Genomic DNA, 56538 nt, shown 5'->3' with positions numbered 1-56538 from the left:
TCGGGGATCACGACACCGGCGGATTTCGCCGGGCGCCGGATCGGCGTGCCGGAATACCAGATGACGGCGGCGCTGTGGATGCGCGGCGTTCTGGCGGGCGACTACGGCGTTGCCGCGCGCGACATCCACTGGCGCACCGGCGCGCTGGACGCGGGCGTGCGGCGCGAACGGCTGACGCTGGACCTGCCCGAGGGTATGAAGGTCGAGCCGATCGACGACGGTCAGACCCTGCAGGACCTGCTGATCGCCGGCGAGATCGACGGGCTGCTGGCGCCCAAGCCGCCGCAGGCCTTCCTGGACGGCGATACGCGGTTCGTCCGGCTGTTCCCGGACTTCGAGAAGGCCGAACAGGACTACCATGCGCGCACCGGCTTTTTCCCGATCATGCACCTGATCGGTGTGCGCCGGTCTTTGGCCGAGGCGCATCCCTGGCTGCCGCGCGCGCTGTATGACGGTTTTGTCGCGGCGCGCGACATGGCGCTGGCGCGGTTGCGCGCGGTCTGGCTGGGCAATGCCAACCGGCTGTCGCTGCCCTGGCTCAATGCCTCGATGGAGCGGACTTTGGCCGCGCTGGGCCCGGACTACTGGAGCTACGGCTATGCCGCCAACCGGGCCGAGCTGGACGCCGTCTGCCGCTACTCGGTCGACCAGCACCTCAGCGGCACGCGGGTGCGCCCCGAGGACCTGTTTCCCCCCGAGTTGCAGGAGACCTGAGGGATGGCGGAGGCGCTTCATGCAGGTCTGGGCTGGCCGGTCGCGCTGACGATCCTCGCGGTGAGTTTCGCCAGTTCGTTCATCACGGCGGCCTTTGGCATCGGCGGCGGCGCGGTGATGCTGGCGGTGCTGGCCACCCTGCTGCCGGCGCCGGCGATCATCCCGGTGCATGGCATTGTGCAGTTCGGCTCCAACATCGGGCGCGCGGCCTTGCTGCTGAAATACCTGCATCTTGCCGTGGTCGGGCCCTTCCTGGGCGGCGCGCTGATCGGCGTGGGCCTGGGCGGCATGTTCGTCGTGCAGCTGGACCCGGCCGTCATCCAGGTCAGCGTCGGCCTGTTCATCCTGTGGTCCATCCTGACCACGCCGCCCGCCTTCATGCGCCGCTCGGGCGCGGTCGCGGGCGGCATCTCAAGCTTTCTGACGATGTTCTTTGGCGGCACAGGCCCCTTTGTCGCCGCCTACGTCAAGACGCTGAAGCTGGACCGGCTGGCGCATGTCTCGACCCATTCGACGCTGATGACGATCCAGCACCTGCTCAAGACGCTGGCCTTTGGCCTGCTGGGCTTTGCGTTTTCCGCCTGGGCCGGGCTGATCACGCTGCTGATCGTCTTCGGCTTTCTCGGCACGGTCGCGGGGCGGCACGTGCTGACCCGGATCGACGAGAAACGCTTTCGGTTTGCCCTGAACCTGATCCTCACGGTGCTGGCCGCGCGGCTGATCTATGCCGGCGGCATGGCGCTGTGGGCCACTCCGCAGATGGCAGGAGGCTGAACCAGACCCTTCAACCCGCAGGACCACGGCGCAGCCTCGCGGGACCAAATCACACAACGCGCAGACACCAACCCCGTGGAGGAGACCACCATGACCAAGACGCTGATGAACCGCCGCCGGTTCCTGAAGACCACCGCCGCCGCCTCCGGCGCGGCGCTGGCGATGCCCAGCATCGCGCGGGCAGCCGACTATCCCGAACGCAACATCAACGTGATCATCCCGACCGCAGAGGGCGGCGGCGCGGACCGCAATTTCCGCGCCTTCACCAGCGTCTGGAAGGAGATCCTCAAGACCGAGTTCGAACCCAGCTTCTATCCCGGCGCATCGGGCCGCGTGGGCTATGAGCTCTACATGGGCAAGTCGGACCCCGACTGCTACAATCTGCTGTTCGGCAACATCGGTCCCGAGGTGCTGAACTGGGCCATGCAGGCGCCGACCTTCGACATCAACGACTACGTCTATTTCGGCCAGGTGGACAAGGACCCCTGCTGCCTCTTCGTCGGCGCCGAAAGCCCGCTGAAGACGATGGACGACATCATTTCCGAGGGGAAAAAGCGCAAGCTGAACGTCGGCACCAGCCGCATGGCGCACCCGGCCTCGATCGGCCTGCTGGCGCTGGGCGAACACACCGGCGCGCAGTTCAACCTGATCCCGTTGCAGGGCGGCAAGGGCACCGTCGCCGGCGCCGTGACCGGCGAGGTCGACTTTTCCGTGCTGACCTCGGGGTCGGTGATCGCGGCGGGCGACTCGGTCAAGACGCTGCTGGTGTTCGGCAACAACATCGTCGGCGAAGCGCTGGACAACGCGCCCAGCATCAACGACGCCTTCGGCATGAACCTGCCCGAGATGCTGTCCACCCGTGCGTTCGGCATCCACCAGAAGGCCATCGACGATCATCCGGACCGCTTCGAGGTGCTGACCCGGACCTTCAAGCAGACCCACGAGGACCCGCGCCTGATGGAGGCCTATATCGCCTCCAGCGGCCAGCCCGAATACCTGGTCTATGCCGGGCTCGAGGAATGCGAGGCCGAAAAGGCCGCGATCCTGGAACTGGGCGCACGGTACAAGGCCCTGCTGTCCGGCGCCTGATGTCGCCGCTGGACCGGCGGGGTGCCCGCCGGTCCGCACCTGATGCTTGACCCTGACCGCGAGGCGCGAAATGGCCGACGACAACTCGAGGCCGCCCAGGCAATTGGGTGGCGAGCTGGTGATACCGATCCTCGGGATCGGGTTCACCCTCTACTTCTTCAGCACCATCTGGAATTCACCCTGGACCGCGCAGGTCAGCGCCTTCCTGCTGGGCGGGCTGCTGATCTTCTTCTGCCTGCTGTTCGTGCTGCGCTGTGTCCTGTGGATGCGCGCCGGCGAGGGGACGCTGGGGGTGGGCAACCTGTTCACCTACGAAGACCTCCGGTCCGGGCGGATCGGGCTGCTGATCGTTACGGTGCTCTTTTGCGTGCTGGTTGATTGGCTGGGATTCACCCTGACCACCTTCCTGTTCATGGTTTCCAGCATGGCGATCCTGTCGCGCTTCCGGAACCTCGGTTTCATCACCGGGCTGTCGGCGGTGATCGCGCTGACCGGCTGGGCGCTGTTCATCTGGGCATTTGACACGCGGTTCCCGCGCGGCTGGTTCGAAACCACCATGAAGGCGGTGCTGGCCAATGGGTGACACGTCGGCGATCCTGCTCGAGGTTTTCATCGAAACCATCCAGCATTGGTGGGTCATCGTCCCCACGATCTTCCTCGGCCTCGTGGTCGGGGGCATCCCCGGTTTTTCGGCGGCCAACACGATCATCATCCTGATGCCGCTGACGCTGGCCATGGACCTGCAAACCGGGCTGATCTTCATGATCACGCTCTATTGCGCGGCGCGCATGGGGGCCGGCATCCCGGCGATCCTGGTCAACATCCCCGGCACGGCGGGCGCGGCGGCGACGCCGCTGGACGGCTACCCGATGGCCAAGCAGGGCAAGGGCCAGCAGGCGCTGGCGATCTCCTTTGTCGCCTCGGCGCTGGGCGGCCTGCTGACCACCATCATCGCGCTGATCACCATGCCGTGGCTGGCGCGCGTCGGGTTCTACATGCACTCGGTCGAGATGATCGTCGTCATGCTGTTCGGCATCTCGCTGATCGCCTCCATCGCGGCGCAGGACATGCTCAAGGGGCTGATCGCCGGTTTCCTCGGCCTGATGATCGGCGCCATCGGCACGGACGTGGTCTATGCCACGCCGCGCGGCACATTCGGCTTTCTCGAACTGTATGACGGTGTGCCGCTGATCCCGGCGCTGGTCGGTCTGTTCGCGGTCTCCGAAGCCTTCATCATCATCGAGAAGAAGGTGATCATCTCGGACGACGCCGAGCCCAAGAAACCCAACTGGCACGACACCTTCGAAGGCGTCCGCATCGCGCTCAGCCGCTGGTGGCACATCGTCTGGACCAGCCTGATCGGCCTGGTGATCGGCGTCATCCCCGGCGCGGGCGCCTCGATCGCCAGCTTTGTCGCCTACCAGCAGTCGCGCGCCTTTTCCAAGACGCCCGAGAAATACGGCACCGGCCATCCCGAAGGGCTGATCGCCCCGGAGTCCGCCAACAATGGCGTCACCTCCGGCACGCTGGTGCCGCTGCTGGTGCTGGGCATCCCGGGCGGCGCCACGGCGGCGATCATGCTGGTGGTGATGCAGTACCACGGCGTCAGCTTTGGCCCGTCGCTGTTCGAAAGCCAGCCCAAGGTCGGCTATGGCATGTTCATGGCCATGGCGGTCGCCTACATGCTGATGATGCTGACCATCCTGCCGCTCAGCCGCTACATGAGCCACGTCACGACGATCCCCACGATCTACCTGGCGCCGCTGATCATCTCGTTCACGCTGGTCGGCGCCTTTGTCCCGCGTGAATACATGTTCGACATGTACCTGGCGCTGGCCTTCGGCGTGCTGGGCTACATCGCGCGGCGCACCGGCTACCACGTCGCGGCGATCCTGATCGGCGTGATCCTGGGCCCGCTCCTGGAAACCTATTTCCTGCGCGCGCTCAAGAAATCGGACGGGGACATCATGACCCTGTTCTCGTCGAACATCGGCAACGTGCTGTGGGTGGCGCTTGTCGCGTCGCTGGTCCTGCCGATCTGGTTCGAGCGGCGGCGCAAACGGAAATCCAGCGAGGTTCCAGCAGAATGAAACGGGAAATCGACTTTGACATGGCGCGCAACATCCGCCCGGTCGCGCGGATGGAGATCCCCGGCGGCGGGCAGGTGGTGGTGCAGGGCAACTACGCCTATGTCGGCCACATGAAGCCGCCGCACGGCACGTCGATCATCGACGTGTCGGACCCGGCCAACCCCAAGGTGGTGGCGCACATCGACCCGCCGGAGTGGTCGCACACCCACAAGGTGCGGGTGGTCGGTGACATCATGATCACCAACGTCGAGCAGGACCAACGCCATTTCCTGCGCAAGGGCGACAAGATCGCCGGCCTGCGCGCACAGGGGCTGGACGATGCCGCCATCGCCGCCGCGCTGAAGGTCCAGGCGTCGGACATCCTGGTGCTGGAGGAGGCGGTGGCGCGTGGCTACGATGGCGGCGGCTTTCGCGTCTGGGACATCTCGGACAAGACCGCGCCGAAACTGCTGAGCTACGCCAAGACGCACGGTTTTGGCGTGCACCGCTTCGACATGGACGAACGGTACGCCTACATCTCGACCGAGATGGCGGGCTATGTCGGCAACATCCTGGTGACCTACGACATCGCCGATCCGGCCAACCCGGTCGAGGTGTCGCGCTGGCACATGCCGGGGCAGCACCTGGCCGGGGGCGAGACGCCCACCTGGACCGGCTACGGCAACCGCCTGCACCACGCCATGCGCTGCGGCGACGAGCTGTGGGCCGCCGTCTGGCACGCAGGCATCCGGGTGCTGGACGCCACCGACCTGAGCAATCCCACGGTCAAGGGCAGCTACATCTGGCCCCAGGCGATCCCCGAGCCGACCCACACCATCATGCCGCTGGAACAGCGCATCAACGGGCGGCGCTACGCCGTGGCCATCGACGAGGAGCATGACCACAAGCCCGGCCGCCTGCACGGCTTTGTCTGGGTGATGGACGTGACCGACCTCGACAACATCGAGGCCGTCGCCGCCTGGGACCTCAGTGAACGCGCCTGTCCCTGGGTCGGTGACCCCGGCGTGCGTTTCGGCGCGCACCAGTACCGTGAAAAGCTGGACGGCACGCTGGTCTATTGCACCTGGTTCGCCGGCGGGCTGCGGGTGCTGGACCTGGCCGACCCGCTGCTGCCGGTGGAGGTGGCGCACTACATGCCGCAACCCCTGGATGGCAGCGCACCGCAATCCAACGACGTTGACCTGGACGACCGGGGACTGATCTACCTGCTCGACCGCAACCATGGCCTCGATATTCTGGAGATGACCCTATGACCGATTATGCCGACGACCTGCTGCCGCCGTCTGTCGACCCCACCAAGAAGGCGCTGGGCATCCGCCGCGTCATCGCCCGCAACGAGGCGGGGACACGTTCGGTCATGATGGTGCGTGACCACGTGGTGATCACCGACGAGAAGGAAAGCAACACCGGCCCGACACCGCTGGAAATGTGCCTCAGTTCGCTGCTGGGCTGCGAGGGCGTCATCATCAACCGTTGCGCCGAGGCGATGCAGTTCAAGTATTCCGCCGTCGACATCGAGGGCGACGGCGAGGTCGACCAGCGCGGCAGCCGGGGCGTGCAGGGCGTGCGCCCCTACTTCAACTGGGTCAAGCTGAAGATCCGCATCCACACCGACGAACCGCAGGACCGTTTCGAACGGCTGACCCGCAACGTCGAATACCGCTGCCCCGTCATGAACCTGTTCAAGTCGGCGGACGTGGACGTGCAGATCGACTGGGTGCGCGTGCCCTCGTGACCCTGAGCCTGCGGATCAACGGCCAGACGCACCAGGTGGCGGCGGATCCGACGACGCCGCTGGCCTACGTGTTGCGCAATGCGCTGGGTCTGAAGGGGACAAAGCTGGGATGCGGACTGGAACAGTGCGGCGCCTGCGCCGTGTTGGTCGACGGCATGCCGGTGCTGAGCTGCGTGGCAGAGGCGGGCAGCTTTGCCGGGCGCGAGATCGTGACGGTCGAGGGGCTGGAGGCGCTTGAGGTCGGGCGGCGGGTACGGGAGGCATTCGTCACCGCCTCCGCCGCGCAGTGCGGCTACTGCACCGCCGGCCTGGTGGTCGCGGTCACGGGCCTGCTGGCCCGCGACCCGGCGCCCGACCGCGACACCGTCAAGCAGGCGTTGCAACCGCACTTGTGCCGCTGCGGCGCCCACCCGCGCGTGCTGCGCGCCGTCGAGATGGCCATGGAGCGGCCATGAGCCTCAGCGACTACCCCCTCGTGTCGGACTGGCTGCGCGTCGCGGACGGGCGGCTGGTTGTCCGGACCGGCAAGGTCGATATCGGCCAGCGCATCAGCAGCGCTCTGGTGCAGATCGCGCATGAGGAACTGACCGTGCCCTTTGACCGGATCGCCGTTGCTCCGGTTACAACGGCGGACAGCCCGGACGAAGGCATCACCTCGGGCAGCAATTCCATCGAACAGTCGGGCCATGCGGTGTGTAAGGCTGCGGCCACGCTGCGCGGCAGGGTCATCGCCCTGGCCGTGGAACGCATGGGCGGCGCGCCCGGGGACTGGAGCCTGTCCGAGGGTCTCTTGACCGGGCCGGGCACGAACCGGCCCTTGCCCATGCTCGACCTCGCACGCGAGATCGACCTTGCCGTGCCGGTGGACCTGGCCGCCGAGGTCATGGCAACTGCTGCCTCACCCGCGCCGATGCTGGGGATGGGCGAGTTGGTGCGGGGGCAGTACCGCTTTGTCCACGACATGGACCTCCCGGACATGCTGCACGCGCGGATCGTCCGCCCGCCGCACGCCCGCGCGCGGCTGCGGGAGGTGCCCGAAACGGCCGTGCAAAGGCTGCACGACGACGGGCTGCACCTGCTCCGCGACGGATCGTTCCTGGCGGTGGCCGGAACAGAGGAATGGGCGGTGATCCAGAGCGCGCGGCGGCTGTTCGATGCCTGCACCTGGGACACCGGCGCAGGCCTGCCCGAAGGCGATGTCTTTGCACAACTGACCCCGGACAACGCGACCCGCCTGCTGATCCGCGACGCGACCCCGCACGCGGTGGAGATCCCGCCGCCCCTCGCCAACCCCACCCATGCCGCGCGGTATGAGCGTCCCTTCACCATGCACGGCGCATTGGCGCCCTCCGCCGCTTGCGCCTGCTGGGACGGGGCGCGGCTGGAGGTCTTTACCCACAGCCAGGGCATCTACCCGCTGCGGCAGGCCATCGCCGACAGCCTGGACATGGATCCGGAGCAGGTCGTGCTGACCCATGTGCCCGGCTCGGGCTGCTATGGTCACAACGGCGCGGACGACGCGGCCTTTGAGGCGGCGCTGGTCGCCCTGGCCTTCCCGAACCGGCCAGTCCTGCTGAAATGGACGCGTGAGGACGAACACGCCTGGGAGCCCTACGGCCCCGCCAGCGCCGTGGACCTGGCCGCCGTCACCGATGCGGACGGGCAGATCCAGAGTTTCAGCGCCGAGGCCATCGGCGGCACCTTCCGCGGCCGTCCGCGCCCCGGCGCCAACCGAGCCGGACCGGCCAAGCTGATCGCCAACTGGTATCGCGACCCGCCGCTGTCCCCCGCGCCGGTCAAGCCGAACATGAACCAGCACGGCGGTCTGCACCGCAACCTGACCCCGATCTACGCCATCCCGGAAACCCGGCTGGTCAAGAACCTGGTCGCCGACATGCCGCACCGGACCTCGGCCCTGCGCTGCCTGGGGGCCGCGGCCAATGTCTTTGCCATTGAGAGCTTTGTCGACGACCTCGCGCGCGAGCACGGGCGCGACCCGATCGACTACCGCCTGGCTCACCTGACGGACGCCGGCGCGATTGCCGTGCTGGAACGGCTGCGGGAGGCGCTGGCGCAGCGCCCGGCGGCACAGGACGAAGGGCGCGGCCTGGCCTATGCGCAGTACAAGAACACGATGACGCGGGTCGGCATGGCCGTGGACGTGGAGGTCGACGATCTGGCCCGCGTCGTGCTGAAACGCGTGCTGATGGTGGCCGATGCCGGGCGGGTGGTCGACCTCGACGGGTTGACGGCGCAGCTGGAAGGCGGCTTCCTGCAAGGCGCCAGCTGGGCGCTGCACGAGGCGGTGACCTGGGACCGCGACGGCATCACCTCGCGCGATTGGGACAGCTATCCGGTGCTGCGGTTCGACAACGTGCCGCGGATCGAGGTCATCGTGCTGGACCGGCAGGGCGCGCCCTCCGTGGGCGCAGGCGAGGCAGCCTCCGGCCCGGCGCTTGCGGCCATCGCCAACGCGGTGCGCGCCGCTACCGGCCTGCGCCTGCGGCGCCTGCCGTTCACCCCCGACAGCATCCGCGCGGCGGCGCTGAACGGCTGAGCCTCACCTCGCATGAAAGGTCTCGCGCCAGCGCTCCAGGAACAGCGCGCGCTTTTGCTGATCGAGGCCCACCAGCAGAACCGGCGACAGCGGGATCTGGCGAAAGGCCGACTGGTTGTCCGACGGCGCAAGAAAGGCCGAAGGATCCGGGTCCGGGTCGGCGATGTCCACGATCAGCCGTTCGGCGGCCATCGCCCTCTGCCCCGGCTCGGACAGCAGGTAGTCGAGGAACCGCCCCGCCGCCTCCGGCTGCCCTGCGCCGCGCGGGATCACCGCCGCGCGCGCCAGCACCAGCGTGTAGTCGTCCGGCGCGACGACGACGAGGTCCGGCGCCTCGGCCGCGCGGGCCAGCGCGTAGGAGCCCAGCACGTTGTAGGCCAGCAGGTAGCGCCCGCTGACGACGCCGTCGATGATCTCGGACGAACAGCAGGTTGCCACCGCCTCGGCCCGGTCAAAGGCTTCGAGCAGGCTGCCAAAGGTGGTCGCTTGCCGCGAATCCATGAAGGCAAAGAGATAGCCAAGCCCCGATGCCTCGATGTCATAGGTGGCGACCTTGCCGAAATAGCGGCTGTCGGCGGGGCGCAGCAGGTCGATCAGGTCAAAGCGCGAGCGCGGCGCCTCGGTCGCGGGGACCAGCGCGCGGTTGTAGACAAAGACGGCGGGTTCGCGGGTGATGCCCCAGACCTCATCCCGCCAGTTCAGCGCGGCGGGCAGGCGGGCGGTGCGGTCGGACAGGTAGCTGCGGGCGCAGCCGTCGTTGACCAGCTTGACCTGGAGATCGACCGCCGAGCTGATCAGCATGTCGGCGTCTGTCCCGCCGTCGCGGCAGGCGCGGGCAGCCTCGGCGTAGAGGTCGTTTGAGCCCCACTGCTCATAGGTGATCCGCAGGCCCGGCTCGCTGGCGGCATAGCCGGTCAGCAGGCGGTCAAAGAGCGCGATGTCGGTTGTGCCGCGCAGCAGCAGGTGGGTAGCCGCGCTGTCACGGCCGTAGGTGCGGATCGCCTCCGGTCCCGCCGCAATGGCGGGCGCGGCGCAGAGCAGCAGGAGGGCCAGCCTGAGGATCATTCCGCCGGTCTCCGGATGCGGGGCAGGACAAGCGCGGCCTCGAACCCGCGTGCGCTGCGGGCGAACGACAGGCGTCCCTGGTGCGCGGTGGCGACGGACTGCACGATGGACAGGCCCAGCCCCGCGCTTTCCGGCGAGACGCCGGAGTCGCGCGAATAGCGTGAACCGGCATCGGGCCAGTGCGCCTCGGGCAGGCCGGGGCCGCTGTCGCGCACCGCCAGCCGCACATCGACAGGCCCGGCCACAACGGCCAGCGTCACCGGCGCCTTGCCGTGGCGCAGCGCGTTGTTCAGCAGGTTCTTGCAGGCTTCGGTCAGCGACAGCGCGTCGCCCCGGCACCAGGCCGCATCCTCGGGCAGGTCCAACATCGGGCGCAGGCCGGTCCCGGCAAGCGCGTGGTCGGTTTCCTCCATCGCGCGGATCGCCACGGTGCGCAGGTCCAGCGGCGCAAGCGGCACGGCATCGGCACGGTGGATCACCAGCGCGTGGTTCAGCAACTGGTCGGTCAGGCGGCTGAGCCCCTGCGAGCGTTTGTGGATCCGCTCCATCAGGCCGCGCAGCCTGTCGGGGTCGCGTTCCTCGCGCGCCAGTTCCGCCTGCGCGCGCAGGGCGGCGATGGGGGTGCGCAGCTGGTGCGAGGAATCGGCGATCAGGTTGCGCATCACCGCCACTTGCCGGTCGAGCCGCCCCATGAAGCGGTTGAGCGCGGCCACCAGGCTGGTGATCTCGCGCGGGGTGGCGACGTCGATGGGGGCAAGGTCATCGGTCGCGCGCCCGGCGATGTCGCGTTCGATCCGCCGCAGCGGGCTGAGCGCCGAGCGCACGGCAAAGAACGCCAGCCCCGCCATGGCCAGCCCCGCGACGGCGGCGGCGATCAGCGCATTGCGGGTGATCTGGCGGGCCAGCTGGGTGCGGGCGCGCAGGGTCTGGCCGATCAGCACATCGACCCGGCCCGAATAGGTGCGTTCCGAGAAGAACCGCGTGACCTGCGCGACGCGCACCGGCTCGTCGGTGAATTCGGCGGAAAAGAACGCTTCGCGGCCGGGGCGCGGGTCCAGCCCCTCGTAGCCGGTGACCAGCGCGCCCTGTCGGTCGTAGATGGCGTAGACGATGCGGTCCTGGGGGGCGAGCGACAGCAGTTCGAAGGCCGAGACCGGCAGGTCGGCGACCACCTGGCCGTCGCGCAGCGAGAGGGACTCGGCGATCTGGTTGGCAGCACCCACCAGCAGGCGATCAAAGCTTTGCTGGGCGGCGGCGCGCCCATAGGCAAAGGCGGCAAAGGCCACCGCGAGGCCGCCCAGCGCAAACACCACGCCCAGCGCCAGCCCCAGCCGCGCGGTCAGCGAAAAGGACGGGCGCAGCGCCACCGGGTCAGGTGTCCTCGACCAGCTGGTAGCCCAACCCGCGCAGGGTGCGGATCGACAGGCTGCTGCCGTCCAGCTTGCGCCGCAGCCGTCCGACGTAGGTTTCGACCGCGTTCAGGCCGACATCCTCGTCGTTGAAGGAAAACATGCGTTCAAAGATGCGGTCCTTGGGCACGACGCGGCCCTTGCTGGCCAGCAGGATCTCCAGCAGGCTTGCCTCGCGCCGGGTGAGGGGCAGGGCGGCGCCGTCCGCCGTCGCCGTCAGGCTGGCGGGGTCGAACACCAGGTTGCCGAAGGCCAGCGTGCCGGTGCGGTCCGCGCCGGAGCGGCGGCAGAGCGCGCGCACCCGCGCCTCAAGCTCGCGCAGGTCGAAGGGTTTCACCAGGTAGTCGTCAGCCCCGCTGTCCAGCGCCGAGACCCGGTCGTCCACCTTGGTCCGGGCGGTCAGCATCAGCACGGGCGTGGCGCTGTGGCGGCCGCGCAGGGCGCGCAGAACCTCGGTCCCGCTGCCGTCGGGCAGGCCGATGTCCAGCACGGCGACGTCGTAGTCCTGCACCTCGATGCTGGCGAGACCATCGGCCACGGTGCAGACGTGGTCCACCGCATCGCCACGCTTGGCAAAGCTGGCGCAGATCGCCTCGGCGACGTCGACGGCGTCCTCGAGCAGAAGAATACGCATCTTGGCGGGCCTCCCTGCTGCCGCTCGGAGCCGGACCACCATACGCCCGCCGTCCCCGAAGGCAAGTTCGCGGAGTGCCCCCTGTCGGGATTCTGACAGCTTGGCGACAGGCTCAGCGGCTATGACGGGGCATCCGGACGCGGGGGGACACCCCGCGCGCCCCGGCATTGCACATGGTATGGAGGAACCAGCATGCTCAAGTTCACCCTCGCCGCGAGTTTCGCGGCTGTCTCGCTTCTGGCGGCACCGGCGTTCGCGTTCGAACCCGAAAGCCCCGAGTGCATCGCCCCCGCCAACCCCGGCGGCGGTTGGGACTTCACCTGCCGCCAGGTCGGCAAGACGATGCAGGACCTTGGCCTGATCAGCAGCACCATGCAGGTCGTCAACCTGGCCGGCGGCGGCGGCGGCGTGGCCTATGCCGAGGTCGTCAACAAGCGCAACGATGAAAGCGACCTGATCGTCGCGGCCTCGACCGCCACGGCGACCCGCCTTGCCACCGGCGCCTACCCGGGCAACACCATGGACCAGGTGCGCTGGCTGGCGACCATCGGCGCCGACTACGGCGTGATCGCCGTGTCGAAGTCGAGCGAGATCGAGAGCCTCACGCAGCTGCTGGACATGATCAAGGCCGACCCGACCTCGATCGCCATTGCCGGCGGGTCCGCCGTGGGCGGCTGGGACCACCTCAAGGTGCTGATCGCAGCCAGCGAGTACGGCATCGAGGACGTGCGCGCGGTCAAGTACATCGCCTTTGACGGCGGCGGCGAGGCGATCACCCAGCTGCTGGCTGGTTCGGTCCAGGCCTTCACTGGCGACGTGTCCGAGGCCAAGGGCTTTCTCGACAGCGGCGACATCAAGGTCCTCGCCGTGCTCTCGCCCGAGCGTCTCGGCGGCGAATTCGCTGACATGCCGACCGCAGTCGAGCAGGGCGTCAACGCCGTGGGCGCCAACTGGCGCGGCTTCTACGCCCCCAAGGGCATGACCGACGAGGCCTATGACTTCTGGGTTGCCCAGATCAAGACCCTCTACGACAGCCCGGAGTGGAAAGAGGTCATGGCCACCAACGGCCTCGCGCCGCTGGACCTGCAGGGCGCGGCCTTCGAGGCCTTCGTGGCAGAGTCCGTCGCCAAGATCCAGGACCTGACCAACAAGATCACCCAGTGATCGGCTGACACCATCCGGACGGGACGGCCCTGCGCCGCCCCGTCCACCCCATGTCCGGCACGCAACGATCCGGACCGCAGACCCCCGCCCGCGACCGCACAACGCGGCGCCCGGCAGAGGCGGGCTGCCCAACATCTTCTGACATTGCGGGAGGAACCGTCATGAGCGACCGAATTCTGGGGGGCGTCGGCCTGGCGCTTGCCATGCTCTTCATCTGGCAGGCCACGCTGATCCAGGAAAGCCCGTTCTCCGACGTGGTCGGACCCAAGGCCTTCCCGATCATCATCGCGGTCATGCTGGCCACCAGCTCGCTGTACTTCATCGTCAAGCCGGACCCCTCACCGACCTGGCCGAACGCGGGCCGCCTGCTGGAGATCGTCCTGGCGATTGCCGTCATGCTGCTCTACGCGCAACTGCTGCCGGTGCTGGGCTTTGTCACCGCCACTGCTGCGGCCTCGGCCTACCTGGGCTGGCGGCTGGGGTCGACCCCGGTGCAGGCGCTCATTGCCGGGGTGCTGACCTCCGGCGGTATCTACCTTGTCTTCCGCGTGATCCTCGGGCTGTCGCTCGCCAAGGGTCCGCTGGGCTTCTGAACCGGAGAGCTTGTCATGGACGCACTATCCTCGCTCGGCGACGGCTTCTGGATCGCCATCACCTGGCAGAACCTGCTGCTGGCCGCCGTCGGCTGTTTCCTGGGCACCATCATGGGCGCGCTGCCGGGGCTGGGCCCGTCAAACGGCGTCGCCATCCTGATCCCGCTGGCCTTTACCCTCGGCTTGCCGCCTGTCGCCGCGCTGATTCTGCTGACCTCGGTCTACTACGGCGCGATGTACGGCGGGCGCATCAGCTCGATCCTGCTGAACATCCCCGGCGATGAACCGGCGCTGATGACCTGCCTTGACGGCTACCCAATGGCGCAACAGGGCAAGGCCGGCGAGGCGCTGGCGCTGTCGGGCATCGCCTCCTTCGTGGGCGCATTCTTTGCCACCTGGGGCCTGGTGTTCATCGCGCCGCAGCTGGTCAAGGTCGCGCTGCTATTCGGCCCGGCAGAATACTTCGCGCTGTTCACGCTGGCCTTTGCGACGCTGGGCGGCATCTCGTCGACCAACCAGGGCAAGGCGGCCTTTGCCGCGGGTCTCGGCCTGCTGATCGCGATGGTCGGCGTCGACGGCCAGACCGGCGTGCCGCGTTTCACCTTCGGCGAGGTGCACCTGTATGACGGGATCGACTTCCTCGTGGCACTCGTCGGCCTGTTCGCGCTGAGCGAAGTGCTGATCTTTCTCGAGAACCGCCACGGTGAGTCCGGGGCCGATGCCAAGAAGATCGTGATCGGCCGCCTGACCCCGCCGTGGAGCATGATCAAGCAGTGCACGCCGACCATGCTGCGCACCTCGGTGCTGGGCTTTGTTGCGGGCGTTCTGCCGGGGGCAGGGGCTTCGCTGGGATCGTTCATCTCCTACTCGATGGAAAAGCGGCTGGTGGACAAGCACGGCACTTTTGGCAAGGGCGATCCGCGCGGCGTGGCCGCACCGGAGGCGGGCAACAATGCCGCCGCCGGGGGGGCGCTGGTGCCGATGCTGGCGCTGGGCGTGCCCGGATCGGGCACCACGGCGGTGCTGCTGGCGGTGCTGCTGGCGCTGAACATCACCCCGGGGCCGCTGCTGTTCTCGCAGAACCCGGACGTGGTCTGGGGCCTGATCGCGGCGCTGTTCATCGGCAACTTCATGCTGCTGCTGATGAACATCCCGATGGTGGGCCTGTTCACCCGCATCCTGCTGGTGCCGCCGCGCGTGCTGATGCCGGTGGTGGCCATGGTGTCCTTTGTCGGCATCTACGGCATCTCGGGCTCCAGCTTTGACCTGATGGTCATGGTCGGCTTTGGCGTGATGGGCTGGATCCTGCGCAAGCTGGACGTGCCGCTGGTGCCGGTGATCCTGGGCATCCTGCTGGGCAACGCGATGGAGGCCAACCTGCGCCGCGCGATCTCGATCTCGAACGGCGACTGGTGGGTCCTGGTCGGCTCGCCGCTGGCGATCGGGCTGTGGGTCGTGGCCTTCGTGGGCTTCATCCTGCCGATCATCTTTGGCGCGGCACTGAAGCGGCGGATGAAGCTGGCCGCCAGCAAGGAAGAAAAGGGCGAGCTGGTCGACTGACCCTGTCGCCTGTGTCATGACAGAAGGCCGCCGGAGTGCCCGCTCCGGCGGCTTTTTCCGTTCGGGGATGTGCCAGAGGGGCAGGGGATTTGCGTTGCACCACCACGCCCCCTATAGCGGATAGGACTGTGCAGGAGGCTCAATTGACTCAGGATTACCCCGTCTACGGCCGGATCGAGGGCCATATTGTCATCATCGGCTTCGGCTCTATCGGCAAGGGCGTCTGGCCCCTGATCGAACGCCATTTCGACTATGACGCCGACAAGCTGACGGTGATCGAGCCGGACGCCCGACAGGCCAAGTTCCTGCGCCAGCACAAGCTGCACCATGTCTCGACGGCCCTGACCCCCGAGAATTACCGCGAGGTGCTGGGAGAGCTCTTTCCCGATGGCAAGGGGTTCTGCGTGAACCTGTCGGTCGATACCTCATCGCTCGACATCATGACCTTCTGCCGCGAGATCGGCGTGCCCTACATCGACACCGTGGCCGAGCCCTGGGCCGGCTACTATTTCGGCACGACCGACAACGCCGCGCGCACCAACTACGCGCTGCGACAGATGGTGCGGGATGAAAAGGCGCGCAACCCGGGCGGCACCACGGCGGTCAGCTGCTGCGGCGCGAACCCCGGCATGGTCAGCTGGTTCGTCAAGGAGGCGCTGCTGCGGCTGGCTGCCGACCTTGGGCGCGAGGTCACGGCGCCGACGGACCGCGACGGCTGGGCCCGGCTGATGATGTCGCTGGGCGTCAAGGGCGTCCACATCGCCGAACGGGACACCCAGGCCCGCCGCGTGCCCAAGCCGCGCGGCACCTTCGTCAACACCTGGTCGGTCGAGGGCTTCATCTCCGAAGGCTTTCAGCCCGCCGAGCTGGGCTGGGGCACGCATGAGACCTGGTTCCCCGAGAATGGCCACCGGCACGAGACCGGCTGCCAGGCCGGCATCTGGCTGGAGCGCCCCGGCGCTATCACCCGCGTGCACACCTGGTGCCCGACACCCGGCCCGCAGTTCGGCTTTCTCGTGACGCACAACGAGGCGATCTCGATCTCGGACTACTACACCGTGGGCGATGCGGCGAACCCCGAGTTCCGGCCGACCTGCCACTATGCCTATCACCCCTGCGACGACGCGGTGCTGTCGCTGCACGAGATGTTCGGCTCGGGCCGCCAGCAGACCAGACACCACATCCTGTCCGAGGACGAGATCGTCGAAGGCATCGACGAGCTGGGCGTGCTGATCTACGGGCATGAGAAGAACGCAATGTGGTACGGCTCGCGCCTGTCCAACGAAGAGGCGCGCGACCTTGTCCCCTACCAGAACGCGACCGGGCTTCAGGTCACTTCGGCAGTGCTGGCGGGCATGGTCTGGGCGCTGGAGAACCCCGGCGCCGGGATCGTCGAAACCGACGAGATGGACCACGCCCGCTGTCTGGAGATCCAGCGCCCCTACCTGGGGCCGGTGGAGGCGCATTACACCGACTGGACCCCGTTGCAGGACCGCTGGGAGCATTTCCCCGAGGACATCGACGAAACCGACCCCTGGCAGTTCCGCAACGTGCTGGCCACCTGAGGGTGGACGCGCCCTGGGTGCGGGTCTTTTCGAAGGCCGCCCAGGCGGTATCGAACCTCGCAAAGCCAGAGCCGGGGGCGCGTGCGGCATACGGAACGACGCGCTCGGTCTCCGGCAGCTTGGCGATGGCCGTGCCAGGGCGGTCGGTGGGGTCCGCGGGGATGACCAGCGCCATGCCGGTCGGCGTGGACCAGATCGCCGTCGGCCAGGTCCATCCCGAAGATGCTGACCGTGGTGGTGATCTCGGCCGCACGCACATGGCCGTGACTGGGGCCGATACCGCCCGCGAGAGCCTGACAGCCCTCCGGCAGGTCGCCGAGGTCGCGCATCCGCCCGTTGATCACCGCGCCGCAGGGGCCAAAGCCCGTGTGCACGGCGCTGTTGATCGCGCCCCGGTCGGCGTCGAGCGCGGCCTCGCCCTCTCTGTCCTCGATCACCGCGACGGCGGGGCGGGGGCTGAAGTCATGTGGCGGTCGCAGGTCAAGGGCACGCCCTCGCGTGAAACGGCTCGGCGCTCCGAAACACCCCGTGGTGCGTCGGCAAGCCCTGGTTGTCGGCGGCAATCGACACGAGGGCCGAGAACAGCCGATTGGGCTGCGCGGCCCCGACACGCGCCCACGCCAGCATGTGCGACCGGACGGCGGCACGCTCTGCCGCCTTGCGCCGGGTGCCGCGTCCCTTGGTCCCGGCACGAACCCGTCCGGCCCACCCCGTGACGCTGGTCCGCGGCCTCGTCGGTCGGCACCTTCTGGCAGGAGTGCGTCTCGAGGAGCTTGGCCGCCCAAAACCCGCCGGTTTGGCGCCCGGCCTTGTTCGTCGGCAGCGTGTGGTTGGTGCCGATCCCATTGTCGTCGGCGGCGATCAGCATGGTTTCGGTCGGGCCGGCAAACAGGTGCCTGACCTTCCCCGACAAGGGCATTGCCGAGACCGACGAGCATGTGCACCGGCGCGATCGACCCGGTCCCCAGGGCCATGGCACCCACGGTCTGGATGGGGCGCCGCCAGGTGTCCAGGAATTCGATCGCCCCTGTCTTGGGGCCGCAGCCTGTGATGCCCATCCAGCGGCAGCCCTGGACGAAAAGCTGGCCGATGCCGACGATCAGGATTTCGCCTGCGGTCGGGTCCTGAAGGCCGGCACTCTTCCGCATCGTCGTGGTCCTGTTGCAGCCGGACGATCTCAGGAGGACAGGGAACGCGCGGTTGGCGATGGTCAGGCCATGGTTCTTGACGCCGATGAGACCGCCCCGGCGCTTGCCGAGATTGCGCAACCGGGTATCCGCCGCCTGCCTTCTCCCCACAGGTCCTGCTATCTTTGCAAACACCCGCGAGAAGGCTGGACAGCGGTGCGGCAAGTTGGGAAGTGTTCTCCGCAAGCGCATCCAACAGGGGGGCTCCGGTGACATCTTTCCAGGCTGAAAAGGACCTCGTCCGCCAGTTTCACGCGGCCCTCGACGCCGCCGCACCCGCCGACCTGGAGCCAGTGGCCACGAGATTTGCGACCGATGACTGGCTGTGGCGCGGCTTTCACCCCTTTGGCGAGCTGCGGGGGTCGGGGGCCGTCGCCTCCGCCTTCTGGAGCCCGCTGCGGCAGTCGCTGACGCGGATGCAGCGGCGGGTGGACATCTTCATGGCCGGGCGCAACGAATTGGACGGCTTTGCCTCGGTCTGGGTGGTGTCGATGGGCCACCTGATGGGGCTGTTCGACCGGCCCTGGCTGGGCATCGCACCGACGGGCAAGATGGCCTTTCTGCGCTATTGCGAGTTCAACCGGGTCGAAAACGGGCGCATCGCCGAAACCGCGATGTATTTCGACATACCGCACCTGATGATGCAGACCGGGCTGACGCCTTTTCCGCCACAGACCGCCGCGCACCTGGTCCAGCCCGGCCCGCTGACCCACGACGGGCTGCTGTTCGGTCCCCAGCCGGAGGCGGAGGGCGCGGCGACGCTGGCCGCGATCAACGCGATGATCGGCGACCTGGGCACCTGGCAGCTGGGTCTGCCGCTGGAGGAGGAACTGGCCCGCACCTGGCACGACGACATGATCTGGTGGGGACCGGCGGGCATCGGCGCGACCTACACCATCGAGCGCTATGCGAAACAGCACTCGGCCCCGTTCCGCGCCGCCTTTACCGACCGCTCCAAGACCCGGCACATCTGCCGCATGGCCGAAGGACACTACGGCGGCTTTTTCGGCTGGCCGAACTTTACCGCCCGGCACAAGGGCGGCTTCATGGGGATGCCCGGATCGGACACCCCGGGCGAGATGCGGGTGATCGACATCTACCGCCGCAGCGGCGACAAGCTGGCCGAGAACTGGATCTTCATCGACCTGCTGCACTTCTGGAAGACGCAGGGCGTCGATATCCTGGCCCGCATGCAGGCGGTGCCGCGTACCTGAGGCGCGGCGAAGAGACCTCCGCCGCGCCGCTTGTCCATTCAGGCCGCCTGCGCGAAGGGCCTTTCGCCCGACCACGACAAGCCCGGCCGGTAGCGCGCCGCGATCCGCCCTTCCTTTAGCGTGAAGAGGTGCAGCCAGCCGTTGTCAAACAGCGCCTGCACCTCCGGGTGCTTCCTGAGCACGTCGGAGATCGCCGCCTCGGGCGCCTCCACCAGCACGGACAGCCGCAGCGGTTCATGCGCCAGGTGCTGGCCGTCATGCACCGCCTGCCACGGCAGGCCGGGCCGCAGCCGACCGCCGTTGCCCTCGACCACGCCGATGCCGCCGGTGACGTTGTGGATCAGCTTGTTGCCGCCGCCAAAGACCTCGGGCGCGATGGCCGAGCCGTAGTATTGCAGGCTGATCCAGCTGGCGACCACGACCGGCGCGGTCAGGATCAGTTCCAGCGTGGCAAAGCCCTCGTCCGTGGTCCAGTCGTAGCTGTGCAGGAAGGACCGACCGCCCAGGTCGGCCTGCGCCGTGACCGCGCGCGGCGCCGCGACAAAGGCGGCGCAACCGGCCAGGCCCCACTCCGGGCGCACCTCGGCCCAGTTGGTCGCCCGCGCGGCCACGGTGTCGGCGGTCGCGCCCTTGATCCGCAGGGCGCGTTCCGCCCGCGCCTGCGCGCCGGCCGCCTTGAGCCAGCGCTGCGCCTGCTTCAGCTCGGCCCGGTGATCCGGGGCGGCGGTATCGGCATAGAGCGTGACCGCGTCGGTGGTGGTGTCGTGCAGACCGGCCACGAACAGCGTGTCCTGCGGCAGGTCGATGCCCTGCGCCGTCAGGCCCGCCCGCGTTTCGGGATCGTTCAGAAGTTGCGCCAGCAGCCGGGCGGACACCTCGCCGGTGTGACCGCCACAGGCGCCGCAGTGATAGGCGCTTTCGTGCGGGTTGTTGGTGACCTGCGCGCCGTGGCCCAGCAGCAGGACCAGCTTGGCAAAGCCGCCGGTCATGCTCATCGCCTTCAGCACCTTGGCGCCGATCTCGGCCTTGGTCTGGGCGTCCAGCCCGCCGACGACCTGTGGCGCCGGGTCGGCCCTGGTTGCCTTGGCGTGGCCCAGAGCGTCCTTGACCAGCTTGGCGCCGTAGAACGGCCCTGCCGCCTCGACAAAGGCAAAGGACGACACCGCCGCCTGCCGGAACCGGCCCCAGGCACGGACGGCCCGCGCCGAGATGCGGCTTTCGATCTCGTCCGGGCCCTGCGTGCCGCTGGTCGAGGTGAGGCCCGGGGTCAGCAGCACCGGCAGGTGGCTCTCGACCGTGTCCGAGCCATGCGCGGTATGCGCCAGCGGCAGGCCAAAGAACCCGGCAAAGCCGATTGTCTCGATGGCCGGGTTCTGCGCCTCGAGCGCCCGCCGGAACACCTCGGACCGCACGTCGATGCAGAAGGCGGCCTGCAACACCGGACGGGTCGGCGTGCCCTGCGCGCCGCCCAGTTGCAGGGACAACTGCCGCTGAAAGGCACGCTCGGCCGCGTCCTGGAGAATGGCGTCGATCACCTGGTCGGGTGTCGGCGCGACCGGGGCGGCATGGGCGGTGACCACGGCGTGCCACTGGTCCGCGATCTCGGGCACATGCGCCAGCAGCGCCTCTTCCCATATCAGCCGGATGGCCAGCAGGTCGCCCAAGGTGTTGTCGCTGTCCCCGGTCAGTTCGGCCTGCCACAGCAGCCAGCGCGCGTGCTGCGCCCAGCCGCCCAGGTCCGCCAGCAGTCGGTGGAACGCCGTCCCGGCCGCGCGCTCATCCAGGCCCAGCCTTTCGGCGGCGCGCAGGATCGACCGTTCCGGCGTGTCTGGCGCATGGGCGGCGTGATCGCAAAAGCCGCGCAACCCGGCGATTTCCGGCGTCAGGTCGCGGCTGGCCCAGGCCTGCCAGGCGGCAAAGGCGCCGCGCCCGGGGGTGTGTGACCACAGCGCCTGGCCCCGGTCGAAATACCCCGCCGCCCAGAGGCCGAAGGTCCGTTCGATCACCGCGGGCCAATCCGTGCCCGTCGCCTGCGCCGCCAGTTCCGCGATTGTTGGCAAGGGCCGGGGCGCGGGTGCGTCCATCGCGACCTTGGCCCTGAGCAGCGCGAGGTCGTGCGGCTTGAGCGCCGAGGGGCAGGCGATCAGCGCGGCGGCAAGGTCGTCGTTGGTGATCTTGCCGGCCTTGATGTCGGCGGCGTAGTCCGACCGGGGCCGGGTCAGGACCACCCCGGCGACCCGTGCCAGTCGGGCGCTGGCGGTGGCCAGGTCCTCATGGGTCTGGCCCAAGGCAGGGTTGACCGCGACGGTGGCGTCCAGCGGAAAGGCCGGGGGAATCGCGCGGGCAGCGCTGCGGGCGGCGTCCAGAAGGCCGGAAACCCGTGCGGGAGAGATCTGGGTGTGCTGCATGAACATCTGCATATCCTTCCGATCAGTTCGAGGTCGTCGTCCGGAACCCGCCGATAAAGCGGTCCAGGAGCGCGTTGAGGTAGAGGCCGTTGGCGATGTGGACGCGCAGCCCGGCGCTGGCCGGGTGATGCGCCCAGAGCGGCAGCAGGGCCTGGGCAAAGGCCACCAGGCCAAAGGATGCCAGCGCCAGAACGATCATCGCCCATTCCAGCGGGCCGGGCATCGGGGCCTCGGGCAGCGAGGGCCCCCAGACGGCGGTCGCCAGCAGCTGGAAGCCGAAGTAGGAGGCCGCTGCCCCCAACGAGGCCAGCGCCGTGCGCCGGGTCAGGTCACGCGGCGCGGCATCGGCCAGGCCCTGCGCCACAAGGTAGGCGACGCCGAGGATCAGGATGGTGCCCAGCGCCAGCGCCTGCGGCGACTTCGGACCCGCCAGCAAGGTGAATACACCCGCCATCACACCGTAGATCAGCAGCGCCAGCACGAAGGACTTCATCACCGCGCCGACCCGGGGCACCGCCACCGGCCCCGGCCGCCGCAGCGACGCCACGGCACGGACCGCGCCGCCGGAGGACAGGAAGGCGTGCGCCTTGTAGAGCGAATGCGCCACGATGTGCAGCAGCGCCAGCGGCCAGAGACCCAGCCCGCATTGCAGCAGCATGAAGCCCATCTGCGCCACGGTCGACCAGGCCAGCGAGGTCTTGACCGCGCTTTGCGTCAGCATCACCACGGCGCCGAACAGGGCGGTCAACCCGCCGATCATCACCAGCGCCGCCATCGCACCCGCGCTTGCCTGCACCAGGTCGGCCGAGCGGATCAGCAGGACGCCCCCCGCGTTGATGATCCCGGCGTGCAGCAGGGCAGAGACCGGCGTGGGCGCCTCCATCACCTCGGTCAGCCAGCCATGCAGCGGAAAGGACGCGGTCTTGAGCGCCGCCGCCAGCACGATCAGGGCGACCGCGAGGTGCCCGGTCAGGGTCAGCCCGCCCCTGGCCGCCTCGGCCAGTGCTGTGAAGTCGCCGGTGGCATAGGTCGCGGCCAGCAGCAGCGCCGCCAGCACCAGGGCCACGTCACCGGCGTGCCAGACCAGCGAGAACTTGGTCGCCGCGCGCCGCGCGGCCTGCCGCTCGGGGTAGAACAGCAGCAGCTGCCGCAGGACCAGGCCGACACCAGCAAAGGCGAGGATCAGCACCATCAGGCTGCCTGCCTGCGCCAGCACAAGGACCGTGGCCAGCGTGCCCAGCATCAGCCCGTGAAACCGGCCCTCGCGCGGCTCGCCGTCCAGGTAGCTGCGGGAATAGCGCATCACCACCCAGCCGATGAAGGCCACCAGAACGGTCATCGTGGCGCTGATGGCATCGCTGCGCAGCGTCAGGGCCAGAGGGCCTTCTGCAAGGGTGACGGTCATCGGTCCGGCGGCCAGGAACTGGAACAGGCCCAGCAAGGAGAGGCCCAGCGCGACCAGCGCCGCCGTCTCCGGCAGCCAGGTCACGACGCGGGGGCGCAGGCCGGGAGTGCGGGCAAAGACCAGCGCGGCGAGGACAAGGACAACGGGGGCAAGCAGGCTAGCCGGGAGGTCAGGGGACATGGCGCGGTTCCTCGATCGAGTTGCGTTCGAGGTGTTTCTAACGGCTGGAAGATTTTATAAAATTACATATGTTGTGGCTTATCGTTCTGTCTGGTGAAAGAGTCATGTCGCTGAACCTGCATCACCTGCGCCTGTTCCGGGCGGTCGCCCGCGATGGCACCCTGACCGGCGCGGCGCGCGCGCTGAACCTGTCGCAATCCGCGCTGTCGACGCAGGTCAAGGCGTTGGAAGCGGCGCTGGGCCACGATCTGTTCGAGCGGCGGGGGCGAGGGCTGGTGCTGACCGAAGCGGGGCGAATCGCGCTGGATCATGCCGAGGCGATCTTCAAGACCGCCAAGGACCTGAGCGCGACGCTGAAACACGCGGCCACCGCGCGGCGGGTGATCCGCATCGGCGCGCTGGCCACGCTGTCGCGCAACTTCCAGATCGGTTTTGTGGCGCCCTTCATCGGCCGGCCGGATGTCGAGGTAGTGCTGCGGTCGGGCGCGCAGGCCGACCTGTTGCGCGCGCTGGAGGGGCTGTCGCTGGACGTGGTGCTGACGAACCTCGTGCCCGCGCGGGATGCCTCCAGCCCCTACCTCGTGCACCAGCTGTCGGAACAGCCGGTCAGCCTGGTGGGGCCGCCGGACCGGCTGGGCGTGCCGCTGGCCGACCTGCTGCGGGACGAACCGCTGATCCTGCCGACGCCCGAGGCCGCCCTGCGCGCCTCCTTCGATGCGCTGGTGGGGCGGCTGGGGGTGGTGCCGCGGATCGCGGCCGAGGCGGACGACATGGCGATGCTGCGCCTGTTGGCGCGGGCGCGGGCGGGGCTGGCGGTGATCCCGCCCATCGTCGTGCGCGACGAACTGGCCTCGGGCGAGCTGGCGGACCTCGCCCACCTCGACGGCATCACCGAGGTGTTCTGCGCGGTCACATTGCAGCGCCGCTTTCCCAACCCGCTGGTGGCCGAGATCCTCGCGGCCTTCCGCGAGGGGGATGCAGAGGCGCCGCCCGCCTGAGACCGCCCCCCGGGGTCAGTTGGCCGGTGCGAAGAGGTCCGCGAACTGCGCGCGCAGCACGTTCTTTTGCACCTTGCCCATGGTGTTGCGCGGCAACTCGTCCAGCACGACCAGCTTTCTCGGCTGCTTGAACCGCGCCAGCGACGTGCCCAGCGCCGCTTCGATCTGCGGCAGCGATGGCGCCTCTCCCGGCTTGGCCACCAGCACGCCCACCGGGCTTTCACCGAAATCCGGGTGCGGCACGCCGATCACCGCGCTTTCCAGAACGCCGGGTTGTTCGTCCAGCAGCAGCTCGATCTCCTTGGGGTAGATGTTGTAGCCGCCGGAAATGATCAGGTCCTTGTTGCGGCCGACGATGGTGGCGTAGCCATCCGCGTCCACCGTCCCGAGGTCGCCGGTGATGAAAAAGCCGTTGGCGCGCAGTTCCTCGGCGGTCTTTTCCGGCATCTGCCAGTAGCCCTTGAACACGTTCGGTCCGCGCACCTCGATCTGGCCGACCTCGCCCTGCGGCACCTCGGCGCCGGTCGCGGGATCGGTGATCTTCAGCTCCACCCCCGGCAATGGGAAGCCGACCGTGCCGGCCCGGCGCTCGCCCTCGTAGGGGTTGGAGGTGTTCATGTTGGTTTCGGTCATGCCGTAGCGTTCCAGGATGCGGTGCCCGGTGCGCTTTTCGAACTGCACGTGGGTTTCGGCCAGCAGCGGGGCGGAGCCCGACACGAACAGCCGCATGTGTCCGGTCAGCTCGGCGGTAAAGCGTGGGTCGTCCAGCAGCCGGGTGTAGAAGGTCGGCACACCCATCATGGTGGTGGCGCGCGGCATCAACTCGATCATCTTGTCCAGGTCGAACTTCGGCAGGAACAGCATCGACCCACCCGCCACCAGCGACACGTTGGTCGCCACGAACAGCCCGTGGGTGTGAAAGATCGGCAGCGCGTGCAGCAGCGCGTCGCGGTCGGTAAAGCGCCAGTAGTCGGCCAGCGTGACGGCGTTGGACACCAGGTTTGTCTGGGTCAGCATGGCGCCCTTGGACCGCCCCGTGGTGCCCGAGGTGTAGAGAAAGGCGGCAAGGTCGTCGCCGTCACGCTCCACGGTGTCGAACTGCTCCGGTTGGCCTGCGGCGAGATCGGCAAAGCTGCCGCTGCCGTCGGCGTTCAGCGTCTTGAGGGTGGCGCCATGCGCGGCGGCGATCGGGGTCAGCGCGGCCTCCGTCTTGGTGCTGCACAGCACCAGCGCGGCACCCGAATTGCCGATGAAATAGTCCAGTTCGGCGGCGGTGTAGCCGGTGTTCAGCGGCAGGAAGATCACGCCCGCCTGCGCGCAGGCGGCGTAGACGGCCAGCGCCTCGGGCGACTTGTCGATCTGCACGGCAAGGCGATCCCCCGCCCGGACTCCCAGCCCGGTGAGGACATGGGCATAGCGCGCCGCCATGCGCAGAAAGCCGTCATGGGTGAGGGTCTGCCCGTCGGCCAGGTGCAGGAACGGGGTCTGCTGTCCCAGGTGGCGGCGAAAGAGCGTGTCGTAAAGCGGGTTTGCCATGGGCTATCCAGTCGTCAGAGGGTGGCGGGCAGGGGTTTGCGCGCCAGTGCGCGCAGCGGCGAAGACGCGGCCACCTTGTTCTTTGTCGCGAAATCTTCATGGTTCTCGGTGATCTTGCCGAGGTCGTAGAGGTAGTTCACCATCGCGCCGCCGGATCGTTCCAGCCCGTTGGGCGACAGGTCCGCCTGGGCGTGGATCTCGTGCACCAGCGCGCCGTTCTTGAGGTGAAAGCGCGCCACCGGGTCACGCGGGGCGCCGCTGGCGGTCTTGGCCTCCAGCAGGTAATGCGCCGCCATCTGGCGCAACAGGACCGGGTCGGCGGCATGGTGCTGCAACCTGGTTTCGTGCAGCCAGGCCATCAGCCCGGGAATGGGCGACAGGGTGACAAAGGTCTTGAGTTGCGGCAACTCGCGGCTGAGGTCCTCGACCACCTGCTTGATCAGCGAATTGCCAAAGGAGATGCCGGCCAGCCCGTCCTGGCAGTTGGAAATCGAGTAGAACACCGCGGTATCGGCCTGTGTTGGCGGCAGCTGCGTACGTTCCTCGGCCAGCACCCCCTGGATCGAGCCGGGCACGCCCTTGGTCAGCGCCACCTCGACAAAGATCAGCGGCTCATCCGGCATCGCCGGGTGGAAAAAGCCGAAACAGCGCCGGTCGGTGGGTTGCAACCGGCGGCGCAGGTCGTCCCAGCTGTGGATCGCGTGCACTGCCTCGTAGGCGATGATTTTTTCCAGGATGTGCGCCGGGCTCTGCCAGTTGATCGGGCGCAGCACCAGAAAACCGCGGTTGAACCAGCTGGCAAAGAGGTGGCGCAGGTCGGCGTCCACCCGCGCCAGCGCCGGGTCGTCCTTGACAAAGCGCAGCAGGTCGCGGCGCATTGCCACCAGACGCGCGGTGGCGCCCGGCACCTGGTTCAGCCGCCGCGCCAGTTCCTGCCGGTCCGGTTCAGAGGCAACCATCAGCCTGCGGAAGGTCGACTCGCTCCGGTCCGTGGCATAGGCCGCGACCGCGGCCGAAAGGGCATCGGTGTCGATGTCCATCTCTGTCGCGAGGAAGGAAAAGAACGCCTTGCGCCGGGTGTCGTCCATCGCCTCGTAACCATCCAGGATGCGACGGGCGAGCGCGTAGCCCGACACTTCGCCGGTGCTGGTCAGCAGGTCGCGGCACAGCGCCTCGATCGTCCGCCCGTCCGACCGCAGCGGGCCCAGCGCGGGCATGCTGCGGTCGATCAGGGTCGACAGCATGTCGGCCAGCAGGCTCATCGTGCCGGTCCCATCAGGTAGTCGGGCAGCCAGGTCGCAAGACCCGGAAAGATGCACAGGATCACGATGGCCAGTGCCATGCAGCCGACAAAGGGCAGCGAGCCGACGAGGATCTTCTTCAGCGAGATGTCCGGCGCGATGCCGTTGATCACGTAGAGGTTCAGGCCCACCGGCGGGGTGATCAGGCCGATTTCCATGTTGATGGTCAGGATCACGGCAAACCAGATCGGGTCGAACCCGGCGGTGGTGATGATCGGCAGCAGGATCGGCGCGGTCATCAGGATCACCGCCACCGGCGGCAGGAAGAAGCCCGCGACCAGCAGGAACACGTTGATGATGCCCATCAGCACCCATCGGTTGACCTCGAGCGCGGCGATCCAGCCCGCCACCGACTGGGTGACAAAGAGCGACGACAGCATGAAGGAGAACACGCCCGCCGCGCCGATGATGAACAGGATCATCACCGACTCGCGGGTCGAATCGCGCAGCACCACCCACAGCGCCTGCGGCTGGTAGAGCCGGTAGACCACCATCGCCACGATGATGCAGAGCAACGCGCCGACGGCCGCCGTTTCCGACGGGGTCGCGATGCCGCCATAGAGCGCGTAGAGCACGCCGATGATGATCAGGAAAAAGGGGATGACGCGCGGCAGGATCTCCAGCTTCTGCTTCCAGCTGTAGGAGATGCCCGACAGCGCCACGCCCGCCGCGCCGCGCCGCCAGGTGTCGTAGATCGCCCAGGCGATGAACAGCGACACCAGCAGCAGGCCGGGAATGACACCGGCCAGGAACAGCCGGCCGATGCTGGTCTCGGTGGCGATGCCGTAGACGATCATCGTCACCGAGGGCGGGATCAGGATGCCCAGCGTGCCGCCCGCCGCGATGGACCCGGCGGCGACCTCGTCGGGGTAGCCGCGCTTGCGCATCTCGGGGATGCCCATCTTGCCGATGGCGGCGCAGGTGGCGGGGCTGGAGCCGGACATGGCGGCGAACAGCGCGCAGGCGCCCAGGTTCGACACCACCAGGCCGCCCGGCACGCGGGTCAGCCAGCGTTCCAGCGCCTCGTAGAGGTCCGGCCCGGCGCGGGTCGAAGAGATTGCCGCCCCCATGATGATGAACATCGGGATCGACAGCAGGGCAAAGCTGTTCAACTCGCCGTAGAACAGCTCCGGCAGCGCCATCAGCGCGCGGGTGCCGTCGAAGACGATGAGAAAGCCGGTGGCGACGATCAGCAGGCCGGTGCCCACCGATACGCCGGAAAACAGCACGAGCACGGTGCAGAGCGCGACAAGTGCGCCAACAACAAGCGGATCCATCAGTGCCTCCGGTCTTCGGCCGCGACGGGGGCGGCGGGGTCATCGCCGATCACGACCATCCAGAGGTCGGCGGCAAGCTGCAACAGGAACAGGCCAAAGCCCAGCGGAACGGACAGGTAGGGAATCCACAGCGGCACCGCCCAGACCGTTTCGGATTTCCAGCCGCGTTTCCACGCGAAATGCCACATGTCGTAGGCATAATAGAGCATCACCGCGATCATGATCCCGGTCGCCACCAGCGTCAGAAAGGCCAGCACGCGCCGCCCGGTGCGGCCCAGCATGGTGGGCACCAGGTCGACGCCGACATGGCCCTTGAGCTTTTGCACGTAGGGCAGGCCGATCAGGGTCGCGCCGATCATCAGGTAGATCACCGCCTCGGTCTGCCAGATGGTCGATTGGCCCAGCACAGCGCGGATAAAGATCATCTGGCAGGTGATGAACACCGAGGCCAGGATCATGAAGGCCGCGATCACGCCGCAGACGGTCGAGATATACCCGATGGTCCGGACGGCCATAGGCTGTTGGGGGGCTGTATGGGTCACGGGGCGGCCCTGTCCTGCTCTGAAGGAAAGGCACCCGCCGGTGGGCCGGCGGGTGCGGTGTCAGGTCACTCGACCGAAAGCGCCATGTCCAGCAGGCGCTGGCCGTCCGGGGTCTCTTCGACGAAGGCCGGATAGGACGAGGTCTTGGCCAGGTCCTGCCAGGCCTGGAAGTCCTCGGCGGTCATGTGCGCCAGTTCGACACCGGCATCGGCAAAGGCCTTGGCGGCGGCGTCGTCGCCCAGCTTGGCCTGTTCGAGATAGAAGGCTTCGGCCTTGGCGGCGGCGGCGGTCAGCGCGGCCTGCTGCTCTGCGGTGAGGCCGTCGAAGGTCGACTTGTTGATCAGCAGCGGCTGGTACATGAACCACAGCGCGTAGTCGCCCGCCGGGGTGTAGCACTTCAGCTGTTCATACAGGCGGAAGCTGACAAAGCTCTCGGACGAGGTGTTGGTGGCGTCCAGCACGCCGGTCTGAAGGGCGGGATAGATTTCCGACGAGGCCATCGACGAGATCGACGCACCGGCCGCGGCCAGCATCTGTTCGAACGACTTGCCCGCCGCGCGGATCGAGATGCCCTGCACGTCGGCCGGCTTGGTGATGCAGCCCTTGTTGGAGCCGAAGCCGCCTGCGAGGTAACCGTGCACCAGCACCATCACGTCGTCGCCGGCCATGATCTTTTCGATCTCTTCCATGAAGGGCGAGGCCGAGAGGCGCGCGCCGTGGTCGTGGTTCTTCACGAGGCCCGGCATCAGGGTCAGGTTATAGGCCGGCTGCTGGCCGCCGGCGTAGGACAGCGGCAGCACCGTCATGTCCAGCTGTCCGCGGCTGAGCGGGGTGTACTGCTCGCGCGCCTTGAACAGCGTCTGGTTCGGAAAGATCTGGATGGTCAGATCGACCCCGGCGGCGGCGACATCCTCGGCAACCATCTGCGCCACCTGGTGGCGCACGTCGCCTTCGGACCACTGGTGCGACAGGCGCAGTTCGGCGGCCGACGCGAGACCGGCGGATAGGGCAAGGGCCGCAACGGCGGCGAAGAGTTTGTTGGTCATGGAGTCCTCCCAAAACGGCCTGACCGGGTTTTCCCGGTGGTTGGCCGCGCAAGTCCTAGGCAGCAATTATTCAGAGTCAACTTTTTTGTATACAAGAGTTCGAATCTTGCATTCCGTCTTGACAGGCCCGATACTGACGGGATGGATGTGCGGCGCGCCGATACGATAGTCGAGGATCTGGAACAGATGATCGTGACCGGCGCCTTTGCCGATGGCGCCCGGCTGGACGAGATCCGTCTCGCCGAACGCTTTGGCGTCTCGCGCACACCGATCCGCGAAGCCCTGCAAAAGCTGGCCGCCTCGGGCCTGGTCGAGCAGATCCCGCGCCGCGGCGTCTTTGTCCGCGAACCCGGTCCGGTGGAACTGGTCGAGATGTTCGAGGCCATGGCCGAACTGGAATCCGCCTGCGGCCGGCTGGCGGCGATGCGCATCACCGAACCGTCGCTGGACGCGCTGCGCGAGGTCAACGGCCGCTGCCGCACGGCGGCCGAAAGCAGCGATGCCGACGGCTATTACCGCGAGAACGAGCGGTTCCACCAGTTGATCTATGCCGCCGCCGAAAACGGCTACTTGCAGGAGCAGGCGACGCGCCTGCAAAAGCGGCTGAAGCCGTTCCGCCGGATGCAACTGCGGGTGCGCGGGCGGCTGGAACAGTCGATGGCCGAACACGAGATCATCCTGGACGCGCTGGCCCGGGGTGACCGCGAGGCCGTGGCAAAGACCCTGCGTGACCATGTCGCCGTGCAGGGTGAAAAGTTCCACCACCTGATCCTGCACCTCAAGGCCAAGAGCTGAACACCGCGCCCATGATGGCCACGGGTCGGTCCTGTGTCGGCCTCGTGTGTCGCAAGTGCAGGCGTGACGCGTGCAGCCCTCGGCCGGGGTGAATGTCGAGGCTCCGCGCCCCGGCGATGCCGTCCCCGGCTGTCGGCGGTCACTGGAGGGTGTCCCGTGCATTCCGATGACCCGGGGCCGGGTGTCCGATGGGGCCGGGGATACAGTCCCGAATGGGCCGATCACTCCCGACCGCAGGGTGCGCTTCGGCGCTTTGGGCCGACGGTTTTGAAAGCTGATCCGCCCTGCCGGGCACCGCGCGTAACCGAAGCGTTGAAATCGGTGCGTCCTGTCAACTGAAGATTGATTTCCGATGTGCCTTTGCCTAGGTTCATCCATGAGGGGTGCGCAGGGAAGGCGACAATGCGCACGATTGAAAAAAGACATGTTTCCAAGGAACTTCCGTTGTGTTCGGCGTGTCGGATACGCCGGTTGGGCGTGTGTTCCGGGGCTGACGAAAAAGGGCTGGACCAGCTTGAACTGCGCAAGACCTACCGCCGCTATGCGCCGGGAGAGCGTATGGCCAGCGCGGGTCTGGACCTGCCGCAGATCGGCACGGTGCTCAGCGGCACGGCCACGCTCAGCCGGACGCAGGATCGCGGCACGCGGCAGATCGTGGGCCTGTTGCAGAAGGGCGATATCCTGGGGCGGCCATGGCGGCACACGACTCCCTTTGATGTCGAGGCGCTGACCCCGGTCGAGGTCTGCGCCTTTCGCACGCCCGTGTTCGAAGACCTGCTCGACCAGATGCCGGGCCTGCGGACGCGGATGATCGAGATGATCCAGGACGACCTGGACGCCGCCCGCACCATGATGACGATCCTCGGCCGCAAGACGGCGCGCGAAAAGATCGTCAGCTTCCTGGTGCACCTGGCCTTGCGGCAGAACTCCACCCCGGAACGGGGCGCATGCGAGGTCGACATGATGCTCAGCCGCGAACAGATCGCCGACATCCTGTCGCTGACCTTCGAGACGGTGTCGCGCCAGATCATGGACCTGGAACGGGCGGGCCTGATCGTCCCGCGCACCCGGCGAATCTTTTGCATCCCGGAACTCCAGGCGCTGATCCAGTTGTCCGGGGATGACCACGACGGGGCGCTGATCGACTGCTAGACGGGGGTCGGGAACGCGGTTCGCGGTCCTTGTTCCGAAACAGCAAGCGCCCCGGGGACGCCGGTCAATTTCGCAGTTGCCGGAAAATTGGGCGCATTGCATAGTTCTTGCCGGATACAAGGCGGTTCACCGGCCGCGGACCGGGTCCGATGCGTGGGACATTCCCTTTGCACCGGGCCCGGCCAGTGTCGGATGCGACTGCAAACAGGGAGACTTCCATGCTCAGACAGACCTTCGCGGCCTTTGCCGCGACCATGGCGCTTGCCGGCGCGGCCTTGGCCCAGACGGCCATGCCCTTCGCGCTCGACTGGAAATTCGAAGGCCCGGCCGCGCCCTACTTCGTCGCCATCGACAAGGGCCATTTCGAAGCCCAGGGCCTGACGGTCGAAATCTCGGCCGGGCAGGGCTCGCTCGATGCGATCCCGAAGGTGGCGACCGGCGCCTTTCCGGTGGGCTTTGCCGACATCAATTCGCTGATCAAGTTCCTCGATCAGAACCCCGGCGCGCCGGTGACGGCGGTGATGATGATCTACGACAAGCCGCCCTTTGCCGTCGTCGGGCGCAAGTCGCTGGGCGTCGAGGCCCCGAAGGACCTGGAAGGCAAGGTGCTGGGCGCGCCGCCGCCGGATGGCGCCTGGGCGCAGTTCCCGATCTTTTCCGAGGTCAACGGCCTCGACATGGCCAAGATCACCGTCGAGCCGGTGGGCTTTCCCACCCGCGAGCCGATGCTGGCCGAAGGCAACGTGGCCGCGATCACCGGCTTTTCCTTTTCGTCCTATCTGAACCTGGTGCGGCTGGGCGTGCCCGAGGATGACATCTCGACCATCCTGATGGCCGATCATGGCGTGCAGCTCTATGGCAACGCGATCATCGTCAACACCGACTATGCCGCCGCCAACCCCGAGATCATCACCGGCTTTCTGACCGCGGTCGCCGCAGGCTGGAGAGACGCCATCGCGGACCCTGCCGGCGCCACCGCCAGCCTGATCGAACGCAACCCGGCCGCCGACGCGGAGCTGGAACAGCGCCGCCTTCAGCTGTCGATCGACGCCAACGTGCTGACGGACTGGGTACAGGCCAACGGCCTGGGCGGGATCGACGATGCCCGCATGGGCGAGGCGCTGGAGCAGCTGTCGCTGACCTATGCGTTCACCAACATGCCCGACGCCAGCCTCTATTTCACCGATGCCTACCTGCCCGATGCCTCGGTGCGGATGCTGAAGTGATCTGATCCCGGCCCGCGGCGTCGATCCGGTGCCGCGGGCCAAGACTTGAACGGAGGCTGGCGCGTGTCGAACCCGCTGATCGAGATCAAGGGCGTGAAACACGCCTACAAGACGGACAGCGGCCCGCTGCCGGTGCTGGACGGGCTGGAACTGAGCGTGCCCGAGGGCGGCTTTGTCGCCGTTGTCGGCCCCTCGGGTTGTGGCAAGTCCACCCTGACGCGGTTGATCGCCGGGCTGATGAAACCCGACGTGGGCGAGGTCTGGCTGCACGGCGAGCGGGTCAAGGGCCCGCGTTCGACTGTGGGAATGGCGTTCCAGAACCCCGTGCTGCTGGAATGGCGCACGATCCTGCAGAACGTCATGCTGCCGTTGGAGATCGTGAAGACCGGCATGTCCCGCGCCCAACAGGAGGAACGTGCGCGCAAGCTGTTGGCGCTGGTCGGGCTGGAAGGATTCGAGGAAAAGCGGCCCAGCGAGCTGTCGGGCGGGATGCGGCAGCGCGCCTCTCTGTGCCGCGCCATCGTGCACAAGCCCGAGGTGCTGATCCTCGACGAACCGTTTGGCGCGCTGGATGCCTTCACCCGCGAGGACCTCTGGCAGACCATGCACAAGGTCAAGGCCGAGGAGCCGTTCACCGGCGTGCTGATCACCCATGACCTGCGCGAGTCGATCTTCCTGGCCGACCAGGTGGTGGTGCTGTCGGGCCGCCCGGCGCGAACGCAATACGTGATGGACGTGCACCTGACCGGCGAGCGTGACCTCGAACACCTCTACACCCCGGAAAGCGCCGAGGCGCTGGCCGTGCTGCGCCACCAGATCCAGATTGCCCAGGGCCGCGCGCCCGCCGAACCCGGGGAGGCCGTGGCATGAACTGGCAGAAGATCGCGGTGCCGCTGGCGGCCATGCTCGCCTTTGGCCTGTTCTGGGAGGCGCTGGTCTGGGTCAACGGCTGGCCGAACTACGTCATGGCCTCGCCCTCGGACCTGCCGCCGGCCTACGCGAAATACTGGAACCTGTTCCTGATCATGGGCTGGCAGACGCTGTGGCGGACCGTGGTGGGCCTGCTGCTGGCCATCGCCTTTGGCGTGCTGCTGGGCATGGTCATGGGCTTTTCGCGGCTGATGCGCGATGCGCTCTACCCGTTGCTGGTGGGCTTCAACGCCATCCCCAAAGCGACGGTGGTGCCCATCGTGGCGCTGCTGTTCGTGGGCGACCACAACTTCAACACCATCCTGATCGCCTTCATGATCTCGTTCTTTCCGATCGCGGTGTCGGTCTCCATCGGGCTGTCGACGCTGGAGCCGGAGTATCGCGATATCCTGCGGTCGCTGGGCGCGTCGCAGACCACGATCTTCTGGAAGATCGCGCTGCCCAAGACGCTGCCCGAGTTCTTTGGCGCGCTGAAGGTGGCGGTCACCCTGGCCTTCATCGGCACCAACCTGATGGAGATCGTCTCGCCGCACGGGCGGGGTCTGGGGGCGTTGTTCGACTCAGGCAAGACCAACTCGGACTATCCGCTGATGTTTGCGGTCCTGATCGCGCTCGCGCTGATGGGCATCCTGCTCTATTATGTGGTGGTCGCGCTGGAGAAGGTCTTTGCCGGCTGGGCGGAACGTGCGCCCAACTGAGACGGCTGTCCCGTCACCGGCGCGCTGACGTCAGGCTGGCGGGCGGACGGCATCGGGATGCGCGCGCTGGAACGGCTCCAGCGCCGCGCAGGCCCCGGCGATGGCCCGGATGCGCGGCATCGCGGCCAGGTCCACGCCCCAGCGGTCGGCGTTGTAGACCTGCGGCACGAGACAGCAATCCGCCATGCCGGGCGTCTCGCCCAGGCAAAACGCGGTGTCAGCGGGCAGCATGGCCTCGACGGCGGCCAGCCCGCGCCCGATGAAGTGCCGCATCCAGCCGGATTTCACCGCGTCATCGCCGCCCGCGAGGGATGCGGCGTGATTGGCGACGGACAGGTTGCAGACCTGGTGGATCTCCATCGCGATGGCATGGGACAGTTGCCGCGCTCGGTACTGGCCCAGGGGGTCGTCCGGCAGCAGGGCGGCACCCGGGGTCCGCGCCTGGAGGTAGTCGAGAATGGCGAGCGATTGCGTCAGCGTCTGGCCGTCGATCTGCAAACTCGGGACCAGCCCCTGCGGATTCAGCGCCAGGTAGGCGGGGCTGCGGTGCTCGCCCGCCAACAGGTCCACCGGGTGCGCGGTGTAGGCCAGCCCCAGCAGGTTCAGTGCAATCCGCACCCGGTAGCAGGCCGAGGACCGCCAGTAGTCGTGCAGCACAATGGGGTCTGACACGGGTGGTTCCTTTCACGGCGTTCCTGCCGCGAGTGTGCCTGACGCCGCCCGAGGCGTCACGCGGGGAATGGCGCCCTTTGCCGGGATATCGGTGCCCCGTCGCAGGTCCCGGCATCGGCGTGCCGCCGCCGATGCGCCGCCGCCCTGTTGCAGGGCACGCACTTGCCTATGGAGATGAACGATCCATTCCTTGTCCTGCTCGACGGACGGCGAATCCCGTGGAAGCATTTGAAAAAGAGAGAGAAATTCAAATTGAAGCTGCGCGTCTTCCGGTGCGTCTGCAATCACAAGCTGCGCTATGGCACCCACACCTGCAGTTACTGTTTTCGTCCGACCCGGCCCTGGAACCGGTGGTGGTTCCTGCCGGTCGTGCTGGCCCTTGTGGGTTTCCTGGCCTGGCGGTACGCTTTCGCCTGACAGGCAGACCACGCGCGGCCCGACCGCGTGAGCGTACAATCGACCGTCCGGGGGTGCGCCCTGACTGGGACGGCGCGGCAGGAGACAGGACATGCGGATCGGCAGACGTGACGTCACGCTGGGACTATCGGCAATCTTTCTGGGCGGTTGCCTGCCCGGCAACGGCGCCACGCCACAGGTGGCACGGCCGGACCCGGAGACCGACCCCGGGCTGCGGCCGCAGCCGAATCCGGCCTACGATCAATGGGTTCAGGCATTCCAGGCCCGCGCGCGCGAGCGCGGGATCACCCAGGCCACGCTGGACCGCGCCTTTCGCGGTCAGGGCTTTCTGCCGGGCGTGATCGAGCGGGACCGCAACCAGACCGAATTCAAGCGCTCGCTGGAAGATTACCTTGCCATCGTCGCACCCGAGGAAAAGGTCAGTTTTGGCCGGGGCCTGTTTGCCCAGCAGAAAGGCGCGCTGGCGCGGGTCGAGGCCGAGTACGGCGTGCCGGCCAAGATCATGGCCTCGATCTGGGGGGTCGAAAGCTATTTCGGCACCAAGCGCGGCAAGATCCCGGTGATCTCGGCCACATCGACGCTGGCCTGGGAAGGGCGGCGGGGAAAGTTCTTTGAATCGAACCTGATGGACGCGCTGCGCATCGTGCAGACCGGCGACGCGCGTCCCGAGCAACTGGTGGGCAGCTGGGCCGGCGCGATGGGGCACACCCAACTGATCCCCAACGCCTACCAGGAGCATTCGGTCGACTTTGACGGCGACGGCAAGCGCGACATCTGGTCGGACAACCCGATCGACGCCTTTGCCACCACGGCGCGCTTCCTGGCGCGGGCGGGCTGGCGGCGGGGCGAGCCCTGGGGCTACGAGGTGACGGTGCCGTCGGGCTATTCGGGGCCGACCGGCCGGTCGAACCGGGCCGACGTCGCACGATTTGCGTCGCTGGGTGTGCGCCCGGCGCGCGGCGGCACGCTGAGCGGCAGCGGCTCGGCGGCGCTGCTGGCGCCGATGGGGCTGGGCAAGCCCGCCTTCCTGGTGTTCCACAACTTCAACATGATCCTGCGCTACAACCCGTCGGAAAACTACGGCCTGGCCGTGGGCTACCTGGCCGACCGACTGGCCGGCGGCGCGCCGCTGGCAGGGGACTTTGGCCCGGATGCCACCGGGCTCACGCTGGAGGAACGCAAGGCCCTGCAACGCGGGCTGACGGCAGCGGGCTTTGACGCGGGCACCCCTGACGGCGTGATCGGGAAAAAGACCGAGGCCGCGATTTCCGCCTATGAGGCGTCGCGCGGGCTGCCCGTCACCGGCACGCCGTCGCGCGCGCTGTTGCAGGCGTTGCGCTGACGCCCGTCAGGCCGACATCAGCAGTCGGGCCTGATCGGCCTTGAGCGAGGCGCGCGCGGCAGTATAGGCGTCGCGCCCCGGCGCGCTGCCCAGTTCCGGGAACAGCGACAGCAACTCGTTCCGCTGGCCGGAGTCGAGGCCGCGCAGCGACAGGTCACCGGGCTGAAAGCTTTCGGTCCAGGCGCCGTCCGACAACACCAGTTCATGGGTGTCGAACATGAAGTGCACGTAGGTCACGCCCTCGGGCGGGCAGACTCGGGTGATCCCGGCGCGGCCCACCAGGTGACCGGCGGCGACCAGCACCTCGTCCTCGCCGAACAGCAGTTCCACCGCCGCGCCGCCCATCACCACGCGGTGACGGGGCGACACCATCATGTCACGCTCGGGCGTGCGGCGGCCCAGGGCACCGGCGCGGATCAGCACGGGCTGCAACGCGGGGTTGGCGATCAGGTCGGCGGCCGACAGCGTCCGCGACCCGGCCCAGAGCACGCGCTTGTAGCCGTTGTCGCGGGTCAATACGCGGTCGCCGCGGCGGATGTCGGCGGCATCGACCTCGCCCCGGACGCTCTTGATCAGGGTGCCGGGGGTAAAGCACGGGATGTAGTTGACGTTCTCGATCTCGGAGAAGGTCAGGGTGGAGCCGTCGAGCCATGTCACCGTGCCGGATTCGGCCCCGGTCATGGTGATGTTGGCCGGGCCTGTGATGGTCAGCGTGTCGCCGGCCGTCTCGCCGGTCTCGCCGCCGGTGATGGTCAGGTCCGCGCCGTTCATGTCGGCGGCATTGGCGTAGAAGTGATCGTCGCCGCCCCCGCCCGAGGCCGCATCGCCCGATCCCACGTGCAGCGTGTCGTCGCCCTCGCCGCCATCCAGTGCGTCGGCGCCGATGCCGCCGGTCAGGCTGTCGGCCCCGTCCTCGCCGAACAGGGTGTCGTTGCCGCTGCCGCCGATCAGCGTGTCGTTGCCCGCCCCGGCAAGGACGGTGATGCCCGAGCTGTCTACGCTGGCATCCACGGCATCGTTGCCGGCCGACAGCACAAAGCTCTCGATTTCCGAGAACACGCCGCTGTCGCCATCGTCGTCGGTGTAGGTGCCCTGTTCGTCCCCGGTAAAGACGATGTCGATGGCGTCATTCGCTCCGGCGATGCTGAGCGTGTCGTCGTCGGTGCCGGTCTCGCCGCCGATGATGGTATCGGTGCCATGGCCCACCTCGAACAGGTCCGCATCCGCGCCGCCATCCAGCAGGTTGTTGCCGGTCGAGGCGACAAAGCGGTCGTTGCCGTCACCGCCGCGCAGCGTGTCATCCCCTACGCCGCCATCCAGCAGGTCGTCGCCCGCGCCGCCTTCGACACTGTCGTTGCCGCCGCCCGCGAGGACGGTATCGTTGCCGCCGTTGGCCAGGATGGTGTCGTCCTGCGATCCGCCGATGCCGTCGCCATTGTCGACAAAGTCGCCGTTCGGATCGCCACCATAGGCGGTGTCGATCAGGTCGTCCGCGCCGGTGCCCTCGACGATGAAATCCCCCGGCGCCAGCGGAATGCCCATGGCGTTCAGTTGCGCCGGGCTCTGGACCTCACCCACCGTGACGCCGACCAGGGTGATCTGTTCGCCGTTCGGAAAGGTCAGGATTGCGTGGCCGGTGCCGTCGCCGTTGGTGTCGGTGACGGTCACGTCCTCGGTGGAGACGGGATTGCCCGAAAGGTCTGTCAGCGCGCTGACATCCAGCTGGTCATTGCCCGAGTAGGCGCCGCCGCCCAGATCGGTCGGGGTTTCGAAGCTGCTGACCACGTCGCTGCCCGAGCCATCGGCCAGCACCAGCACGTCACGGTCGCCGTCCGCCGCGCCCAGGTCGATGGTGTCGTCGCCGCTGCCGCCGTCGACGGTGTCGGCCCCGGACCCGGCCACCAGGCTGTCGTTGCCCGCGCCGCCGGACAGGCTGTCATCGTCCAGGCCGGAAAAGACCGTGTCGTTTCCGCCACCGCCAAGGATGGTGTCATTGCCGGCGTTGCCGATGATGTGTTCGGCCCCGTCGGATCCGATCACGCTGTCGTTGCCGGTGCCCAGCTGGAAACGCTCGATCTCGGCAAAGTGGGCGGTGTTGGTGCCGTCGGTGATGGTGCCGGTTTCGGGGCCGGTGAAGGTGATGGTCAGGTCGTCGGCGATGGAGGACAGGTTGATGCGGTCGCCCTGCGTTTCGCCGGTCTCGCCGCCGAGGATGCTGTCGTTGTCGAGCGCGGTGTCGACAAAGATCTCGTCGTCGCCCGCCTCGCCATAGATGGTGTCGTCGCCCGCGCCGGCGTCGATGGTGTCATCGCCGCCCCCGGCATAAACGACGTCGTCGTTGTCAAGCGTGGCGTTGTCCAGGTTGTCGATCCGGTCGCCTTCTGGGTCGCCGGTGTAGGCGGTGTCGATCAGGTCGGCGCCGCTGGTGCCGGTCACGATGTCGTCGGACGGCACCGGCGGAATGCCCATGGCGATCAATTGCGCGGGAGACGAGACCTGCGCCGCGCTGACGCCGATCAGGGTCAGGGTCTCGCCGTTGGGGAAGGTCAGCACCGCGTCGCCCGACCCGTCGCCCACGGTGTCGGTCACGGTGACATCGGCCACGTTGACCGGGCTGCCCAGCGCATCGGTCATCCCGCTGACGTCCAGCCGGTCGTTGCCCGCCCAGGTGCCGCCGCCCATGTCCGTGGGCGCGGCAAAGCCGGTGACGCTGTCCGCGCCCGAGCCGTCCGCCAGCACCAGCGTATCGGTGCCCGCGCCCAGCACGATGATCTCGATATCGTTGAATTGCAGCGTCCCGGTGCCGTCCGTGACGGTGCCGATCTCCGGGTTGCTGCTGGACAGGTCGACGGTCAGGGCATCGGTGACGGCCGACAGGTCCAGCACGTCGCCGGTGGTCTCGTCCTCGGCCTCGGCGTCGACAGTGTCGTTGCCAAAGCCGTTCTCGATGTGAAAGGTATCGTCGCCGTAGCCGCCCCAGAGATAGTCGTCGCCCGTGCCGCCATACAGCGCGTCCTCACCGAAGGAGCCGCGCAACCAGTCGTTGCCGGCGCCGCCGACCAGGGTGTCGTCGCCCGCGTTGCCTTCGAGATGGTCGTCGCCCGCGCCGCCCTCGACGCTGTCGTCGCCGTCCTCGCCGTAGATCGTGTCGGCGCCGTCGCCGCCGCTCAGGCTGTCATTGCCCTCGTTGCCGTGGATGCTGTCGTTGCCGCTGCCGCCGGTGATGGTGTCGTTTCCCATCCCGCCGCGCATGGTGTCATTGTCGGCGCCGCCGTCGATCAGGTCGGCGGACTGGGTGCCGACGATGGAATCGTCGCCCGCGCCGCCCTGCACCGTGACACCCGAGGTCGACGGGCCGTACTGGCCGTCAAAGCTGTCGGCCTGGTTGGTCAGCACGTAGCCTTCGATCTGGCTGTAGGTCAGCGTATCGGTGCCGTTGGTGGCGGTGCCGGCCTCGTGGCCCGTCATGGTGACGGAAATGCCGCTGGTCATGCCGGAAAAGTCGAGCACGTCGTAGTCGGTGCCGGTGGTCACCGCTTCGCCGCCGCGGATGATGTCGCTGCCGAAACGGTCGCCGACGCGAATCACGTCCGCATCCGCGCCGCCGTCGATGGAATCGTTGCCGGTGCCGCCGTCGATCGTGTCGCGGCCGGTGCCGCCGATGATCGTGTCGTTGCCCGCCATGCCGTAGACCAGGTCGTCGCCGGCGCCGGCGTCGATCAGGTCGTGCTGCGGTTCGGGGGTGGCGGTGATGACGGTCGGCGGATTGCTGAAGCCGTTCGTCGAAAAGGAATAGTTGGTGCCGACGCTGCGCGTGGTGACCTCGAACACCAGCATCTGCTGTTCCGAATAGGCGAACTGCGCCCAGTGATCCTGATCGGCGTTGCCGGAACTGCTGTAGTCGGAATTGGCGCCGATTTCCTCGCCGTTGTCGGAGGTGCTGAGGTCGGTGGACGGGTTCGAGGACACCGACAGGCTCTGCACGTCGGCGGTCTGCGCCGTGACGCTTTCGGCCGAGGTGTCGATGTCCATGAAGGTGAAGACACCGGTGATCTTGATCGGCGCGCCCGTGGCCTGGTCGAAGAACTCGAACCCCAGCGTGACCCCGGTGCCCGAGTCCGCCGCGCCGTCGCGGTTGAGGTAGACCGAGTTGTTGTTGAACTCGACCTGCATGTTGGGGTTTTCGGCGTCCAGAATGGTCAGCCGGGCCTGCACCACGACACCCTGGTCGGTGACGCCGATGTTGTCATAGACGGCATAGGAGCCGATGACGCCGGTGCCTGTATTGCCGGTCTCGCCGATGGAGGTGAAGTCGAAGCTGGACAGTGTGCCCGCGTTGACGCCGATGTCGGCCGCGTCGCCAAAGATCGTGTCGTTGCCGCCGCCCGAGCTGATGGTGTCCTGGCCGGATCCGCCGGCGATCATGTCGTTGCCCGCGCCGGTGGTGATGCTGTCGGCCCCGGTGCCGCCGTCGATGGTGTTGTTGCCCGCCGCGGCGCTCAGCACGTCGTTGCCCGAGCCGCCCTGCAATTCATCGTTGCCGGCCGAGGACAGCGTGTCGTTGCCCTCGCCGCCCATGATGGTGTTGTTGCCGCCGGTGGCGCTGACGCTTTCGTTGCCGGCGCCGAGGTTGACGAAATCGTTGCCGTCGATCCCGGTCACGGTGTCGGTGCCGTCGCCGGTAAAGATTGTGTCGTTGCCGCCGCCAAGGCTGACATTCTCGGCCCTGTCCGACCCGAAGTAGGAGTCCGAGCCTGCCGGCAGGCGGACGGTGGTGTAGTTCTCAAAGCGGGAGTTGCCGCCCAGGGCGGCGTCCGTTGGTCCGCTGTATGTGCGGTCGGCGACAGTGTAGGTCGTCGTGCCGTTGGACAGGGTCAGCAAGCCCGACCCGGTGTCGTAGACAACGGAATAACCCGGCCCGAGGCTGGAAAAGTCCAGAGTGTGGCCTGCGTTGTTGCGTGAAACGGTTGACCAGAACGACGACGAGTTCCAGTTCGCTGTTGTAACCGTATACGTCGCCATGTCAGCGGCCCTCACCTTCTTACCCATGGCACGGCGTCACGGCCCGGATCGACGGGGGCCAACGACATGCGGCAGGCAGACGGAAATTCCGATCCGCCCTCCATCTCCAGAAACATGGAAAATGTGACGCAAATTGGCCGGATTTGTGGGGAAACGTAAACAATCCGGGTTTTTCGCGCCGACAAGCCGGTCTGACGCCCGTTTGTCGACCGATATCGACCTTGTTTCGCCCTAGAGTAGAGCGCGGATCGGCTCCAGCAACCCCTTGTTGCGCAGGGTCCGCACCGGGTAGCTGTCGTCGTTCACCAGCCGGTCCAGGCTGAAGCCCGGTTCGATCTTGGCCAGTTTTTCCGCGACGGCCTGCGCCTTGTCGAGCCGGCCCTCCAGCGCGTAGAGCGCCAGCAGGTGCCGGTGCGCGGGGCGCGACAGGGGGGCATTGCGCGCCGCCGCTTCGCCGGCCTCGATGGCCTGATGCGGGCGATTGCAGGCGATCGAGATGATGCAATGCCCGACGTCCCAGTAATGCTTGAACGGCGAGGTGCGGGCGATCCGGCACGCCCGGTCCGAGGCCTTGAACGCGCCTTCAGGGTCCCCGGACAGCATCAGCGCATCCGCCAGCGACCGCCAGGCAAAGGCGTTGGCCGGGTTCCGCTCCACCGCGTTCTGCGCCAGGTCCAGCACCCCGGCGGTATCGCCCAGCGCGGTGCCGCGCACCTTGGACACGATGGCATGGACCAGCACGTTGTCAGGGGCCAGTTCCATCGCGCGGTAATGCAGCTCGACCGCCTCTTCCAGCAGGGGCTGCTGGTCCTCTTCGGCCATCTCCATCATCTGGGTCAGGCGGATCATGCTGGCCCAGGCCAGGTAGACGCCGTTCTCGTCCCGCTTGAAAGCCTGGTCCATCAGGCCGTAGGCCTCGCGCAGGGCGTCCTTTTCAAAGCTGAACATGCGATAGAGCCCCAGCCGCGACAGCGCGGTCGAACGGGCCTCGGGGCGGTCCTTGTCCAGCACGTGCGGCAGCTTGCCGATGATCTGGTCGGCCGCCTCGAAAACGGTGCGCGACACGTCGATCTCGGAGGTCAGGATGTCCTCCAGCCGGTCAAGCTGTTGCAGTTTGGAATAGAGGATCCGGGCGCTGGGCTGGTGCGTGGCCTTGATGAACAGGGCGTGCCCGCCGCTGCCGTTGGGCATCAGCTGGGTGCTGACCAGGATATCGCTCATCGGCGCAGAGTCGGGCAGGGGCATGTCCGTCTCGGACTGCCGCCAGGCGCGGACCTGCTCGGCGATGTTCTCGCCGATCTGGTTGGCCAGCACCTCGCCCAGCATCTGGTCGCGGCCTGGGGCCTCGGCCGTGGCACGGCAGTTGATCAGGATGCCGCGGCTTTCCGAGGGTGTCGCCTTGGCCAGCGTCTGCTGCAACGCGCCGCGTTCCTGCCGCAGCCAGTCCTCGAACTCGGGGTCGCGGACGTCCATGCCCTGCAACAGCTCGATCCGTTCGTCCTCGGGGATGACCTCCTCAAGCAGGTCGACGCGGACCCGGCGGGGGTCCAGCCGGACACAGCTGCGGTCGGCGATCAGCACGTCTTCGGCCGGGCCCAGCGCGCTGCGCAGCTTGGACAGGGCCTGGCGCAGGTTGGCGCTGGCCTGTTCCGGGCCAAAGGTCGACCACAGCTTGTCCTCGATCCAGCGGCGCGGGCGGGTCATCTCGGGGCTGAGAGCCAACATCGCCAGCAGCGCCTGGTTCTTGGCGCCCTTCACGGTCAGCGCAACGCCCGCCGCGTCCCGGACCTGGAAAGGCCCGAGCACGGCAATGGCAATCCTGGTGTCCGTGTCCCTTGGCATGCGGTATCCTGTTGCGTTAAAACGAAAGCTAGCATTCACGCGGTCGCCTCGCAACGGACGTGAATTTATCGTTAATGATTTGCCTGGCCGTCAGATAGGCTTTGACCTGCATGCGGCGCTTCCCGACACTTCGCCGCAAAGCAAGAGGATGCCATGCCCGTCTCCGGACCATACAATTCCCAGAACAGCCAGAACTCCCAGAATTCACAAAACTCGCAGAATTCACAAAATTCCCAGAACTCGCAAAACAGCCAGGCGGCCGAGAATTCCCAGGGCGGGCCGGACAGCACCTTTACCAGCGCGGCCTTGGGCATGGCGCGCGATGGCACCGTGGGACACTGGGATGGGACGGCCGACCGCACGCCGAAACAGGAGGGGCGCGGCAGTTGGGACGCGCTCAAGGCGATGGCGACGGGACCGCGCCGCGCGGTGATCGACGCCTGCCTGACGGGGCTGTTCTCGGTCAGGCTCACGCCGGCGAACGGGACAACGCCCGCGACGGGCACCGTGTCGCTGGGCGGTCAGCCGCTGGTGACGCTGGAGGCGCCGACCAACGCCTTTCTGGCGGACAAGCAACTGCACTACCTGCGCACCTACGCCGACCTGCGCGGTGACCGTTTGTCCGAAATCATCATGCAGACCGGCGACATCCAGAGCTTTTTCGGCCTGATCGGCTACATGTCCCCGGACGCGACGAAATGGACGCTGGCGCTGAACCAGGCGATGCTGCGGCTGTGCACGGCGGTCGAGATGCCGCTGAAACACGGGTTCGACGTCGCCCGCCCCATCGCCATGTCGCGCAAGGTGCAGCCAATGATCCAGACGCCGGGGCACGGATCGTGGCCATCGGGCCATGCGACCGAATCCTTTGCCTGCGCGACGCTGCTGTCGCGGCTGTTTCTCAACGTGGCAGTCGACCCGGTGGTCCAGATCGCCGAGCGCAACGAACTCTACCGCCACGCCGAGCGGATCGCGATGAACCGCACCGTGGCGGGGGTGCATTTCCCGACCGACAGCATGGCCGGGGCGGTGCTGGGTGTAACGGTTGTCGAGGCGCTGCTGAACCTGCTGGACGAGACCGGGCAGACCCGGACGCGTGTGTTCCACGGTGCGGGTTACACGGGCGATTTCACCTTGGGCGACCTGAGCGCCGCGCTGGGGGACAGCGCGGTTGTCACGACCGACACCCTGTCGCTGCCTTCGGGGCTGGTGCCCGGCTGGCTGCGCGAGATGTGGCAGACGGCGCGCGACGAATGGTAGGCTTGTGACCTGAACGGCCCTCAGCAGGCGGGCAGCGCCTCGGGCAGGTCGATCACCGCCTCGCCCAGCCGGGCATGCAGGCCGCCGGTGGGGATCAGGCCCACCTTGTCGGGGTCCAGATCGTCGATCTGCCAGGTGCCAGGCTTGGCGGCGTTTTCCGTGATCAGGGCCGCGGACAACGCCAGCGCCCGAGTCATCCGGCCAGCTGCGGCGCTGGTACCGGCTAGGCGCCGTGTGCTGCCGGTCAGCGTGCCCGCCGCGCGGACACCGCCGAAAAAGGCCCCGATGCCAGCCACCGTCGCGGCCGTTGGCCCCTCGACCGACCAGGGCGCGCCCTGTCCGGAATAAGCGGCGGGCCGATAGGCGCCGATCTCGGTGGCGGGGTCGATTCCGACCTGCCGGGCCGCACCCACGGCCAATACCTGCCGCGCCGGCGCGGTGACCAGCGCGCTGTGACAGCCGTCATCGGTGATCGGCCCCGCTCCCGGCGCGACATAGGCGGCGCGGAGCGGGTCCCAGTCATAGGCGGCGCGGTGGTCGAGGTAGGATTGCCGCCCGCGCACCTCGCTGCCGCGGATCGCGTCATCGCGCTGGACCTGCACCAGCACATCGGCCTTGTCCGCGCAACGCAGCGCGATACGCCAGGCCCCGGCGCGGGCCTCCGGTTCGTCCGGTTTCTGTCCGCGCGTGGGCGCCAGCGCCAGGACGTAATGCGCGGAACAGGTGGTATCGCCATCGCAGCGCCGCGCCGGGACATGGTAGATCCGCGCCAGCGCCGCCCCATCGGGCCGTTCGAGCGAGCGGATCTCGCCCGGATGCAGCGTCGCAAGGCCCGAGTCGCGCCCCTCGGGGGAGGTCAGCCCCACGGTCAGCTTGTCTGACGCTGCGCCGCGCAGGTGAATCTCCACGAAACTGGCGGTCTCGTCGTCGGGCTGCGCGCGCCAGGTGATCGCCTGCGGCGTCTCCGACGTGCCGTCGAACCCGAAGCAGGCCACCTGGCTGCTGCGATAGCTGTTGCCGAAGGCCCAGACCAGCCGCACCGGCTGGCCGGTCACGGTTTCCCACAGCCGCGCCTCGCGCGCCATCTGGTATTCGACAAAGCGCGAGCCGTCCTTTGGCCCCGCCAGCACACCCAGCGAGACGTTGACGATCACCGGCGCGGTGGCGTCGACCTGCCGCGCTTGCCGCAGGATCCAGCGCAGGCCCAGCACCAGGTAGCTTTCGAACCAGGTGCCCGAGGTGTCGTCGATGGTCTCTGCGGGCAGTTGAACACCCAGCAGGGGCCAGTCCCGCGCGGGATCGCTTGCATCGCCCGGCTCCGCCCCGGCGGCGAGGTCCAGCACATGGGTGCCGTGGGTGGTGGCGTATGCGGTTTCACGGCGGGTGCCGGGGGCAAACAGCGCATCGTTGATTGCCGCATAGGCGGCGCGTTCGTCGCCCTGCGCCAGCAGCGTATCAATGGCGCCGGTGTCCAGCACTCGCCCCGAAACCGCGCCGCGCGGCCGGTCGGCGTGCTGTTCCAGCGCCTGTAGCCAAAGCCCATGGAACCGGCTGCGCAGGCCGCCGTCTGTCATGCTGCGGCAGAACCGGGCGTTCAGAAAGCCGATGCCGTCGTCGATGATCGCCACGATGGGCGCGCCGGGTGTGGGCGAGGGCGGCACCGGGGCGGGCGGCTCGGGCAGCGGCCCGGCGGTGTCGATCTCCACCGGCATCCCGGTGTCGAGCACCTCGAACAGGCTGGCGTGGTCGCTGTCGGGCGTGCCCATCCGGCGGTACAGCATGTATTCGTCCGGCAGCCCGGCCAGTGCCTCGGGGTCGTCGATCCGGCCGCGAAGGAACGCCATCTCGGTGCTGTCCATCAGCAGCGGCGAGACGGCATCCTCGACCTGTGCCAGCAGCGCGGCACGTGTCGCTGTCGCGGTGGCGCCCGGTTTCAGGCGGACAAAGACCGGCGCGTATTCCGGCCCGCCGTCCGGCCGCTCGGGGGGCAGCATGTCCCGGCGCATCCCGATCAGGCGCGACCAGTCGAGATAGGCATCGCGAAAGGCGTGCGGGCGCGGCGCCGTCCAGTCCTGCGTGATCGACATGCTGACCTCCTTGCAAGGCGGTGGGTGCCCCGTTGGGCCCCAGCAAAGGCGGTTTCGCCCGGCCGGTCAAGAAAGCCGGCCCCGCCCGCCACGGGTTTGCGCAGAATTCACGCCGCCAAAGCAGGCGCATGACCAGGAAACTGCGGCTTGCCCGCCGGATTCACGCAGGTTTCACGTCCCGTTTGCGCTGCGTTCACGGGAGGCGCGCATGGTCGGATTAACGCTTCGTCAACCACCGGCTGGCGACACACGGCACACCTGGGAGATACGACCATGACAGGCACCCCTTCTGCGAGGATTTTCAACGTGATCGAGGGCAACGGATCCGGGCCGTCTCTGCGTGACCGGATCACCCTGCCGCCCGCGCCGCGCCTGACCCCTGCCGAACTGGCCGCCGACATGGCCGAGCTGTTTGCGCTTGGCCTGTTGCAGGACCAGCGCCCCGAAACGCTGGTGGACCCGCACAGCTGGGTCCGTGTGGACGGGGCGACCCGTTTCACCATGCACGAACTGTTGTGTGAATTGCGAACCCTCAGCTGGTTCGACGGCCGCGCTCCTCGGCCCGGAACCGGCGCCGCCGACTCCTCCCCGGCGGGTCAGGGCGAAGCTGACCATCGCCGGGCGCTGCGGCTCAACGGCGATGGTCAGCTGACCTTGCGCAGCCTGCTGCGCGGGGGCGTGGCACTGCGCAACGGCGGGCCGGTGATCTCGGCCTTCTGGAAGAACGACATCGAGATCTACGCCGGACACGGCCCGGCCGGGGATGCCCCGGCCGAGACGGCCGCCCTGTCGGACTGGCTGGTCTGGTGCGGGCGGCACAGCCGCGCCGGGCTGCAACGGCCCGGAGAGCATCCGCAGGCGCCGCGCCGCGTGACCCTGGGCGCACGGGCCGAGGCGCTGCACCGCACGGCGCCCGCGCGTCCGTTCCACAATGCGGCGCTGGCCGTTCTGGCGCGCGGGGCGGGGATGGATGGCGGATTGCCGGCTGATGGCGCCTGGACCGGTCCGCGCCTGCTGGCCCTGATGGCCGAGGCCGAGTCGCTGTCCCTGCGCTTTGCCCGCCTCCAGACCGTTCGGCCGGACCGGCTGCCGCGCCCTGCCGTGACCGCCGCCCGCATGACCGGCTGGCGGCTGCGCGAGGACCATCGCCCGGCGCCGCAGGGGGCAGACTATGGCGAGGCGATCGAGGAACTGGCCAGCGCCGCGCCCAACCTGCTGACCTGGGTCAGCCGGGCCAACCGCGCGCTGCGCGGCCCGCAGCGCTGCGACGGCGGGCTGTTCCTGCCCTTGGCGGGGCCGTCGCGGCAGCACCTGAACCCCTCTGACCTTGCGGCACACGTCATCGTTGCCGGGGCGCTGGCGACGCTGATCAAGGCGGTGTTCGACACCTCGCGCCAGGCGCAGGTGCGGATGGTGGGGGACCGCGGACCGGCTCTGGCGCTGGAGGATCAGATCGACCGCATGGCCGCCAATATCTCGGTCTTGCGCTGCGTGGCGGGGGGCTATTTCCCGTCGGAGAATGTCCAGGACCTTCGCCTCGGGCAGGCCATCGCCCTGCACCTGTTGCGCGACCGGATGGAGCGCGACAACCGCAGCGCCACGCTGTCGTTCCGTGATTTCGACGGCCAGAGCGTGCAGATCCTGTCCCATCCCCGCCCGCTGGGCCGGGGCCATGCCGGGCTGCGCCGCGATGGTCTGCCCTCCGACTGGCCGCAGGAGGCGGGGCACCCCGCCGCGCACCTGACGGCGGTCAGCTAGCGGGCGGCGCTGGCGACATCCTCGGGGGGCTGCGTGCCCGATATCTCGAGGATCAGCTTGCGCTTGACCGCCTCGGCGAAACTCGCGCGGCTTTCGGCGGTCACGACAAAGGATCCGGGCCCGCCGATGATCTGTTGCTCGTACAGCGCCTCCAGCCCGCCGTGGGCGCGGCCCGGATCGTCCGGGCGCAGGATCGGCAGGGCGTTGATGGTGACGCCCGCCGCCAGCACCTGCGCACGGGCCTCGGCAATCGGCGGGCCGGAAAACGAATTCACGCTGTCGCCGGAAAAGTCGATCACCCGCCGCCAGCCGTCGTGCGCATTGGTGTCCATCAGGCGCAGCGCCTCAAGCAGGGCGGCGCCTATGGCGTTGCGGCCGTAGGCCTGCCGCGGCTTGCCGGTCAGTTCGGCGGCAAAGGCAGCGGCGCTGTCGGGGCCGTCGATCAGCGTCCAGTCCGCGACCACCGCCTGGTTCGCCGCCCACTCGACATAGATCACGGCGATGTTGCCATAGGCCGTCCCCGCGATGGCGGCCAGCACCTCGGCGTCGGTGATCGCCTCGGCGTAGCCCCGGCGCTGAAACTCGATCTCGCGCTGGTCGATGCTGCCCGAGGCATCGGCCAACAGCACCAGTTCAAGGTCGGTGTCCTGCGCCACGGCGGCGCCGGTCCAGAGCAGTCCTGCAAGGATCATCCAGCGCATGGTCAATCTCCGTTTGTCCTTGAAATAGCGCTGCGCCGGATCGCGCCCAGCTTGATACGCGTCATGTTCTGCACCGTCCGGCTGTGCCAGAGTTGCCCAGTGGGAAACCGGAGGTACCATCATGATTGCCCGTCTTGCCTTGTTCTGTCTTCTGGCCGCGCCGGCGCTGGCGCAGGACGCCGACATCGGACGCGCGCATTTCTACACCCATTGCGCCACCTGCCACGGGCTGGAGGGGCGCGGCGACGGTCCCATGGCCGGGGTGCTGACCATCCCGCCGACCAACCTGACCGAACTTGCCGCGCAGAACGGCGGGACCTTTCCGCTGATCCGGGTGGTCAAGCGGATCGACGGGCGTGACCCGCTGGTGGCGCATGGCTCGCCCATGCCGGTCTTTGGCGGTTTTTTCGAAGGCAGTTTCGACGTGCCGATGAAGGCGCCTTCGGGCCAGCCAATCCTGGCCTCGCCGCCGGTGGTCGATCTTGTGACCTACCTGCTGGAGATCCAGCGCACCGACAACTAGGTCAGGACGCGTCGACACGGCAGATCCCTGCCGTCTGCGCGTCCTTCCAGGGCAGGATCACCACGGGCCGGTCGATGGCCGCGTCGATGCGGTCGATCGGCATGTATCTCCCGATCATCTGGCGCAGGCGGTCGGTGCGCGGCGCCTGCGGGTCCAGCAGGCGGCAGCAGACGTATTCCTCGACGATGCTGCCCTGCTGCTCGTAGCCGAAGTCGAGGAAATCGCGCGCCACCTCGGTGTCGAACAGGTAGGGGTCGCGGGTGACCGTGTGTTCGCGCGCTGCCTTGAGCGGCGTGTAACCGGTCAGCTTGCGGTTCTGCCATTGCCAGACGTGGGTCGCCTCGTGAGCGAACAGCATGGCGTCAAAGACGTCGATCCGGTCCGGGTAGCCTTTCAGGAAATCCGGGCGATAGACGTCCTCGCGGAACAGGACCCTGTTGAAGATCGTCGTCGCGGCGGGGGACACGGTGATTGTCCGCGTCTCGGTCACCGGCGGCCAGAGTCGTTCCTGGCAGGTGGTGCGCGGGCGGACCGGGATCTGGTAGGTGACGGCGCCGACGGGATTGCCGTCGACCAGGCGGATCTTTGATGTGTCGAGGTTCTCGCCGTGCAGGGCCATCAGGTACGCCTGCTCGGACGGGCTCAGAAGGCGGCCGCAGGCGGCCAGCAGGAACAGGGCAAGAAGGGCGATCCGGCGCATGTGCCGAGAGTTGCCCGGGACGGGCGGGTTGGCAAGGCCGCATCGTACTGGCCAGGGGCGACTTGGGCGATCCGCGCCGGATGTCCCTGCGCCGTGTGCTAGAGGTCCCGGATGATCCGTGCGTCCGCCGGCGCATCCCCGGCATAGATCGGGATGTTTTCAGCCCCAAGCGCCTGTTCCGCCCGCGCGCGGAAGTCGTCGCAACCGGCAAAGGTGCGAAAGCTGCGGGCCAGCATCTCTTCCAGCTGAAAGGTCACGCCCTTTTCCAGGGCCAGGCTGCTGCGCCAGGCAGAGATCGGGTTGGCGACTTTCAGGTGCTCGGCAATCTCGGGGTAAACGGGCCAGAGGATCCCGCGCTCCAGCGGATCGTCGAATCGCCCCCGCATGTCGTCAAGCTCAGCCTGCGGGAGACCGTCCAGCATGCCACGACTGGCCAGCAGCTGGCGCAGGATGTCGTAGAGGACCACGCCGGAAGGGTGGTTTGGCGTGTACATGAAGTCGCCGGCCTCCCACCATCGTGGAAACAGCCCGTCGACGTCGACGCCATGTGGGCCAAAGACCTGTCGGCAGGTATCAAGGCTGCGGTCGTGTTCCTCGAAATAACCCAGCCGGTCGTAGTGCGGTCCGTCGAACAGGGCGGCAGTCTCTTTCAGGCTCTTGCCCATGCAGAAGGCCGACACCGCGATGCGGGAGTGCAGGATGCCGCCGCCCAGAGGCGACTTGACGCCCGGCAGCCAGAAACAATCCGGCCGCGTGCCCATGTAGACGAACCCCGGAACGGGGATCAGCGTGGCGCCTGGCCGGAAGCGGTCCGGGGCGGTGTCCTCGAAGAAGGCGGGCAGGCCAAGGCAGAGATCGAGTTCGCCAAGGAAGTCGAGAAACGTCTCGTGCCCTTCGGCCAGCCATTGCTGGGCCTGGGTGATGCCCGCCGTCCGCAGATCCCACGCGGGGAAGAAGTGCTTCAGGAAGGCGTGATGCGCGTTTACGTTGCAGTTGGAGACGACGAGAACCTTCATCAGAAACCGATGCTCTTTTCGATTTCGACATCGTCGCAGAACAGGTCGTCTTCTTCCGGACGCAATCGTGATCCGTGCGCGCGTGCGGTCGCCGCCGTCGCCACGTCGAGGTAATCGGCATCAAAGACGCGCATGACCTCCTGCACTGCCTCCGGTGTCACCTCGCGCAGGTTGTCGGGGGAAAAGGCGCTGGTGTCGGTGTAGGGGTTGGCCACCATCTCGTACGACGGGAAGTAGAAGATGTTCGCGATCTCGGCGGCCAGTTCGCTGCTAACGGCCCGCAGGATGGCCTTGCTGTGCATCGTCGCGACTAGGACATGATCCTGCGTGTAGGTCGCAGTCAGCGGCACTGGTGAGACGGTCAGCAGCAGCTTGACCGCCGGGTTTGCCGCGGTCAGGCGGGCGGCAAACTGTTCCATGGCCGCCTTGACCTCGGCAAAGCCGAAGTTGACGAATTCATAGTCTGTCGCGGGCGCGTCGGAATAGATGCCGGGGCAGGCGGGCAGCACGCGGCCGGGGGCGGTGTGCTGCCACGCCTCGGTCAGGCCCAGAGTGAATACAAGGACATCAGCCTCGTGGAACACCGGCCGGATCGCGGCGCAATGGGCCGCGCGCGCGGCGAACACCGCGTCCGGATCGGCAAACCCGTCCGGTTCGATGAAGGGGCGGTGCATGTCCACCCAACGGCCGTCATGCCGCCGGATCGCGCAGCCCTTGTCGACCGCGCCGCTTTCGACCTCTTCAAAGAGCTGGAGCAGCTGGTGCGCGGTGTAGATGTTGCCGTAGCGGCCGGAAAAGACCGGATCGTCCGGCCGCAGGGGTTCTGCCTCCATGAACGAGACCGCCGGGCTGTCCCGCAGGTGCCGCGCGAGGTTCTGCGCAAAACAGCTGCCGGCTGTGGCGACGCGCTGCCCGGGCGCGATGCGAAAGGATTTCTGCACCTGCGGATGGACCCGGTCGCGGCGATCCGAAACGGCCGTCTTCCAGAAATGGGTATGCGACAGGGACTGGTACGGATTTGGCATGGGTAGAGCCTGACCTGGGCAAGATGCACGCGGGTCCCACTCTTGCCTGCACGGGTCAGGATGTAAACCGACCGGCGTTTCCAGGCGTGCCTTGCGCCGCGGATGTCGCGGACAGGCCGGACGCGGCCGGGAAAGGATGGGTCAGGCGGCCTGGCCCCCTGTCAAATCCTGGAAGTGTCGGAGCTGCGTGCTTGCGTGCAGATGGTCGGTCGCTGAAGATGGCCGGACCTTCGGAGGACACATCCAATGCCGAACCGCCAGCCTGCGAACGGGGACTTGATCAAGGACAACTTCGGGTCGATCTGGCCGGTGCACCTGTCCGCCTTCACGCGGCTGCTGACCGCGTTGCGCGCGCATTTCGACGGCGACCTGGACATGCTGCTGATCATGGCCACCATCGGCGAGCGTACGCGGCCGGAACACTGGGCGTCCGGTCTGACGGACGTTGAGAAACTCACCCGCGGGGCCGGCGGGCGGGACCGGCAGTTGCCGATCAATGTGCAGTCGATTGCGGACTATGCCCGCATTCCGCGCGAAACCGTGCGCCGCAAGGTGTCGATCCTTCAGGACAAGGGGCTGGTGCTGCGGGCTGGCGACGGGCGGTTGTCGGTGGCACCCGAGGCGGCCAGCCTGCTGGCCGGCGCCACCAGCGACACGCTGGAGTATCTGCGGGCGATCTGCGGCGCCATGGAGGACGCGGCCAGGCGGTCACGCGCCGGCTGAGCGATCCCGGGTCACACGCTCAGAGGGTGGTCATCCAGCCAAGGCTGCGCTCTGTCGGCCCGCCCGGGCGGTATTCCGCGCCAAGGGGGGGCTGCCAGCCCAGCCGCGCGATTTCGCCGAAGACAAAGGCATAGTTCACCTCGCCATGATCCGGTGCGCCGCGGTCCGGCACGGCGGCGAACTGGACGTGGCCGATCACCGGCAGCAGGTCGGCCAGCCGCGTGGTGATGTCGCCTTCGGTCCGCCCGACATGGTAACAGTCGAACATCAGCTTGAGGTTCGGCAGCGCCAGCGCGTCGATGATCGCCCGCGCCTGGTCGGTGCTGTTGAGGAAGTAGCCCGGCGCATCGTGGCGGTTCAGCGGTTCGATCAGGATGGTGCGCGGGGTCGCGGCGCAGGCATGGCGCAGGTTGGCCTCGAACTGCGCCTGTGCCTCGGGACCGGAGACGGTGCCCGCCATGACATGGATCGCGCCGGCGTCGATGGCGTCGGCGTAGGCGATGGCCTCGACGATGGCGGCGCGGGCGTCGCGCTCGCGCCCCGGCAGCGCGGCAAGGCCGGCCTCACCGGGTTGCCCGCGGCGTGTGTTCAGGCCCAGCATCGGCAGCCCGGTCTCGGCCAGCGCCGCGGCGACCTCTTCGGCCGGGGTGTCGTAGGGCCAGTGGCATTCCACCGCGTCGAACCCGGCGGCCGCCGCCGCGCGGATCGCGTCGGGCAGCGGCAGTTCCGTCCAGAGAAATCCGAGGTTGGCCGAATACTTCATGGGTGCCTCTCCTGCCGCCGGTCCCAGCATGACCGCCGCGCGCCCGCCGTCAACCCCGCGCGGACCTGGGAGACCCCGGGCAGGCGTGTTCCGCCCGGGGCCTATCCTGTCTACCCGTCAGGCGCGGATGTCGACGACGACGCGCCCCTTGACCTGGCCCTTGAGGATCTCCTTGCCCAGCCGGGGCAGGTCGGCCAGCGTGGCGGGCTGCACCATGGTTTCCAGCCGGTCCATCGGCAGGTCGCGGGCGATGCGCTGCCAGGCCCGGACGCGTTTGTCATAGGGCTGCATGACGCTGTCGATGCCCAACAGGTTTACGCCGCGCAGGATGAAGGGGGTGATCAGCGCCCCCTCGATCGCCGCCCCGCCAGCCAGGCCGATGGCGGCGACGCTGGCGCCGTATTTCATCTGCTTCAGCACGCGGCCCAGCGTCGCCCCGGCCACCGCATCGACGCAGCCGCCCCACTGTTCGGCCTCCAGCGGTTTCTTCGTGACCTCGGTCAGGTCCTCGCGGGCGACGATCTGCGTCGCGCCGAGACCCTTCAGGTAGTCCGCCTGGTCCGGCCGGCCGGTGACGGCGGCGACCTCGTGGCCCAGGCTGGCCAGCAGCGCCACCGCGACCGAGCCGACCCCGCCGGCCGCCCCGGTGACCAGCACCGGGCCGTCCTTGATGCCGTGATCCTCCAGCGCCATCACCGCCAGCATCGCGGTCAGACCAGCGGTGCCCACGGCCATGGCCTGCCGGGTGGTCAGGCCCTCGGGCAGCGGCACCAGCATGTCCGCCTTGACCCGCGCCTTTTCGGCGTAACCGCCCCAGCGGTTCTCACCCACGCGCCAGCCGGTCAGCACCACCTTGTCGCCGGGTTTGTAGCGGTCGTCCGAGGAGCTTTCGACCGTGCCGGCAAAGTCGATGCCGGGCACATGCGGGTAGGTGCGGACCAGCCCGCCGCCCGGGCCGATGCAGAGCCCGTCCTTGTAGTTGACGGTCGAATACTCGACGGCGACGGTAACCTCGCCCTCGGGCAGCTGGTCTTCGCTGACCTCGGTGACAGAGGCCGAGGTCTTGCCCTCGGCGTCCTTCTCGACAAGCAGTGCCTTGAACATCGGTATTTCCCCTAGATCCAGAATTTCTCTCGTACGAAGGCCGGGCGCGGGCCGTCGGGCGCCTCGACCGTCAGCTCGGTGCCGTCGTCCCAATGGGTCATGCGCACCATGCCGATGGCGACGTTGGTGTCGTAGTCCGGCGAGAACGCGGCCGAGGACACGCGGCCCACGGTCTTGTCCCCGGCCCTTAGCGGCCACCAGCGGTCACAGCCCGGCACCGGGGCGCCGGGAATGTCGATGGCGCGGATCTGCTTGACCGGGCCTTCCTTGGCGACCCGCAACAGCGCATCGCGGCCGATGCAGCCGATGGCGGTCTGCGTGTTGCAGAACTTGCCCAGCCCGCATTCGTGCGGGGTGTTGTCGTCGGTCATGTCGTTGCCGTAGGACAGCAGCCCGCCCTCGATCCGCTCGATCAGGTTGGGGCAGCCCGCGCGCACGTCCATGTCGCGGCCCGCCTCCATCAGCGCGTTCCACAGCGGCATTCCGATGTCGCCGCCCTCGACGTAGATCTCGAACCCGCCCTGCTTGGAATACCCCGAGCGCGCGATCACCATGTCGCGGCCCTGGAAGCTCATCACCGCAAAGCGGAAGAAACGGATCTTGCCCACCTGGTCGCCAAAGACGGCGGCCATCAGGTCATCGGCGCGCGGCCCCTGCACCGCCAGCGGCGACACGTCCGGTTCGTCGATCAGCACGTCCAGACGGTAGCCGTAGGCCAGCCCCTTGACCCAGTAGAGCA

General features: G+C 67.9%; 49 protein-coding genes and 2 pseudogenes (2 of these 51 cut by a window edge). 27 read left to right on the top strand and 24 right to left on the bottom strand.

The annotated features are described in order from the left end of the window. From MAA8898_RS11675 to MAA8898_RS11635, 9 genes are all read left to right on the top strand, one after another. On the top strand, nucleotides 1–714 hold the 3' portion of the coding sequence (locus MAA8898_RS11675) for a substrate-binding domain-containing protein (RefSeq protein ID WP_245853373.1). It extends 231 nt beyond the left edge of the window; 714 of the gene's 945 nt are visible here — the last part of the coding sequence; its start codon lies beyond the left edge, outside the window; it ends in the stop codon at nucleotides 712–714. Between the two features lie 3 nt (nucleotides 715–717). Next, nucleotides 718–1488, top strand: coding sequence for a sulfite exporter TauE/SafE family protein (locus MAA8898_RS11670; protein WP_094021185.1), 771 nt, complete (start codon nucleotides 718–720; stop codon nucleotides 1486–1488). 90 nt (nucleotides 1489–1578) lie between these two features. Further along, a complete protein-coding gene (locus tag MAA8898_RS11665; RefSeq protein ID WP_094021184.1) occupies nucleotides 1579–2577 on the top strand; it encodes a tripartite tricarboxylate transporter substrate-binding protein in 999 nt (332 codons plus the stop codon). A gap of 70 nt (nucleotides 2578–2647) precedes the next feature. After that, nucleotides 2648–3160, top strand: coding sequence for a tripartite tricarboxylate transporter TctB family protein (locus MAA8898_RS11660; RefSeq protein WP_094021183.1), 513 nt, complete (start codon nucleotides 2648–2650; stop codon nucleotides 3158–3160). Next, entirely contained in the window at nucleotides 3153–4667 is a 1515-nt protein-coding gene (locus MAA8898_RS11655) for a tripartite tricarboxylate transporter permease (protein ID WP_094021182.1), read from the top strand. The genes MAA8898_RS11660 and MAA8898_RS11655 overlap by 8 nt, the downstream gene beginning before the upstream one ends. Further along, nucleotides 4664–5920, top strand: coding sequence for an LVIVD repeat-containing protein (locus tag MAA8898_RS11650; RefSeq protein ID WP_094021181.1), 1257 nt, complete (start codon nucleotides 4664–4666; stop codon nucleotides 5918–5920). Before MAA8898_RS11655 ends, MAA8898_RS11650 begins: the two co-directional genes overlap by 4 nt. After that, complete coding sequence (locus MAA8898_RS11645; protein ID WP_094021180.1) at nucleotides 5917–6402, top strand: OsmC family protein; 486 nt, start codon at nucleotides 5917–5919, stop codon at nucleotides 6400–6402. Before MAA8898_RS11650 ends, MAA8898_RS11645 begins: the two co-directional genes overlap by 4 nt. Continuing rightward, nucleotides 6399–6857 carry a (2Fe-2S)-binding protein gene (locus MAA8898_RS11640; RefSeq protein ID WP_094021179.1) on the top strand — a complete coding sequence of 153 codons (459 nt, stop codon included), beginning with the start codon at nucleotides 6399–6401 and terminating at the stop codon, nucleotides 6855–6857. The genes MAA8898_RS11645 and MAA8898_RS11640 overlap by 4 nt, the downstream gene beginning before the upstream one ends. Continuing rightward, nucleotides 6854–8959, top strand: coding sequence for a molybdopterin cofactor-binding domain-containing protein (locus tag MAA8898_RS11635; protein WP_094021178.1), 2106 nt, complete (start codon nucleotides 6854–6856; stop codon nucleotides 8957–8959). Before MAA8898_RS11640 ends, MAA8898_RS11635 begins: the two co-directional genes overlap by 4 nt. 3 nt (nucleotides 8960–8962) lie before the next feature. Here the strand turns inward: MAA8898_RS11635 and MAA8898_RS11630 are convergent, their stop codons facing one another. The 3 genes from MAA8898_RS11630 to MAA8898_RS11620 are packed head-to-tail and all read right to left on the bottom strand — an operon-like array spanning nucleotide 8963 to nucleotide 12067. Further along, a complete protein-coding gene (locus tag MAA8898_RS11630) occupies nucleotides 8963–10024 on the bottom strand; it encodes an ABC transporter substrate-binding protein (RefSeq protein WP_094021177.1) in 1062 nt (353 codons plus the stop codon). Further along, complete coding sequence (locus MAA8898_RS11625) at nucleotides 10021–11391, bottom strand: sensor histidine kinase (RefSeq protein ID WP_094021176.1); 1371 nt, start codon at nucleotides 11389–11391, stop codon at nucleotides 10021–10023. The genes MAA8898_RS11630 and MAA8898_RS11625 overlap by 4 nt, the downstream gene beginning before the upstream one ends. A gap of 4 nt (nucleotides 11392–11395) precedes the next feature. Next, on the bottom strand, nucleotides 11396–12067 hold the full coding sequence (locus tag MAA8898_RS11620) for a response regulator transcription factor (protein WP_094021175.1): 672 nt from the start codon (nucleotides 12065–12067) through the stop codon (nucleotides 11396–11398). A gap of 192 nt (nucleotides 12068–12259) precedes the next feature. Here MAA8898_RS11620 and MAA8898_RS11615 point away from each other — a divergent pair, with 192 nt between their 5' ends. The 4 genes from MAA8898_RS11615 to MAA8898_RS11600 all read left to right on the top strand — a co-directional run bounded on the left by MAA8898_RS11615 (nucleotide 12260) and on the right by MAA8898_RS11600 (nucleotide 16949). After that, the gene (locus MAA8898_RS11615; RefSeq protein ID WP_094021174.1) at nucleotides 12260–13231 is read left to right on the top strand and encodes a Bug family tripartite tricarboxylate transporter substrate binding protein; all 972 of its coding nucleotides are present in this window, start codon (nucleotides 12260–12262) and stop codon (nucleotides 13229–13231) included. Nucleotides 13232–13392: 161 nt separating this feature from the next. After that, on the top strand, nucleotides 13393–13824 hold the full coding sequence (locus MAA8898_RS11610; RefSeq protein ID WP_094021173.1) for a tripartite tricarboxylate transporter TctB family protein: 432 nt from the start codon (nucleotides 13393–13395) through the stop codon (nucleotides 13822–13824). A gap of 15 nt (nucleotides 13825–13839) precedes the next feature. Continuing rightward, entirely contained in the window at nucleotides 13840–15384 is a 1545-nt protein-coding gene (locus tag MAA8898_RS11605) for a tripartite tricarboxylate transporter permease (RefSeq protein ID WP_094021172.1), read from the top strand. A gap of 143 nt (nucleotides 15385–15527) precedes the next feature. Continuing rightward, nucleotides 15528–16949 (top strand): homospermidine synthase, encoded by a 1422-nt coding sequence (locus MAA8898_RS11600; protein WP_094021171.1) that lies wholly within the window; start codon nucleotides 15528–15530, stop codon nucleotides 16947–16949. On the opposite strand, the pseudogene MAA8898_RS27285 reads toward MAA8898_RS11600, so the two are convergent. Together MAA8898_RS27285 and MAA8898_RS27280 are read right to left on the bottom strand one after the other, a co-directional pair. Further along, nucleotides 16850–17383, bottom strand: a pseudogene (locus tag MAA8898_RS27285) (RraA family protein); the annotation flags it as partial. The gene MAA8898_RS11600 and the pseudogene MAA8898_RS27285 sit on opposite strands and share 100 nt — an antisense overlap. 257 nt (nucleotides 17384–17640) lie before the next feature. Then, nucleotides 17641–17841, bottom strand: a pseudogene (locus tag MAA8898_RS27280) (histidinol dehydrogenase); the annotation flags it as partial. Between MAA8898_RS27280 and MAA8898_RS27275 the strand changes: the two are divergent. Together MAA8898_RS27275 and MAA8898_RS11585 are read left to right on the top strand one after the other, a co-directional pair. Further along, nucleotides 17759–18349, top strand: a complete 591-nt coding sequence (locus MAA8898_RS27275) for a hypothetical protein (protein ID WP_176445134.1) — start codon at nucleotides 17759–17761, stop codon at nucleotides 18347–18349. The pseudogene MAA8898_RS27280 and the gene MAA8898_RS27275 overlap by 83 nt on opposite strands. Then, nucleotides 18346–19350, top strand: a complete 1005-nt coding sequence (locus MAA8898_RS11585) for an ester cyclase (protein WP_094021170.1) — start codon at nucleotides 18346–18348, stop codon at nucleotides 19348–19350. Before MAA8898_RS27275 ends, MAA8898_RS11585 begins: the two co-directional genes overlap by 4 nt. A 38-nt stretch (nucleotides 19351–19388) precedes the next feature. Here MAA8898_RS11585 and MAA8898_RS11580 read toward each other — a convergent pair whose 3' ends face one another. Both MAA8898_RS11580 and MAA8898_RS11575 read right to left on the bottom strand, forming a co-directional pair. Continuing rightward, a complete protein-coding gene (locus tag MAA8898_RS11580) occupies nucleotides 19389–21764 on the bottom strand; it encodes a YbcC family protein (RefSeq protein ID WP_094021217.1) in 2376 nt (791 codons plus the stop codon). Nucleotides 21765–21780: 16 nt separating this feature from the next. Next, a complete protein-coding gene (locus MAA8898_RS11575) occupies nucleotides 21781–23343 on the bottom strand; it encodes a proton-conducting transporter transmembrane domain-containing protein (RefSeq protein WP_094021169.1) in 1563 nt (520 codons plus the stop codon). 104 nt (nucleotides 23344–23447) lie between these two features. On the opposite strand from MAA8898_RS11575, the gene MAA8898_RS11570 reads away from it, so the two are divergent. Continuing rightward, nucleotides 23448–24341 carry a LysR family transcriptional regulator gene (locus MAA8898_RS11570; RefSeq protein ID WP_217900498.1) on the top strand — a complete coding sequence of 298 codons (894 nt, stop codon included), beginning with the start codon at nucleotides 23448–23450 and terminating at the stop codon, nucleotides 24339–24341. 15 nt (nucleotides 24342–24356) lie between these two features. Here the strand turns inward: MAA8898_RS11570 and MAA8898_RS11565 are convergent, their stop codons facing one another. From MAA8898_RS11565 to dctP, 5 genes are all read right to left on the bottom strand, one after another. After that, entirely contained in the window at nucleotides 24357–25877 is a 1521-nt protein-coding gene (locus tag MAA8898_RS11565) for a malonate--CoA ligase (RefSeq protein WP_094021167.1), read from the bottom strand. A 14-nt stretch (nucleotides 25878–25891) separates the two neighbouring features. After that, nucleotides 25892–27139 carry a malonyl-CoA decarboxylase gene (locus MAA8898_RS11560; RefSeq protein ID WP_094021166.1) on the bottom strand — a complete coding sequence of 416 codons (1248 nt, stop codon included), beginning with the start codon at nucleotides 27137–27139 and terminating at the stop codon, nucleotides 25892–25894. After that, a complete protein-coding gene (locus tag MAA8898_RS11555; protein WP_094021165.1) occupies nucleotides 27136–28455 on the bottom strand; it encodes a TRAP transporter large permease in 1320 nt (439 codons plus the stop codon). The genes MAA8898_RS11560 and MAA8898_RS11555 overlap by 4 nt, the downstream gene beginning before the upstream one ends. Further along, nucleotides 28455–28970 (bottom strand): TRAP transporter small permease, encoded by a 516-nt coding sequence (locus MAA8898_RS11550; protein WP_094021164.1) that lies wholly within the window; start codon nucleotides 28968–28970, stop codon nucleotides 28455–28457. Before MAA8898_RS11550 ends, MAA8898_RS11555 begins: the two co-directional genes overlap by 1 nt. Nucleotides 28971–29062: 92 nt before the next feature. Further along, nucleotides 29063–30043: a TRAP transporter substrate-binding protein DctP gene (gene dctP / locus MAA8898_RS11545; RefSeq protein ID WP_094021163.1), complete on the bottom strand. Its 981-nt coding sequence runs from the start codon at nucleotides 30041–30043 to the stop codon at nucleotides 29063–29065. A gap of 141 nt (nucleotides 30044–30184) precedes the next feature. Between dctP and MAA8898_RS11540 the strand changes: the two genes are divergently transcribed. The 5 genes from MAA8898_RS11540 to MAA8898_RS11520 all read left to right on the top strand — a co-directional run bounded on the left by MAA8898_RS11540 (nucleotide 30185) and on the right by MAA8898_RS11520 (nucleotide 34844). Next, nucleotides 30185–30838, top strand: coding sequence for a GntR family transcriptional regulator (locus MAA8898_RS11540; protein WP_094021162.1), 654 nt, complete (start codon nucleotides 30185–30187; stop codon nucleotides 30836–30838). A gap of 477 nt (nucleotides 30839–31315) precedes the next feature. Next, nucleotides 31316–31990: a Crp/Fnr family transcriptional regulator gene (locus tag MAA8898_RS11535; protein ID WP_245853381.1), complete on the top strand. Its 675-nt coding sequence runs from the start codon at nucleotides 31316–31318 to the stop codon at nucleotides 31988–31990. A 218-nt stretch (nucleotides 31991–32208) separates the two neighbouring features. Continuing rightward, nucleotides 32209–33216 carry an ABC transporter substrate-binding protein gene (locus MAA8898_RS11530; RefSeq protein WP_094021160.1) on the top strand — a complete coding sequence of 336 codons (1008 nt, stop codon included), beginning with the start codon at nucleotides 32209–32211 and terminating at the stop codon, nucleotides 33214–33216. Between the two features lie 63 nt (nucleotides 33217–33279). Then, nucleotides 33280–34086 carry an ABC transporter ATP-binding protein gene (locus MAA8898_RS11525; RefSeq protein ID WP_094021159.1) on the top strand — a complete coding sequence of 269 codons (807 nt, stop codon included), beginning with the start codon at nucleotides 33280–33282 and terminating at the stop codon, nucleotides 34084–34086. Then, the gene (locus tag MAA8898_RS11520; protein ID WP_094021158.1) at nucleotides 34083–34844 is read left to right on the top strand and encodes an ABC transporter permease; all 762 of its coding nucleotides are present in this window, start codon (nucleotides 34083–34085) and stop codon (nucleotides 34842–34844) included. The genes MAA8898_RS11525 and MAA8898_RS11520 overlap by 4 nt, the downstream gene beginning before the upstream one ends. 30 nt (nucleotides 34845–34874) lie before the next feature. Here the strand turns inward: MAA8898_RS11520 and maiA are convergent, their stop codons facing one another. Next, nucleotides 34875–35516, bottom strand: coding sequence for a maleylacetoacetate isomerase (gene maiA, locus MAA8898_RS11515; RefSeq protein ID WP_094021157.1), 642 nt, complete (start codon nucleotides 35514–35516; stop codon nucleotides 34875–34877). Between the two features lie 174 nt (nucleotides 35517–35690). Here maiA and MAA8898_RS25790 point away from each other — a divergent pair, with 174 nt between their 5' ends. Beyond that, nucleotides 35691–35933 (top strand): hypothetical protein, encoded by a 243-nt coding sequence (locus tag MAA8898_RS25790; protein ID WP_141194837.1) that lies wholly within the window; start codon nucleotides 35691–35693, stop codon nucleotides 35931–35933. Nucleotides 35934–36024: 91 nt separating this feature from the next. After that, complete coding sequence (locus MAA8898_RS11510; RefSeq protein ID WP_094021156.1) at nucleotides 36025–37275, top strand: lytic murein transglycosylase; 1251 nt, start codon at nucleotides 36025–36027, stop codon at nucleotides 37273–37275. Nucleotides 37276–37281: 6 nt separating this feature from the next. Here the strand turns inward: MAA8898_RS11510 and MAA8898_RS11505 are convergent, their stop codons facing one another. The 3 genes from MAA8898_RS11505 to MAA8898_RS25785 form a co-directional block, all read right to left on the bottom strand. Beyond that, complete coding sequence (locus MAA8898_RS11505; RefSeq protein WP_176445132.1) at nucleotides 37282–42297, bottom strand: Hint domain-containing protein; 5016 nt, start codon at nucleotides 42295–42297, stop codon at nucleotides 37282–37284. Nucleotides 42298–42528: 231 nt separating this feature from the next. Further along, a complete protein-coding gene (locus MAA8898_RS11500) occupies nucleotides 42529–44139 on the bottom strand; it encodes an AfsR/SARP family transcriptional regulator (RefSeq protein ID WP_094021154.1) in 1611 nt (536 codons plus the stop codon). Between the two features lie 71 nt (nucleotides 44140–44210). Beyond that, entirely contained in the window at nucleotides 44211–44453 is a 243-nt protein-coding gene (locus MAA8898_RS25785; protein WP_141194835.1) for a hypothetical protein, read from the bottom strand. Here MAA8898_RS25785 and MAA8898_RS11495 point away from each other — a divergent pair. Next, nucleotides 44452–45399: a phosphatase PAP2 family protein gene (locus MAA8898_RS11495; RefSeq protein ID WP_094021216.1), complete on the top strand. Its 948-nt coding sequence runs from the start codon at nucleotides 44452–44454 to the stop codon at nucleotides 45397–45399. The two genes, MAA8898_RS25785 and MAA8898_RS11495, sit on opposite strands and share 2 nt — an antisense overlap. A 20-nt stretch (nucleotides 45400–45419) precedes the next feature. Here the strand turns inward: MAA8898_RS11495 and MAA8898_RS11490 are convergent, their stop codons facing one another. Then, nucleotides 45420–47486: a S8/S53 family peptidase gene (locus tag MAA8898_RS11490; protein ID WP_094021153.1), complete on the bottom strand. Its 2067-nt coding sequence runs from the start codon at nucleotides 47484–47486 to the stop codon at nucleotides 45420–45422. A 273-nt stretch (nucleotides 47487–47759) separates the two neighbouring features. Between MAA8898_RS11490 and MAA8898_RS11485 the strand changes: the two genes are divergently transcribed. Beyond that, nucleotides 47760–49244: a bromoperoxidase gene (locus MAA8898_RS11485; protein ID WP_141194834.1), complete on the top strand. Its 1485-nt coding sequence runs from the start codon at nucleotides 47760–47762 to the stop codon at nucleotides 49242–49244. Here the strand turns inward: MAA8898_RS11485 and MAA8898_RS11480 are convergent. Beyond that, nucleotides 49241–49945, bottom strand: coding sequence for a DUF1194 domain-containing protein (locus MAA8898_RS11480; RefSeq protein WP_094021151.1), 705 nt, complete (start codon nucleotides 49943–49945; stop codon nucleotides 49241–49243). The genes MAA8898_RS11485 and MAA8898_RS11480 overlap by 4 nt on opposite strands. Nucleotides 49946–50066: 121 nt before the next feature. Here MAA8898_RS11480 and MAA8898_RS11475 point away from each other — a divergent pair, with 121 nt between their 5' ends. Next, on the top strand, nucleotides 50067–50468 hold the full coding sequence (locus MAA8898_RS11475) for a c-type cytochrome (protein ID WP_094021150.1): 402 nt from the start codon (nucleotides 50067–50069) through the stop codon (nucleotides 50466–50468). Between the two features lies 1 nt (nucleotide 50469). Here MAA8898_RS11475 and MAA8898_RS11470 read toward each other — a convergent pair whose 3' ends face one another. From MAA8898_RS11470 to MAA8898_RS11460, 3 genes are all read right to left on the bottom strand, one after another. After that, a complete protein-coding gene (locus MAA8898_RS11470; RefSeq protein WP_094021149.1) occupies nucleotides 50470–51168 on the bottom strand; it encodes a hypothetical protein in 699 nt (232 codons plus the stop codon). A 98-nt stretch (nucleotides 51169–51266) separates the two neighbouring features. Next, a complete protein-coding gene (locus tag MAA8898_RS11465) occupies nucleotides 51267–52184 on the bottom strand; it encodes a WcbI family polysaccharide biosynthesis putative acetyltransferase (RefSeq protein ID WP_094021148.1) in 918 nt (305 codons plus the stop codon). Further along, entirely contained in the window at nucleotides 52184–53209 is a 1026-nt protein-coding gene (locus MAA8898_RS11460) for a GSCFA domain-containing protein (protein ID WP_094021147.1), read from the bottom strand. Before MAA8898_RS11460 ends, MAA8898_RS11465 begins: the two co-directional genes overlap by 1 nt. A gap of 276 nt (nucleotides 53210–53485) precedes the next feature. Between MAA8898_RS11460 and MAA8898_RS11455 the strand changes: the two genes are divergently transcribed. Further along, entirely contained in the window at nucleotides 53486–53932 is a 447-nt protein-coding gene (locus MAA8898_RS11455) for a helix-turn-helix domain-containing protein (protein ID WP_141194833.1), read from the top strand. Between the two features lie 19 nt (nucleotides 53933–53951). Here MAA8898_RS11455 and MAA8898_RS11450 read toward each other — a convergent pair whose 3' ends face one another. From MAA8898_RS11450 to MAA8898_RS11440, 3 genes are all read right to left on the bottom strand, one after another. After that, nucleotides 53952–54695: a hydroxypyruvate isomerase family protein gene (locus tag MAA8898_RS11450; RefSeq protein ID WP_094021145.1), complete on the bottom strand. Its 744-nt coding sequence runs from the start codon at nucleotides 54693–54695 to the stop codon at nucleotides 53952–53954. 117 nt (nucleotides 54696–54812) lie between these two features. Next, nucleotides 54813–55799 (bottom strand): MDR family oxidoreductase, encoded by a 987-nt coding sequence (locus MAA8898_RS11445; RefSeq protein ID WP_094021144.1) that lies wholly within the window; start codon nucleotides 55797–55799, stop codon nucleotides 54813–54815. An 11-nt stretch (nucleotides 55800–55810) separates the two neighbouring features. Next, nucleotides 55811–56538, bottom strand: the 3' portion of a protein-coding gene (locus MAA8898_RS11440) for a dimethylsulfoniopropionate demethylase (RefSeq protein ID WP_094021143.1). It continues 376 nt past the right edge of the window; the window shows 728 of its 1104 coding nt (coding positions 377–1104); its start codon lies beyond the right edge, outside the window; the stop codon is at nucleotides 55811–55813.

The organism is Antarctobacter aquimaris, from assembly GCF_900184945.1.
Classification (GTDB): Bacteria; Pseudomonadota; Alphaproteobacteria; order Rhodobacterales; family Rhodobacteraceae; genus Maliponia; species Maliponia aquimaris.
The sequence above is the reverse complement of the archived record's forward strand: the minus strand, read 5'-3'. Positions and strand labels throughout refer to the sequence as shown.

Excerpts from the sequence above, each read along its gene's own strand:
- MAA8898_RS11670 (WP_094021185.1), top strand. The coding sequence starts at position 718 with ATGGCGGAGGCGCTTCATGCAGGTCTGGGCTGGCCGGTCGCGCTGACG.
- MAA8898_RS11665 (WP_094021184.1), top strand. The coding sequence starts at position 1,579 with ATGACCAAGACGCTGATGAACCGCCGCCGGTTCCTGAAGACCACCGCC.
- MAA8898_RS11660 (WP_094021183.1), top strand. The coding sequence starts at position 2,648 with ATGGCCGACGACAACTCGAGGCCGCCCAGGCAATTGGGTGGCGAGCTG.
- MAA8898_RS11655 (WP_094021182.1), top strand. The coding sequence starts at position 3,153 with ATGGGTGACACGTCGGCGATCCTGCTCGAGGTTTTCATCGAAACCATC.
- MAA8898_RS11650 (WP_094021181.1), top strand. The coding sequence starts at position 4,664 with ATGAAACGGGAAATCGACTTTGACATGGCGCGCAACATCCGCCCGGTC.
- MAA8898_RS11645 (WP_094021180.1), top strand. The coding sequence starts at position 5,917 with ATGACCGATTATGCCGACGACCTGCTGCCGCCGTCTGTCGACCCCACC.
- MAA8898_RS11635 (WP_094021178.1), top strand. The coding sequence starts at position 6,854 with ATGAGCCTCAGCGACTACCCCCTCGTGTCGGACTGGCTGCGCGTCGCG.
- MAA8898_RS11630 (WP_094021177.1), bottom strand. The coding sequence starts at position 10,024 with ATGATCCTCAGGCTGGCCCTCCTGCTGCTCTGCGCCGCGCCCGCCATT.
- MAA8898_RS11620 (WP_094021175.1), bottom strand. The coding sequence starts at position 12,067 with ATGCGTATTCTTCTGCTCGAGGACGCCGTCGACGTCGCCGAGGCGATC.
- MAA8898_RS11615 (WP_094021174.1), top strand. The coding sequence starts at position 12,260 with ATGCTCAAGTTCACCCTCGCCGCGAGTTTCGCGGCTGTCTCGCTTCTG.
- MAA8898_RS11610 (WP_094021173.1), top strand. The coding sequence starts at position 13,393 with ATGAGCGACCGAATTCTGGGGGGCGTCGGCCTGGCGCTTGCCATGCTC.
- MAA8898_RS11605 (WP_094021172.1), top strand. The coding sequence starts at position 13,840 with ATGGACGCACTATCCTCGCTCGGCGACGGCTTCTGGATCGCCATCACC.
- MAA8898_RS11580 (WP_094021217.1), bottom strand. The coding sequence starts at position 21,764 with ATGTTCATGCAGCACACCCAGATCTCTCCCGCACGGGTTTCCGGCCTT.
- MAA8898_RS11575 (WP_094021169.1), bottom strand. The coding sequence starts at position 23,343 with ATGTCCCCTGACCTCCCGGCTAGCCTGCTTGCCCCCGTTGTCCTTGTC.
- MAA8898_RS11570 (WP_217900498.1), top strand. The coding sequence starts at position 23,448 with ATGTCGCTGAACCTGCATCACCTGCGCCTGTTCCGGGCGGTCGCCCGC.
- MAA8898_RS11565 (WP_094021167.1), bottom strand. The coding sequence starts at position 25,877 with ATGGCAAACCCGCTTTACGACACGCTCTTTCGCCGCCACCTGGGACAG.
- MAA8898_RS11560 (WP_094021166.1), bottom strand. The coding sequence starts at position 27,139 with ATGAGCCTGCTGGCCGACATGCTGTCGACCCTGATCGACCGCAGCATG.
- MAA8898_RS11555 (WP_094021165.1), bottom strand. The coding sequence starts at position 28,455 with ATGGATCCGCTTGTTGTTGGCGCACTTGTCGCGCTCTGCACCGTGCTC.
- MAA8898_RS11550 (WP_094021164.1), bottom strand. The coding sequence starts at position 28,970 with ATGGCCGTCCGGACCATCGGGTATATCTCGACCGTCTGCGGCGTGATC.
- dctP (WP_094021163.1), bottom strand. The coding sequence starts at position 30,043 with ATGACCAACAAACTCTTCGCCGCCGTTGCGGCCCTTGCCCTATCCGCC.
- MAA8898_RS11540 (WP_094021162.1), top strand. The coding sequence starts at position 30,185 with ATGGATGTGCGGCGCGCCGATACGATAGTCGAGGATCTGGAACAGATG.
- MAA8898_RS11530 (WP_094021160.1), top strand. The coding sequence starts at position 32,209 with ATGCTCAGACAGACCTTCGCGGCCTTTGCCGCGACCATGGCGCTTGCC.
- MAA8898_RS11520 (WP_094021158.1), top strand. The coding sequence starts at position 34,083 with ATGAACTGGCAGAAGATCGCGGTGCCGCTGGCGGCCATGCTCGCCTTT.
- MAA8898_RS25790 (WP_141194837.1), top strand. The coding sequence starts at position 35,691 with ATGAACGATCCATTCCTTGTCCTGCTCGACGGACGGCGAATCCCGTGG.
- MAA8898_RS11510 (WP_094021156.1), top strand. The coding sequence starts at position 36,025 with ATGCGGATCGGCAGACGTGACGTCACGCTGGGACTATCGGCAATCTTT.
- MAA8898_RS11505 (WP_176445132.1), bottom strand. The coding sequence starts at position 42,297 with ATGGCGACGTATACGGTTACAACAGCGAACTGGAACTCGTCGTCGTTC.
- MAA8898_RS11500 (WP_094021154.1), bottom strand. The coding sequence starts at position 44,139 with ATGCCAAGGGACACGGACACCAGGATTGCCATTGCCGTGCTCGGGCCT.
- MAA8898_RS11495 (WP_094021216.1), top strand. The coding sequence starts at position 44,452 with ATGGCGCGCGATGGCACCGTGGGACACTGGGATGGGACGGCCGACCGC.
- MAA8898_RS25785 (WP_141194835.1), bottom strand. The coding sequence starts at position 44,453 with ATGCCCAAGGCCGCGCTGGTAAAGGTGCTGTCCGGCCCGCCCTGGGAA.
- MAA8898_RS11490 (WP_094021153.1), bottom strand. The coding sequence starts at position 47,486 with ATGTCGATCACGCAGGACTGGACGGCGCCGCGCCCGCACGCCTTTCGC.
- MAA8898_RS11485 (WP_141194834.1), top strand. The coding sequence starts at position 47,760 with ATGACAGGCACCCCTTCTGCGAGGATTTTCAACGTGATCGAGGGCAAC.
- MAA8898_RS11480 (WP_094021151.1), bottom strand. The coding sequence starts at position 49,945 with ATGCGCTGGATGATCCTTGCAGGACTGCTCTGGACCGGCGCCGCCGTG.
- MAA8898_RS11475 (WP_094021150.1), top strand. The coding sequence starts at position 50,067 with ATGATTGCCCGTCTTGCCTTGTTCTGTCTTCTGGCCGCGCCGGCGCTG.
- MAA8898_RS11470 (WP_094021149.1), bottom strand. The coding sequence starts at position 51,168 with ATGCGCCGGATCGCCCTTCTTGCCCTGTTCCTGCTGGCCGCCTGCGGC.
- MAA8898_RS11465 (WP_094021148.1), bottom strand. The coding sequence starts at position 52,184 with ATGAAGGTTCTCGTCGTCTCCAACTGCAACGTAAACGCGCATCACGCC.
- MAA8898_RS11460 (WP_094021147.1), bottom strand. The coding sequence starts at position 53,209 with ATGCCAAATCCGTACCAGTCCCTGTCGCATACCCATTTCTGGAAGACG.
- MAA8898_RS11450 (WP_094021145.1), bottom strand. The coding sequence starts at position 54,695 with ATGAAGTATTCGGCCAACCTCGGATTTCTCTGGACGGAACTGCCGCTG.
- MAA8898_RS11445 (WP_094021144.1), bottom strand. The coding sequence starts at position 55,799 with ATGTTCAAGGCACTGCTTGTCGAGAAGGACGCCGAGGGCAAGACCTCG.